The organism is Paenibacillus sp. NN59 (genome assembly GCF_057597225.1).
Window position 1 is genome coordinate 2,018,245 of sequence record NZ_CP199678.1, and the last position, 57,671, is coordinate 2,075,915.

The following is a 57,671-nucleotide window of genomic DNA, read 5'->3' on the forward strand; positions in this document are numbered from 1 at the left end:
CTATCGTATGTGAAGAAATTGATCGTTTGGTGCTGAAGGAACTTCCGCAGCCCGAAAGAGGTGAGGGAGAAGCACTGGTCGCTATCCAGCGAATTGGTATCTGTGGTACAGATTTGCATGCGTACAAAGGCAATCAGCCTTTTTTTACGTATCCTCGTATACTTGGTCATGAACTTGCAGGCGTTATCGAAGAGATTGGCCCGAACGAGGCAGGTTTACAGCCGGGAGACCAGGTAAGCATTACTCCTTATCTGCATTGTGGACATTGTATTGCTTGTCGTTCAGGCAAAACCAATTGTTGTGCATCCATGCAAGTGATGGGCGTACATGTGGACGGTGGGATGAGAGAACGGATTACAGTGCCTGTCTCCCATCTGCTGAGAGCAGAGGGGTTAACATTAGATGAAACAGCTATGGTTGAACCACTTAGCATTGGGGCTCATGCTGTGCGCAGAGCTTCACTTCAACCAGGAGAGCGTGTCGTTGTTATTGGAGCCGGACCTATCGGGCTGGGAGTCATGGCCTTTGCCAAACAAGCAGGTGCATACGTTATTGCTGTGGATCGAAATCTGGACAGGCTGGAATTGAGCCGAACTTGGGCCGGTGTGGATGAGATCGTGCAGGCGGATGAACAGGCTCTGCAGCGGGTATCCGAGATTACTGGCGGTGATTATGCCACGGCTGTATTTGATGCGACAGGTAACGTACATTCCATGAATGGCGCGATACCTTATGTGGCTCACGGTGGACAGTTGATTTTTGTTGGACTGGTGAAAGCCGACATTACGTTCCATGACCCGGAATTTCACAAGCGTGAGATGAGTATGCTGGGCAGCCGGAATGCAACACGTGAGGATTTTGAACAGGTGTTATCGACGTTGCGTGAAAAAAAATTAACGATGGATGGTTATATCACACATCGAGCACCTTTTGAAGAGCTGCCAACCGCAATGGACACTTGGCTGTTACCCGAATCTCAAGTGGTTAAAGCAATCGTAGAATTATAAATTTTCACAATTTGAAGATGTGTACGAAGAAACGCTCTCTTCCCGGTTAATGAGCAATGGAGAACGATCCATTAGTTCATGGGAAGAGAGCGTTTTGTTATATCGTTATTTTCGCTAGCTATTTCATTTTTCTGGATTCGAGATAATACCTGCGTGAGGGTCAATGTGCCGAACAATGGATTTTAACCAGATCATTTCCAGGAAATGTACTTCGTAATAAAGTGTTCCTGGAATCTGTTTGATCCAGACCTCCGCGTCAGCGATCGGGGAAGACTCAAGTGTTGCACTTAGCTTCCCTGGTTCCCTGCGCAGGCGGTTTCGTACAGCTTTTTCAACTTGAGCACGTTGCGTGGTCAGAATGCATATTTTGCGTTTGGGGGAGAATCCCCGGAATGCAAGGTACACCATTTCATAGGCAATCAGATAAGCGATGATAGAATACATGGCCTGATCCCAGCCAAAAACAACACCAGCAGCTGTCAGTATGATCAAGTTAAGCAGCATGATTATTTTTTCGATAAGCATCCGTTTCCCGCTAAACACACGTTCAGGCGGCCGGGAGGACGGATCACCGATTTCCAGCGTATCCAGTGTCCCACCATACCGAACAACAAGCCCGATTCCGAGCCCTAGGCATAACCCGCCAAACATGGCAGCAGCCAAGGGATGCTCGACGAGCGGCGGCATGGGATGTAGCACGATGGCACCGATCGAAAAGACAACCAAACCCAGAACAGTTACAAGTACAAACTTTTTCTTCACGATCCTGTAGGATAAAAATATAAACGGAACATTGAATAAAAACAGGAATAAGCCGATTCGTAGCTCCGTCCAGTGTGCGAACAGGGAAGAGATTCCTGTTATGCCACCAATAATAATTTTATTGGGGTGCAGAAACAACTCAAGTCCCACGGAGGCCAGTATTCCGCCAATGATGACCAGAAACAGATTCAGCCAGCGGCGGGAGGGCGCTATGCTACTCTTCGTAGTACGTGGCACCGGATTAGCCGATATCAGAGGTGTTTTCACATGTCCATCCTCCTTCAGTGCGGCTTCGAGCCATTCTCCCTGGGTTCTTCACAGAAAGGTCAGCATGTAGCCGCTCAGTTGCTTAATACAAACATATGTCTGCTCTGCACAGACATGTTACTTAGCCTTCTTTCTGCAGAACTTTAGGTTCTTCTTTTTTCTTGCGAGGATCTTTGAACTTGAATATTTTATCCAAAATACGGAATACGTGTTTGGACTCTTTGGTTAATAGCGGCCCCAGAATAGCAAGGATTAATACATACAGCGCGGCAAATGGTTGAAGCAATGGTAACAGTCCACCGGCTTTACCCATATTGGCCATAATAATGGAGAACTCACCACGAGATACAATGGTTAATCCGATATTAGCAGATGCTTTTGGTGAAAGCCCTGCACTGCGCCCAGCCAGCATACCTGCGAGGAAGTTACCAAACAGTGTAATCACTACAGCAATCAAAGCAAGCCAAACGGCTTCACCACCAAGGGATAACGGATCAATAGATAGTCCGAAGCTGAAGAAAAAGATAGCTCCAAAGAAATCTCGGAAAGGTAGAATCAGATGTTCGATCCGTTTAGCATGTTCCGTTTCCGCAAGCACAAGACCGACGAGCAACGCACCGATGGCTTCAGCAACATGGATCGTTTCGGAGAAACCAGCGACAAGGAACAATGCCCCGAAAACAACAAGTGAGAATAATTCATTCGACCGGATTTTGAGCAGTTTATTCAGCAACGGTGTCGCTTTGCGTCCGACAATGATGACGACGAGCATGAAGGCCAGAGCGATCAGTGCGGACACAATGACGCCTCCGACGGAGGAAGAACTACTGAGTACAAGTCCGGAAAGGATGGAGATATATACGGCGAGGAATACGTCCTCGAACATAATAATACCCAATATCATTTCGGTCTCGGGATTGGCGGTTCGTTTTAAATCAACGAGCACCTTGGCTACAATGGCACTGGAAGAGATCGTTGTGATCCCTGCGACGATGAGCGCTTCAGCGGCCGGGAAGCCGGAAGCAAAACCGAACACTAATCCGAGTGTGAAGTTAATCCCGATATAGATCGAGCCGCCAACAACGATGGAGCGACCCGATTTGACTAAACGGCCAACTGAAAATTCCAGTCCCAGATAAAACAACAGGAAGAGAATACCGATCCGTCCCATAAAGCTGATGAACGGCTGACTTTCGATAAATCGGAAGTCCAAATGCCAGATTTGCATGGCATGTGGCCCCACGGCCATCCCGATCAGAATATAGAACGGAACAACCGAAAATCTCAGTTTTGCGGATAAAAGGCCGGCTGCTGCAATAAGCACCAGCGCCAAACCCACTTCAAAAATCAAATGATCCATCGAGTTACCCCCTTCCCGTCAGGAGGAGGGACTTGAAAAGCTTCTGCTGGTTGCGTTCGCCAACGGCGACTACCGTAGATTCTGCGCTAATCACAACCTCCGGACCTGGGCTGATGTGTTTTTTGTGATTTTTCTCCACAACGGCAATGACCGTTGCGCCAGAGTTTTGACGTACATTCAATTCACCAATGGATTTGCCAATGCATCCGAATGAAGCTTCGATTTTGTACCATTCGATAATCAGATCATCAAAGGTAACTTCAATATTTTCAAGTTGCTTCGGTTTGTAGGTTAATCCGCCAACGATCGCGGCAATTTGTCTTGCCTCATTGTCGTCAAGTGTAATCATAGAGATGCTTTGATCCGGGTCATCATATTCAAAATGATACATTTCACGGCGTCCATCATCGTGAATAATAATGACGATTTTATCACCGCTGCTCGTTTCAATTTGAAATTTTTTGCCGATTCCCGGCAAGTCTGTTTCGCGTACATCCATGGATAGTATGCCTCCTTAGTAATTGAGGCTGGCCATAGAAGGAAGGCCTTTCTTCCCGTAATCAATTGATCTGCTGCTCAGGCGGAACATCAAATGGTGCAGGGAAACAGAGCCAGTAATTCCTGACACAGCCGAATATATGATGTGTAATCAAGATCAGTTTTGTGAAATTAAGTTCGACAAATAAACGAACACATATAAAGTTCAAACCAGTTGTTTCAAAAGTAACGTTTACATAATGGGTTATAAGTTATGCATGAGAACACCGTCTATAGCAAGAGGTGGCTCCATGCGTTGGCAACCTGACAAATACGGCAAACAGGCTCTTAACGAGCGCAGGCGTATTTCGGTGCCGTTGGGGAGAGGGATAAGTACATACTGGTAAATTTAATTGGCAACAGAAATAATCTGCGCTTGAACAGACAATACCACGGTTTAAAAGAAAGGCCTGCTGTAGGAATTCGCAGCACGATTAACAATGCGAGGACAAGAAATACAGGCTTGGTTTGCTTAACAGCCAGCTTAGACATTACTTGCGGATTTTTGCGAATGGCAGGTTTCTGCTGAGACTCGGGTATTTGAGACAGCACTTCAAGCCCTTCTTTATTCGAAGTGGCATCGACGGATACACCAACGGCAGACTCTGTCTGCATTGGAATCGGGAAGCACAGCGCCTGAAAAACGCATAAAATGATGATAATCATGTGATGGAGCAGTCTAGGATGTTGTCTCATTTTCGGCTTCCCCCCTTCCGTGAAGATACTGTTATAAAAATAATAACACATTTTTGCGTGATCTCCAAACCATTCATTCATAGTTCACGAAACCTTCTATTATTCTTTTTGCCAAAAAACTTTTGCTCGCGTTTTATGCTGAGAAATCATGACACCCTTTCCATCAAACCGCTTCGTATATCCCTTTGGGCCTTGCCATATACTTTGAAGAGAAAGGAAAGGAGTGATTCTTATGGAACTGTTTACAGTATGGACCGATGTGTCTGGGCAAGAGGAGGCAGCCCTTTTTCAACAATGCATTAAGGAAAAAACCAAAGGTTTACATATAAGTAAAAGAGGCTTCCGGCTCACCTTCAAACATAAGGATGGCAGAGCAGTCTGGACGTGCAGAGGAAATGAGAATCACGAAGATTTCCAGCAGTGGTTGCCACGAATCAGTGATTTGCTTTCCCTGGGTATTGCGGATTATATAATGGAAACACAGGAACGAAGCATGGTAGAGAATATTATTGCCAAATCATGCTCGGTAATGGATGAACACGAAGTTGAGAAGGTTCACCGCATCTGCATGCCGCTGCTCGTGAATAGTGACTTGCATCAACCGGGCCTGCGGGAGCGCCGCCGTGCAACATTAGCGAGAGGTTTAAGGCAGGATTTGGAGGACATTCATTTTTTCCATCTCGAAGGAATCCTGAATTTCCGTATACGTGCCTACAAGCAGGAATTGCAGGAGCTCGTGGAATATGCACTCGATGAGTTCTGGATGGATCGTCAATATGAAGAGTTCATGGGACTGTTGAAGTATTTTGTATTTTTTCAGGAGGCTAAAGTTCCTTTAATCCATCTGATTCACAAGGGCAAACATGAATTTCAGGTGCTTGATGCGGGACTTAATCTGTTGCCTGTGCAGAAAGATGAGCAGGTGGTTGTGGAGATGCCGGGGCTGGAACTGGAGATGGATATCGAGGATATGATCGTGAGTACGCTTATTTCCATATCACCGGAAAAGGTCATGCTGCACACCAGCACTCCCGAGTTGCCCATCATCTCGACGATATGCCAAATTTTCGAAGATAAGGTGCAGATATGCCATCAATGTCCCGAATGTGAAGTGCTTCGTTCTGGATTGCTGACAAGTCTTGACGCAGGCGATCTGGGCAATTATAATAACTGTTGATACAAAAGCGTTGACAAAGACAAGAGCCACACGTTAGATCGGTGCAGAGAGAGGAACCTGGGCTGAAATTTCCTCCGGATATCGCGTATGGTTTACCCCTTTGGAGCTGCAATTTTGAAAATAAAACCGGTTACCCAACCATTTGAAGGATGGCGGTTTTGTGAGTAAGGATTTGCCGGGTCATGCCCGTTACCGACATGCCAATGAGGGCTGTTTTCCTAATATGAGGAACAATCAGCTGAATTAGGGTGGAACCACGAGATATAACACTCGTCCCTTGACCGGGACGGGTGTTTTTTGCGTTCTTTTTCGTTGATCTAAGGGCGAACTGGAAATACGCAATAGATGATCAGTCCATTGCATGACAATGAAAATGAATGATGTATATTTTACAGGAGGAATGAGACAAATGGCAGTAAACATTAAACTACCGGATGGTTCCGTACGTGAGTACGCAGATGGGAGCAGTATTGAGGATGTAGCCGCTTCAATTAGCAGTGGGCTTCGCAAAAATGCCGCAGCAGGAAAACTGGATGGCATCGTGGTGGATCTGTCCACTCCAATTCATGAAGGGGCTTTGGTGGAGATCGTAACGTTGGATTCCCCTGAAGGTCTTGAAGTGATGCGCCACAGTACAGCTCACTTGCTGGCTCAGGCGGTAAAACGTCTGTACGGTAACAAAGAAGTTCATCTGGGCGTAGGACCAGTCATCGAAGATGGCTTCTACTATGACATGGATCTCGAACATCCGCTTAACCCGGAAGATTTACAGAAGATCGAGAAGGAAATGGAACGCATCGTCAATGAAAATCTGCCTATCGTGCGCAAAGAAGTTAGCCGTGCGGAAGCCATCAAGATTTTCAATGAAGTCGGCGACCCATACAAACTTGAATTAATCAATGCTTTACCGGAAGATAGCGTAATTACGATCTATGAACAAGGCGAATTTTTCGACTTGTGTCGTGGACCACACGTTCCATCTACAAGCAAGATTAAAGTGTTCAAACTGATGAACGTAGCGGGTGCATACTGGCGCGGGGACAGCAAGAACAAAATGTTGCAACGGGTGTACGGTACTGCTTTTGTGAAAAAAGCACAGCTGGACGAGCACTTGCATTTCCTGGAGGAAGCGCGCAAGCGTGATCACCGTAAACTGGGTAAAGAACTTGAAATGTTCACGTTCTCGCAACTCGTAGGTCAAGGTCTGCCAATCTGGTTGCCTAACGGTGCAAAATTGCGCCGTACACTGGAACGATATATCGTTGATCTGGAAGAAAGCCTTGGTTATCAGCACGTTTACACTCCTGTATTGGGGAACGTAGAGCTGTACAAAACTTCCGGTCACTGGGAGCACTACCAGGAAGACATGTTCCCGAAAATGATCATGGACAATGAAGAACTGGTTCTTCGTCCGATGAACTGTCCTCACCACATGATGGTGTACAAATCCAATATGCACAGCTACCGTGATCTTCCGATCCGTATTGCCGAACTTGGTATGATGCATCGCTATGAAATGTCAGGTGCGTTGACAGGTCTGCACCGTGTACGTGCGATGACACTGAATGACTCTCACATCTTTGCACGTCCGGATCAGATCAAAGAAGAGTTTGCTCGTGTTATCGAATTGATCCAAACGGTATATAAAGACTTTGGCATTCACGAATATCGTTTCCGTCTATCTTACCGTGATCCGCAAGACACCGAGAAATACTTCCAGAACGATGAGATGTGGGAAATGTCTCAACGCATGCTGCGTGAAGTTGTGGAAGAACTTGATCTTCCGTTCTATGAAGCTGAAGGCGAAGCGGCGTTCTACGGTCCGAAGCTGGATGTACAGATCAAGACTGCACTTGGCAAAGAAGAAACACTTTCTACCGTTCAACTGGACTTCTTGCTCCCTGAGCGCTTTGAGCTTGAATATGTTGGTGATGATGGGCAGAAGCATCGTCCGGTCGTTATCCACCGGGGCGTAATTAGTACAATGGAACGTTTCACTGCATTTTTGCTGGAGAACTTCGCAGGTGCATTCCCGCTTTGGTTGTCTCCAGTACAAGCCAAAGTCATTCCGGTATCCGGAAATTACGATGAGTATGCGCGTGAAGTAGAAGCGAAGCTGAAACGTGCAGGAATCGCGGCAGAAGCAGATCTTCGCAACGAGAAACTGGGTTACAAAATCCGTGAAGCGCAGCTAGAAAAAATGCCTTACATGTTCGTTGTGGGCGAGAACGAGAAAAATGCTGCATCGGTATCCGTACGTAAACGCGGAGAGGGCGATCTGGGCATGAAGCTGGTGGATGAGATTGTGGCTCAGTTGAAAGAAGAAATTGCTTCAAGACAAGTCTAGTTTAGAATCCTGTGTTGTAAAATAAATCTAACGAAACCGTCTGAGAACATGGCTGAACCCATCGTTTTCAGACGGTTTTTGTGTTTCTTTTTGTATCTATACTCTGACAAAAGGTATAAGATAGATGCTTTTTGGTAACCCTTTGCAAGTGAGGGGGAGGTTATACCATGAAAAAGCATTTTTTAAAATTCAATGAAAACCACAAGTTCATCATCATGTGCTGCTTCATATTTGCCGGGATTTTGATGAGTTTCAATGAGGCCAAGGCCTATATATTTGAAGAGGAAAGCACGATCATGCATGTCCAGGAAATGAACAATAATAACAAACAAGATGTAGCTCGTGATTTAAAAGTCGAGCAGACAGGAGAGCAAAATCAACTCGAACCTGTATACACGGACGAGGCTCAATTGACTACACTCGTGTACATGGCTTTTATGTGGTCTCCACAGCCAATGGTGTTGCCAAAACCTGAATTACCAGCCAAACGGGTGATTGATCCTGCTGACCCGGCCATGCCAGTGCTGGCACCGCGTTCAGAACAAATTTTGGAAACCCAGAAGGTGACGGCAACAGGATATACAGCAGGAGTCGAATCCACTGGTAAAACGCCAAAACATCCGCAATACGGTATAACGTATTCTGGGGTAAAGGTTCGACGGGACAAGGAAACCGTATCTACCATTGCAGCAGATCCGAAGTTATTTCCGATGGGTTCCATATTGTATATACCTGGTTATGGTTACGGTATCGTTGCGGATACAGGCTCGGCCATTAAAGGCAACAAAATCGATCTGTATTTTCCGACGACCAAGCAGGTGTACAAAGAATGGGGTAAAAAGGATGTTGAAGTACAGGTTATCAAGCAGGGTGCAGGGAAATGTACGGAGCAGATGCTGGCGGAGTTGTCCAAAGCGATCGATGTCTATAAAACTGTACCGGATTCCTGGCTGGACAAAGCTATCTGAGAATGGAATGTTATGCCTGAATAACAAAATGGCTCTCTTCACATAATATTGACTGGGGACGAACCCCGCACTGCAACAGGCAGTGTAAATATGAAGAGAGAGGTGATTCGTTGTGGCAAAGAAATCCCAAGGGTACCAAACGCCGAACGAGAAGTATGATGCTGAATTTGGACAGGAGAATGGAAGCGCCGCGTCTAAAGTGAAGCAATCCGCTCAAAACAAAGTACAAGACAATTTCCAAACACCTGATGAAAAATATAATGCCGAGTTTGGTGTAGAAAACACAGGTCAAACCGGCCGTGCAGGAAAAATGAAAAAGTAAGTTGCCACGGTTCAAGCATTAAACTATGCAAAATGAATAAAGAATCGATGATGATTTGTACACCCTGGAGCGGTTGCTCCGGGGTGTTTTCATTTTCATATTCCCGATTTCATGTTCCTTTTCTAAAATGATTAAAATTTACATAATTCTCCTCAGCCCTCAGTCTCGAGACCGAGACAAATTCCACCTGTCGGCGCTGTTAACCTTAGCATGTCTAAGGTACACTGGATATAGAATAAAGACAAAGGAGACATGAGTGATGAAACGATCTACGCTAGACCGTTTGTGGGTTGGCATACCTCTTATCGCTATAGGTGCAATGATCTTGCTCAGACAATTGGGATATGACATTGATGTAGGATATATATTTAGAACATACTGGCCGGTGTTTTTGATCTGGTGGGGAGTGAAAGGTTTGACGGAAATTCGCCGTAACGGGGGATATGCTGCTATTGGGCCCGTTGTCGTGCTTTCCATAGGTGGATTCTTCCTTGCGCGTAACTTGGGCGTGATTGGTTATTCCCTAGGAGAATTCATTCGTTATCTAGTTCCAATTCTGCTGATCGGCGGAGGGTTATATGTACTAATTGGACCAGGTCATCGGGATCGGAAACCTCATGGAAATGGAAGCAAAACACCGCCTCCACCGCCTGAGCAGCCTTATAAGCCATTGTCCCCTCAAGATTTGGAGATGCCCTCATCATTCGATGAAGAGTTCGAGAAGACCTTTGGCAAACCAAAGCAAGAGCAACCCTCGAGTAAGCATCAATCCTTTCATTCCGAAGAGGGGCCGAACCTGAAAAAAGACAGTGAAAAGTTCGGACAGTCACATCAGAAGTACCATTCACATTCGGATGATCCAAAATTTGGAGGCTTTGGCCACGCTAATTCTCATAACTATAAGTATGGATATGAAGAAGGCTATGGCAAAACAATCAATAAATCCACTTTCATTGGTGATTTTCATATGGGTAAAGAAGTGTTTACGCTGAAACCGATGAATATCTCCTCATTTATTGGGGATACCGTTATTGATTTGACCAAGGCACAGATTCCATATGGAGAGACCAAAATTGTCATTTCACATTTTATTGGCGATGTTAAGATTTTTGTTCCAGAAGACATGGATCTGGGCATTTCACTCACCAGCAGCTCTTTTCTGGGAGACATGAAGCTTCTGGGTACAAAACGTGGAGGTTTTTTGGGAAATGCGCAGGAGGAAACTCCGCACTACCAAGAAGCCGGTAAGAAGCTCCGCATTATTGTCAGTGTTTTTATTGGCGATGTCAAAGTAAACAAGGTGGATTAACCTATGATTCGAACGATTCTTAAGGCAAACAAGTGGGAACTGATGACGTATTTCGTGTTAACCGGATTGATCACACTGGGCGGATTCTATCTGTTATATGGGGATGTGCTTACAGGGGATAATCGCAATCGGGCATGGACGTATATCGGAGTTGTCGTTGTAGGAACTGTGGTCACCGGATATATCGCCGCATTGCGGCTTCAGCGCAAAATTGATTTGCTCGATCTCAATATGTTGAAAGTATCTAAAGGAAATCTTGCGGTTCGCATGCCTGATGCGGAAGATGCTTCTTTTGGACGGGTCTATCAGGAATTTAATGTGATGATGGAGTCCATTGAGAAAAAAATGAGGTTACTCCAGCGGCTTGGTGAGCAAGAGGTAATTGAAAAGGAACAGGCTTCTGAGCGTGCCGTTATCGAAGAACGTAAACGAATGGCAAGGGATCTGCATGACACAGTGAGTCAACAACTATTCGCCATGCACATGTCTGCTTCATCCCTTCCCCGTCTGCTAGAGATGAATCCGGAGCATGGTCGCAATGTGCTCGACCAGTTAATTCAGATGTCTCATATTGCACAGCGCCAGATGCGTGGATTGATCGCGCAACTCAGGCCGATTGAATTGGAGGGACGCGACCTAACTGCAGCACTCGACAGCTGGTTCCCTGATTATTGTCGGCAAAATGGTTTAAAAGGCGTGAAAGAGCTGGAGTTGGATGGCGGAGTCTCTGATGCCATTGAGCACCAGCTGTTTCTCATTATTCAGGAGGCTGTAGCCAATGTTGTTAAACATGCTGAAGCTGGACTCGTTAGTCTGGCTATCCGGGAATCGGAGCATCAGATCAGCATGAGCATTAGTGATGACGGGCAAGGTTTCTTGCAACAGACGGAGCGACCAGGCTCATATGGGTTGTCCACGATGCGAGAACGTGCCGAGAAGCTGGGCGGTCAGGTGCAGATTATATCCAAGCCTGGGGCGGGTACGACGGTACGAGTGCTCATCCCGAAATTTGATAACGTGTCCGAGGAGGAATCAGAATGAATGGCAAAGTAAACGTAATGATTGTGGATGACCACGATATGGTACGAATGGGCTTGAAGACTTACCTCATGCTGGAGCCTACGTTCCATGTGATGGCGGAAGCAGGTAACGGGCAACATGCACTCGATCAGCTACGTCAGATGAAGGATTCGGAAATGCCGGACCTGATTCTGATGGATCTGATGATGCCGGTGATGAACGGAGCTGAGGCTACGCAAGCCATCATGTCTGAATTTCCGAATATGAAGATTGTCATGCTGACCAGTTTTCTGGAAGATGATCTCGTTGTTCAAGCGATTGAGGCAGGAGCAGTAAGTTATGTGCTCAAAACGGTATCCGCCGAAGAACTGATCTATGCTCTTCAAGGTGCTAACCGAGGCATGCCCGTGATGACAGGAGATGTCTCACAGGCGTTAACGCGAGGCATCCGGCAGCGGACGGCGAGGGATAGTGAATCTGGACTTACGGATCGGGAGAAGGAAGTACTTCTACTTATTGCTGAAGGGAAAACCAATAAAGATATCGGAGAAGAATTACATATCAGTATTAAAACCGTTAAAACACATGTAAGTAATTTGCTGATGAAATGTGAGATGGATGATCGGACGCAACTGGCGATTTACGCACATCGGCAAGGATGGGTGAAGAAGCAAGGCTGAAAATGTTGCTATGACGGGAAAAATCAGCAAATATTGCATGCTTTTATCTCCTTTTTAATTGTTTTTAAGGTACGATTAAGGTTCAAAGTACAAAATAAGGACAGTTAAAGAATATCTCTTGCAAATAAGAGATTGGGAGGTAGAGAGGCATGGACGAACGTAATTATAGATCAAATCGACAAGATGAGGAAAAAGAAACGAATCAAACTGAAAATCGCAATCCTGCCGGAAATGATGACTCCTCGTATTATTATTCTTACGGACCATTCCAGTCCGTGAGTCAGGAAGATACAGCTAGTGGCAATGGGCCAAGGCAAGAAGGAAATGTGGAGATTACAAGACCAGATCCAATAAAACCTGTACCTTCTTACCATAATAATGACTCCTCTGGTCAAACGGGCAGAATGTCTGGCGGCGGTTCGGGTCATGGCGGAGGTCAAGGAAATGGAAATAACAATGGTAACTGGAACTATAACAACCGTAGACCAAGGTCTTCTGTAAGATCACTTCTGTTCTCCTTTATCGCAGGTATGTTAGTCATCACTGTGTTGATGTACACAGCCGACAGAACAAACATGTTCACACCCCAAGCCGCGCTGACGAATAACGGAACGGAATCTGCTCAGGAAACACCGAGTAATACAGGTGGAGGTAACAACGTGACGGCGTCCTTGCTACCGACAGGTAAAGAGGATGTATCCTCTGTGGTGAAACAGGCGAGCCCGGCTGTGGTGAAAATTGAAACGCTGGCTAAACAGTCCACACGTGGTTCTGGACAAGGTGGAGCAAATACAAACGATCCGTTGTATCAATATTTCTTTGGTGGCGGACTTGGTGGACCTAACGGAAATCAACAACAAGAACAAGGTCAACAGCCTCAACCTCAAGCGAGCAATCAACTCGTACCCATGGGGATCGGCTCCGGATTTATTTTTGACAAAGAAGGTTATATACTGACGAACCAGCACGTTGTTCAAGGTGCAGATGTCATTCAGGTAACACTTGAGAACAATAGCAAGCCATATGAAGCTAAATTACTGGGAAGCAGTTTTGATCTTGACCTTGCCGTGTTGAAAATTGAGAAAAATAGCGGAGATAAAGATTTCCCTGTAGCACCGCTAGGCAACTCAAATAGCACACAAGTTGGTGAATGGCTTGTAGCGATTGGTAACCCGGAAGGTTTTGAACATACAGTAACTGCAGGTGTTCTTAGTGCCAAAGAACGTACGATCAGCATTCCGGATCAAGAAACAGGTAAAACACGTGAATACAGCCACTTGTTGCAAACAGATGCTTCGATTAACCCGGGTAACTCGGGTGGTCCGTTGCTGAATCTGAATGGAGAAGTTATCGGTATGAACGTTGCTGTAAGTGCGGATGCTCAAGGTATCGGTTTTGCAATCCCGTCCAGTGTCATCTCTGAAGCGGTGAAATATCTGAAAGAGAACAAAGATGTTCCGAAAGAACCTGTACCGTTTATCGGTGCTTCTCTGATGAATCTCACCCCGGAAGTGGCCAAACAAATGGGAACAAATATTACGGAAGGTTCAGTTGTTGCAAGCACGGTGTACCAATCTCCAGCTTACCAGTCTGATCTGAGACCGTATGATATCATTACCGGCGTAAATGGTACTTCAAAAGCAACAAGTCAGGATTTGATCGACTTTATCAAGACTCAGAAAGTCGGCGGAGAGATTACGCTTAATGTTGTACGTGACGGCAAGAAGATTGATGTGAAAGTGAAAATTGGCAACAAGTATGATTACGATACAACACAAACACAGCAACAATAGTTGCAACCAGGTTGAAGTAGATGAAGGTAAGAACGGAAGGGTTTAAGGCCCTTCCGTTTTTTTGCACGATGTTTCTGTTCTGTTTTTGCATAGTTTCTCTATTATGGATTATGGAGAAGATGCGAATCGGGCTTTGGCCTGTTACAATGGGGATACAACGATAGGGTAAAGGAGAAAGACCATGCGCTCAACGATTTTAATTGTAGATGACGACGAGAAAATTGTGTCTATGCTGCGCCGAGGCCTGGCATTTGAAGGATATGAGGTTCAGACAGCTTCTAACGGAGCAGAAGGCCTAAGCAAGCTGATGGATAAGGAGCCGGATATCGTAGTGCTCGATGTGATGATGCCGCAGATCGATGGCTTTGAGGTATGCCGCAGATTGAGAGAAGCAGGTAGTAAAGTTCCTGTGCTAATGCTTACTGCAAAGGATGAGGTTCAGAGCCGGGTGACCGGACTGGATACCGGTGCTGACGATTATTTGGTGAAGCCGTTCGCGCTGGAAGAATTGCTCGCACGTGTCCGTGCTTTGCTGCGTCGCAAAGCGGATATCTCCAACGTGGTAGACAATCGCTTGGTATATGAAGATATCATTCTGGATAACGATTCACGCGAAGTGCTCCGAGATGGCAAACGTCTTGAACTGACAGCAAAAGAGTTTGAATTGCTTAATCTGTTTATGCAAAATCCGAGAAGGGTACTGTCTCGTGACCTCATTATGGATAAAATATGGGGATACGATTATAGCGGCGAGTCCAATGTGCTAGAGGTCTATATCGCGATGCTTAGACAGAAAACAGAAGAGCATGGTGGCAAACGTCTCATTCAGACGATCCGGGGAGCCGGCTACATTTTGAGAGGTGACTCGTAGCATGTCCATTCGGTTGAGACTAACCGCATGGTATTCGGGAATTCTGGCAGCCGTGCTGATCTTTTGGGGTGTGGTCATTTATGCTTTTGTGTATTTTAATACCTACAACGAAGTAGAACAGCAGTTAAGGGAAAAGAGCCTGCGGATCACGGAACAGATCGGGGTTAATCCATTATCGCAGACACTTGATCTTGATCCTTTTGCAGAGAGCCAGCTTCAGGAAGCTCAAATCTACATTCAACTGGTGGACTATGAAAGCAGATCGGTTAAGTTCTCAGGTAATATGGAGAAAGCGGACATTACCTTTCCTGTGATTAATATTAACCGTATTCGTGATGAGATAGGGATCTCCAAAGTCAGTGTGCATGGTATCCCTTTTCTCGTTAATCAGCAGGCGCTGTCTCTTAAGGGAACGAATGACATCAGGGGACTACTTCAAGTGGGAGCTAATGTCAGTTCACAGGAGCGTTTGCTTGAGGCTTTAAGGAATATCCTGGTGTTCGGATGGCTTGTAGCTATGGCGCTTGCCATTACATCCGGTTTGATTCTGGCCCGTAAGTCCATGCGGCCGTTGGTTAATGTGATTGATGCCGCTAATCAGATTCAGTCTGGAGACGATCTTAGTGTACGTATTCAGTATTCGGGGCCGAAGGATGAGATCGGTCGTCTGATTGAAACGGTGAATAACATGCTGGAGCGAACCGAGCTGTCTTTCCGTGGGCTGGAAGAGACGAATACGGCACAGCGCCGATTCGTATCCGATGCTTCCCACGAGCTACGGACACCGTTGACTACCATTCGAGGAAATGTGGATTTCCTGAAAAAGCTGTGGGATCAAGAGGGGAATGAACGTCCGAATCTGGATGAAGAAACGATCAGGCAGATGTCTCTTGAGGCGATTGAGGATATGGCTGATGAGGGCAAGCGTATGAGCCGTCTGATCAGCGATATGTTATCCCTTGCCAGAGCGGATACAGGTCAGAAGATCGAGCTTAATCCCATTCCGCTGCAGATTCTGGTGCAGGAAGTAGCACGTAGAGCCCAGTTCCTGGATCGTCAGGCAGACTGGCTTCCTGGGGATCTGTCGATTCTGAACGGTATTTACGTAAACGGAAGCAAAGATTATCTGCAACAAGTCTTGTTTATTTTTATAGAAAATGCCTTTAAATACACCCCGGAGGGTTCAGTTACGCTGGATGCTCTGTTGTATAAAGGGCAGGTCGGACTGCGGATCAGTGATACGGGAATCGGTATGGAACGAGATCAGGTGCCGTTTATATTTGACCGTTTCTACCGGGCAGACGAATCTCGCGGAGCAACGCCGGGCATCGGACTTGGATTATCCATTGCCAAATGGATCATTGAGGAGCATAACGGGTCGGTTGAAGTGGTAACGAGACGAGGAGAAGGAACCACTTTTATCATCTGGTTGCCTGTGGTCTTTGCCCCGCCTATCGAATAAAGGTATAATAGGATGAAGACTGCAATTACATCGGCCTATACAGCCGAAAAGAAAGCGGGTGGCAACCAAGTGGAAGTACTGCGAATTTCGCCGCGGGGATATTGTTACGGAGTTGTAGATGCCATGGTGCTTGCGCGTCAAGCGGCACGCAACCTGGATTTACCACGGCCTATTTATATATTAGGTATGATTGTGCATAACAAACATGTGACCGATTCTTTTGAAGATGAGGGCATTATTACGCTGGACGGTCCTAATCGGATGGAGATTCTGAATCAGGTGGAGAGTGGCACGATTATTTTTACGGCTCACGGTGTCTCGCCGGAGGTACGTAAGCTGGCTCGGGAGAAGGGGCTGACCACAGTAGATGCAACCTGTCCAGATGTGACGAAGACTCATGATCTGATCCGGGAGAAGACGGCTGAAGGTTATGATATTATCTACATCGGTAAGAAGAATCACCCGGAACCGGAAGGTGCGATTGGTGTTGCACCAGACCGTGTTCATCTGATTGAGAAGGAAGAAGAGATTGAAGGTCTGAACGTGCCTGCGGGGAAAATTTTGATTACCAATCAGACGACAATGAGTCAATGGGACATCAAACACATTATGAGCCGGTTGCTGGAGAAATTCCCAGGAGCTGAAATTCATAACGAAATATGTCTCGCTACGCAAGTACGTCAAGAAGCGGTAGCAGAGCAAGCTGGGCAGGCCGATCTTGTTATTGTTGTAGGTGATCCACGTAGCAATAACTCCAATCGTTTGGCACAAGTGTCCGAGGAGATTGCGGGCGTGACGGCATATCGTATATCCGACGTATCTGAAATTCAACAAGACTGGTTGAAAGGTGTGCAGAAAGTGGCTGTGACATCAGGCGCTTCAACTCCAACACCAATCACCAAGGAAGTTATTCAATATCTGGAGCAGTATGAGCATGATCAGCCGGAAACGTGGGAAATTGTGCGTACCGTTAATATGAGCAAGCTATTGCCTCCGGTTCGAGAGAAGACGCGTACCACATAGTTTCAAAAGTGAATAGGAAACATCCTGCTGTGCAGATCCTCGTTTCATTGGGACGTGACATAGCAGGATGTTTTTTTGTCTATACAGTTTATATTTTACCTGTAGAAAATACCGGATATAGTGATCACTCCTTGACGATAGGAAGAAACTGTGTTATATTTGCTTTAGTGATTAAAAGCTTAAAAGCGAACAAGCGTTTAAGTGTGACAGAGTTTTTGGGATACGGACCACAAGATAATCAGACGCACGATATAAACGAGTGCTCTTATACAAGGAAGGATGGGACAATTTATGATCGTAATCGCAGGCAAAGCTACCTCGGAGGACCAAATTCAAGATATCGTTAGTGTGATTGAAAAGGAAGGGTTGCAGGCACATGTATCACGTGGAGAGGATCGCACCATCATTGGATTAATTGGTAAAGTTGAACCTAAAATGCAAGAACACTTGCGCCAAATGAAGGGCGTCGAGAACGTGGTGAAGATTTCGAAATCTTACAAATTGGCAAGTCGTGACTTCCATCCAGAAGATACCGTAATTTCGATCAAAGGTGTAGATATCGGCGGGAAAGAACTTGTCGTTATGGGCGGACCTTGTGCGGTTGAATCTGCAGCACAGATTGATGAGATCGCTGGCCTTGTGAAAGCTGCAGGTGGTCAAGTTCTTCGTGGTGGTGCCTTCAAACCACGTACAGGACCGTATAGCTTTCAAGGAACAGGTGTAGAAGGTCTGATCATGATGGCGGAAGCAGGCCAGAAGCATAATCTATTGACGATTACCGAAGTCATGACGCCTGAATACGTAGATATTTGCGCAGAGTATGCGGATATTCTGCAGGTGGGTACACGTAACATGCAGAACTTCGACTTGTTGCGCAAGTTAGGTGAGTGCGGCAAACCGGTATTGTTGAAGCGCGGATTCAGTGCGACATACGATGAATTGCTTAATGCGGCGGAGTACATCCTCGCTGGTGGCAATCCAAATGTGATGTTATGTGAACGAGGTATCCGTACGTTTGAACAATACACTCGTAATACGCTGGATCTGTCGGCAATCCCTGTCTTGCAGTCTTTGAGCCATCTACCAGTCATCTCTGACCCGAGCCATGGTACGGGACGTCGTGAACTGGTAGAACCGATGACCAAAGCTTCGGTAGCTGCTGGAGCTAACGGCTTGATTATTGAGATGCACACAGATCCCGATAACTCCATGACTGGAGACGGTGTGCAGTCTCTGTTCCCTGATCAGTTTGCGAACCTGTTACAAGATCTGGAGAAACTAGCCCCGATTGTTGGGAAAACATTTAACACAGCTAAACAGCCTGCTGCATTTTTCCCGGCACGTGTAGGCGTATAATTAACACGGTTATAGAGATTTGAAGAGTCAAAACCGGACTTCTGTTCAGATTTGTTCCTTGTGAACAATTTGGGTAGATGTCCGGTTTTTCGTCTGTTTTGCACAGATGAACATATTTATTAATCAAAGGTGATAAGAAACATTTATGATGTCACGATTTTCCATGATTTAGGGTGTTTTTGGGGTCGCTTCACCGCATTAAATCGGTCAAATATAAACTATTTGCTTTGTTATATGCATTTTTGAATATTATAAAATGTAAGTATACCTAACATGCTCGCAAAAAATACCTTACATAAGTATTGACGATGTTATGTTTCAGAATTTATAATGACGACAGAAAAAAATTCGAATATATAGACATTTTCTTCGTGGGGTTGTTTAATGTTCGGAATATTTGGGAGGACGAATACATGTCGGTTGAAAACGTATTGAAATCAATTCAAGAGAACAACATCGAGTGGGTAGATTTTCGTTTTGTAGATTTGGCTGGTCGTGCGCATCATATCTCTTTGCCAGCTTCGGCTGTTGATGCAGACACGTTCGTAAATGGAGTAGCGTTTGATGGTTCTTCTATCCAAGGTTTCCGTGGTATTGAAGAGTCCGATATGGTTATGATGCCTGACCCTGAAGCGACTTATGTCGATCCGTTCACTGCACACCCTACATTGAATGTTATGTGTGACATTTTCACACCGGATGGCGAGCGTTATGAGCGTGACCCACGCAGTATCGCAGTTAAAGCTGAAGCTTTCCTGAAAGAAAGCGGCGTAGGTACTGCAGCGTTCTTCGCACCAGAGTCCGAGTTCTTCATCTTTGACGATGTTCGTTATGAGAGCGGCACGAACAGCTCTTCTTACTTCGTTGATTCCGAAGAAGCATCATGGAACACAAACCGCAAAGAAGAAGGCGGCAACCTGGGCTTTAAAGTTCGCACTAAAGGTGGATATGTTCCAGTAGCTCCAGTGGATACCCAACAAGATATCCGTAGCGAAATGTGTCGTTTGTTGGAAGAAGCTGGTTTGTCCATCGAGCGTCATCACCATGAAGTAGCGACTGCGGGTCAAGCTGAAATCAATTTCCGTTTTGATACGTTGAAGAAAACAGCAGATAACCTGCTTGTATACAAATACATCGTGCACAATACGGCACGTCAATATGGTAAAGTAGCAACATTCATGCCAAAACCATTGTTTGGTGATAACGGAAGCGGAATGCACGTTCACCAATCGATCTTCGATGGCGATTCCCCATTGTTCTATGACAAAGGCGGTTATGCTAACCTGAGCGAAATGGCCCTGCACTACATCGGAGGTATCTTGTACCACGCTCCAGCACTGATTGCTTTGACGAACCCAAGCACGAACTCGTTCAAACGTTTGGTTCCTGGTTATGAAGCACCAGTTAACTTGGTATACTCCAAAGGTAACCGTTCTGCAGCTGTACGTATCCCGGTAGCAGCGGTAACACCTAAAGGTTGCCGTATCGAGTTCCGTACACCTGACTCCACTGCTAACCCTTACTTGGCATTCTCCGCAATGCTGATGGCTGGTCTGGACGGAATCAAACGCAAAATCAACCCAACTGAGCTCGGATATGGTCCACTCGATAAAAATATCTACGACCTTTCTGATGCAGATAAAGAAAACATCCGCAGTGTACCGGCTTCCCTCGAAGAAGCACTGGATGCACTGGCAGCTGATAACGAGTTCTTGACTGAAGGTGGCGTGTTCACCAAAGAATTCATCGATAATTACATCAACCTCAAACGCGATGAAGCTAAAGCTGTTGCAATCCGCATTCATCCGCATGAGTACAGTCTCTACTTCGACTGCTAATCGGTTGGAGTCAGAACCGAAATTGTTCCAAATCAAAGCCTCCGGGATGCTTCTCGGAGGCTTTTCCTTGAAACAAACAGTATAGCGCTTTAACTTTTTAGGGTGATAAAGGAATTTGATGGCTTTTAACGAGTTTTCAGTGCATATTCCCCTTGAAGCGTTCAGGGAATACTGATATCATAGCGATAATATTTACTTCATATGTCAGTTAAGGATGGAAAGGGCGGGGGATTTTGTGACAAAGAGAGCGTATAACTTTAATGCAGGACCAGCAGCGTTGCCACTAGAAGTATTGGAGCGTGCTCAGGCGGAATTTGTAGATTTTCGTAATACAGGCATGTCGATTATGGAGATGTCTCACCGTGGGGCCGTGTACGAGTCTGTACATAATGAAGCTCAGGAGCGATTGCTGTCGTTGCTAGGCAATCCGAAAGGGTATAAAGTTCTTTTCTTGCAAGGCGGTGCAAGCACACAATTCGCGATGTTGCCTATGAACCTGCTTGGGGCGGGTCAGACAGCTAGTTACATCATGACAGGCAGCTGGGCCAAAAAGGCTCTGTCTGAAGCGAAGTTAATTGGTGAGACACAGATCGTAGCTTCTTCAGAATCCGATAAATTTATGAAATTACCGGATGTTTCGAATCTGAGTTTGCCTGAACGTACGGCTTATGTGCATGTAACTTCAAATGAGACAATTGAAGGTACACAATTCAAGGCTTTCCCTGATACCGGATCGGTACCGCTCATCGCAGATATGTCCAGTGATATTTTCTGCAAACCGTTTGATCTGAATCAGTTTGGCATGATCTATGCAGGTGCACAGAAGAACCTCGGTCCTTCGGGAATTACCGTTGTTATTGCACGCGAGGAATTGGTGAGTGAATCTCCGAAAACCATTCCAACCATGTTCCGTTACAGCACGCATGTAGATAACAATTCCCTGTATAATACGCCGCCATCCTTCTCGGTATATATGGTGAACGAAGTGTTAAAATGGATCGAGGAACAAGGCGGTCTGGCTGGTGTGGAACAAAAAAATATCAAGAAAGCGGAGCTGCTCTACAATACAATTGATTCCTCAGGGGATTTCTATCGTGGTTGCGTTGCAGCAGAAGACCGCTCGTTGATGAATGTGACGTTCAGACTCGCATCTGAGGAACTGGAGAAGAAATTCATTAAAGCTTCGGAGCAAGAAGGTTTTGTAGGTCTGAAGGGGCATCGCAGTGTAGGAGGACTTCGTGCTTCGATCTATAACGCGGCTCCATATGAGAGTGTTAAGGCCCTTACCGACTTTATGAACCACTTCCAACAGGCGAACGGATAATCCCTGAGAAACGAACGTATGACCAAATATGGCAGTAGTGAAGCTTCGATGAACTATCCTACTGTTGTGGCAAAGCCTTCCACATTGACGTGTGGAGGGCTTTTCTTTAAAATTAGAGGATTGTTGTGTACATGAAAATGAAATAAAAGGAGATTAAACACATATGGCTTTACACATCGTTCTGGTTGAACCAGAGATTCCGGCTAACACGGGCAATATCTCGCGGACTTGTGCCGCGACTGGCACCCACTTACATCTCGTGCGTCCTTTAGGATTTCGGACAGATGATGCAACTTTAAAACGTGCCGGGCTGGACTACTGGCATGCCGTTCATATTGAATATCATGATTCTTTTGACGAGGTTCAGCAGAAGTATCCGAACGGACGGTTTTTCTACGCAACAACGAAAGCGAAAAACCGGTATTCCGATTTCGAATTTCAGGATGGAGATTTTCTTGTGTTTGGTAAAGAAACGAAAGGACTCCCACCTGAATTAATTGCTGCTAATCCAGAAACTTGCATGAAGATGCCGATGAGTGGTGATGTTCGCTCATTAAACCTTTCCAATTCAGCAGCAATTATTGTATATGAAGCACTGCGTCAGCTAAATTTCCCAGGACTGGATTAGTGAATGGTATCCGAAAAGACGGTTAGAATTCGCTAAAAAAACATTTTTCAAAAAAAAGGACAAAAAATGTTTATTTCCAGCAGGATTCGACAAAATTTTGGCGAATCTATAGATATAGTACTAATGTACCTAGAAATTCAGAGTAAGATAGGAGAGGTGTGCCGTAGCTATGAAGCCAGCTGGAGTAGTTCGCAAAGTTGACCAATTGGGTAGGATCGTATTGCCTAAATCTTTGCGCAAAAGGTATCAAATGAATGAAGGAGATCCTGTAGAAATTTTAGTTCAAGGGGATCACATTATCTTGGAAAGATACCGTCCGAAATGTATTTTCTGCGGATCAATGGAAGATGTCAATGACTTTAAAGAGCGTTACATATGCGCACAATGCTTAGAAGAAATGACTCAGCTTTCATAAAAGCAAGCAAAAAACACTATGGAGCATACAAACTCCATGGTGTTTTTGTTTTTTTAATGTTTAACGTTGTATAAGATGACACAGCGACTTGGAAGCTCGTTCTTGCACCCAGTGTCTATGTAAACTAATAAATCATCCTTAGTTCGACTGATTTAGCGCTGGCAAAATCTGATCCCATACAGCGTTCAGGATGCCTTGCATATTCTCCTCTTCACTGTTGATACTGATGACAGCCTCTTTGGAAGGCAGGACAATGCAGAATTGACCATAAGCTCCATCTGCTCGGTAAGCGTCATGCGAACACATCCAGAACTGATAGCCATAGCCTTTTCCCCAATCTCCATCGCCATTCGTTTCGATCTGTTTACGTGTAACGACTCTGATCCAATCTGCTGGAACCAGTTGTTTACCGTTCCAGCGACCTTCCTGAAGTAGAAACTGTCCAAATCGGCTTAGTTCTTCATTACTCAGCCAAAGGCCCGCACATCCCAAGGTAACTCCGAGTGGAGAAGTCTCCCATTGGATATCAACCATGCCTAGTGGTTCAAAAAGACGTGGAATGAGGTAATCCTTTACTGTCAGACCAATAGCCTCTTGCAACATGGCCGAGATCATAAACGTATCACCACTACTGTAAGTAAAATGTTCTCCTGGCATTCGATCCAATGATAGAGACATGTAGTGTTTGACCCAGTCCTTTTCCTCTAAAGAAGCTCGTTCGTCAGCCCAGAGGGGTGGGTCATCGTGACCTGATGACATGCGAAGCAGATCCCTCAATGTGAGCTCTCGCGGAGAGGGCAGTTGTGAGGGGGGGCGCTGTGCTTGGTCATAAGGGAAGTAATCGCCCAAAGTGTCATCCAACTGAATAAGTCCTTCTTCAACGGCAAGTCCAACCGCCATGCAGGTAAAGGATTTACTTACAGAATGTTGCACACGCCTGCGATCTCCGTCCGAATGCCATTCATCCAGAAGTCGCCCATTTTGTAGTACACGCACAGAGTGCACAACAAGCTTCTCTTCTGTGATTGTGTCAATAAATCCTTTAAGTTGTTCTGCCATGATAACCCTCCAGTTCCAAGCGTTTACCTGAATGAATTCAGTCTGGTGAAACGTTTCCGTAATCTGATTGCAAAATTAGAACTCATGTTAGTATATTCTCGGTTTGATGTCAATTCCAGTGTAATAATGAATGATTAAATCCGAAAATACTCGTTATAAAAGTGCCTTTTGAATCAAAATTGGAACAATCAGGTCACTTTTTTGATAAAAAAACGCGAAAATTGTAAAAAGGTTATTGACAGGGTTTAGTCAACGGGATTATGATTTATTCGAAACGATTCGAAGAAATCGCTTCCAAGTAAAATGTTGATATTTAAACTCCAAGTAAATCAATGTTGATTGTTTTTGAAACGATTCGAGAGAATCGTTTCGATAACCAAAGCCGGTAAAGGTGAGCATGTTGGGGGAAGTAACAGCAAGCAAAGAAAGAGAAAAAGCAAACCGCAGTTAAAAGCAACAAAGATGAAAGGGGTTACGATCAATGGCGCATATTACGATCGAAACCGGATCGCCCACATTATGCATGAATACAAGCATACACGTGGTATCCAGTGACTCCGGAGAGACTTCAGGCGGTACACTATATCTGCTTCACGGGGCAGGAGACAATGCGAGTACCTGGCAACGTCTGACCACCATTGAGATGTATGCAGCCCAGTATGGTTGCACCGTCATCATGCCTGAAGCCAATCGCAGTTATTACACGGATATGGAATACGGCCTGAATTACTTCCACTACATCACGAAGGAACTGCCTGAACTATGTGAAAGGCTACTGAAGCTGAATTCCGACCCAGCCAAAACTTATGTTGCCGGTTTGTCCATGGGCGGATATGGAGCGTTGAAATGTGGGTTGACCTATCCTGAGCAGTACAGCAAAGTGGTGTCTTTATCCGGTGTAACGAATATTCAGGCGCGGCTTCGTGATCCCCATATGCCCGAAGGTATGATCAAGGAAATGAAAGCGGTTTTTGGGGAACGGTTACAGGTAAAGGCTGATCAGGATATTTACGCATTGTCAGCCAGACTGCTGGAGCAGGGAGGAGCCTTGCCGAAGATATTGAGTTGTTGCGGGGACCATGATCCTTTCGTGGACATGAATCGGGACTACGCCGAGTATATGCAGGGAACTGCATTTGATTTTCGGTATGTAGAAACACCTGGCACGCATGAATGGCGATTTTGGGAACAGCATCTGAAAACGATGTTTGATTTTCTTTACAACGACAACACCATAGTAGAGTGAGGAGATGCAAATTGAAACCTGCAGCCGAAGGACCTAACAAAAAGCTGAAGGCAAACCTGAGAGGTAAGTCCCTTTGGACTGAAATCTGGAAACACCGAATGACGTATACCCTGCTTATTCCAGGGATGGTCTGGTTGATCCTGTTTGCCTATATGCCGATGGGCGGCCTGTCACTGGCGTTCAAAGACTACAAGGCTAACCTTGGAATCTGGGGAAGTCCGTGGAGCGGATTTGAAAACTTCAAATACGTCTTCCGCGATCCGACCTTTATTGATGCCGTATGGCGGACGCTTTACATTAACATTTTGAAGCTGATTATTCAGTTCCCGTTTCCGATTATTCTGGCACTGCTGTTGAATGAGTTGCGGATGCGCAGAGGGAAGAAGTGGTTCCAGACCGTCCTGACATTTCCGCACTTCCTGTCCTGGATCATCGTATCCGGTGTAGTCATTAACGTGCTTGCCTATGACGGACTTGTAAACAGTGCACTTGGATTACTTGGTTTGCCGACGATTAATTTCTTGGGTTCGGAATCCAACTTTGTTCCGATGTTGTTGCTGACTGACATCTGGAAATCGAGCGGCTGGGGCGCAATTATCTTCCTAGCAGCAATCTCCGGTATCGATCAGGATCAATATGAATCTGCACAGATCGATGGAGCATCCCGGATGCAACAGATGTTTCGTATTACGTTGCCAAACATCATGCCAACGATCATGGTTATGTTTATTTTGTCGGTGGGCGGATTGATGTCCTCCGGTTTCGACCAGATTTTCAACTTGGCGAATGCCGCGACGAAAAATGTATCTGAAGTACTCGATGTATATATCTATCGGATTACGTTCCAGTCATCAACCGACTTTTCATTCTCGACAGCGGTCAGCTTGTTCCGTTCCCTGGTGAATATGGCGCTGCTGCTTCTGGCCGACAGATTTGCCAAGTGGCTTGGTGGAGACGGTTTATTCCGATAAGAGAGGAGGAGAAGTGAGATGAGCAAAGCTGGAAGAAAACCTAAGATTGGCACCGAACGAATGACCTTTCTGGATTACTTGATATTCGCCGTTTTACTGGTACTTGCACTGATGATTCTGATTCCGTTCTGGAATGTCATTATGATCTCATTTGCAACCCAAAAAGAGTATGCTGATAATCCGTTCCTGATGTTCCCGAAAGAGTTCACGCTGGATTCATATAAAGCACTGTTCGCTGACGGAAGAATCCTGTCGGGTTACAAAAATACATTGATCTTGCTAATTATTGGTTTACCGCTGAGCTTGTTCCTGACAACAAGCATGGCTTACGGACTGAGCCGCAGTAATTTCCCATTTAAAAAGTTTCTCTTTTTCCTGGTACTGTTCACCATGATCTTTAACGGGGGGGTCGTTCCTCTGTATCTGATTATGAAATCACTGCATCTGACAGGCACGTTATGGTCTGTCATTCTCGCAGGAAGCTTCAGTGCCTTTAACATGATTCTGATGATGAACTACTTCTATACCTTGCCTGAATCGCTGATGGAATCCGCGAGACTTGATGGTGCAGGGGAGTGGAGAATTCTTTTCTCCGTGGTGCTTCCACTGGCCACGCCTATTATGGCAACTATCACGCTCTTCTACGGTGTAGCTTACTGGAACAGCTGGTATGATGCGATGATCTTCCTGCGAAAAGCGGATCAGTTACCATTGCAGAACGTGTTAAGGAACATCATTGTAACTTCTACAACGAATGCATCCAACGCATCTAGTGTGGATGCAGTAAAGCTGAGCGGTTTCTCCATGGGGATGAAAATGGCAGCGGTATTTGTCACGATGGTACCTATTATGTGTTTCTTCCCAATGCTGCAAAAGCACTTTGCCAAAGGGGTATTAACAGGGGCTATCAAGACCTGATATACACATAAGATTTCAATGCTTCAGCAATTCGACTAAAAACATGGGGGTAAAAGCATGAAAAAGGGCAAAAAGTTGTCAGTCAAATCGTTATTTGCGATCACACTCTGTCTCATGGTACTGGTAGTATCCGCTTGTTCTAACAGTAGCAAAGGCTCAGATGGTGGCAACGAAAAGGATGCGGAAGGAAATTACAAAGATAACCTGACCATTTCTGTAGCGAATCTGACCGAAGTGAAAAACGGAAATATGGACAATGAGTTCCATAAATTCTGGGAAGACAAGTTTAACATCAAATGGGATTACAACTACATTGACTGGGATTCATGGGGGGAGAAGCTTCGTCTCTGGATTAACTCTGGTGACCTGCCCGATGTAGCCGTATGGAATTATGTACACGGCGATGCCATCAACAACATCGATCAAGGCTTGTTCTATAAGTTCCCGGATGATTGGAAAGAAAGATGGCCTAATGTTGCTGCGGCTTACAAGCTGACAGGACTGGGTGACAAGCTGGAAGAACTGACAGGCGGCACGTATGTGCTTCCTAGACCTATCTATTTCGAAAACAAACCGGCTGACCCGCTGACGAACCAAATTGGTGTTATTGCTCTTCGTAAAGACTGGGCAAAGGCGGTTGGGTTTGAACTGAAAGATGCGTATACAACTTCCGAATTGAATCAGTTTGCTGAACTGGTAAAAGAAAAGGACCCAGGTAAGGTGGGTAATAAACTGGTGCCATTGTCTTACAATGCTGCTGATGCAATGACTAACATCATCATGCCTAACAGTGTGCATGCGATGACAGATGTTCCATTTTATAAAGGTGAAGATGGTCAGTTCCATTGGGGTCCTGCAGATCCAGAAACGCTGACGGGTCTGAAATTGATGCAAAAAGCGTACAAGGATGGACTGCTTAATCCAGAGTTCTACACTTGGAAAAATAATGAAGGACAAAACAACTTCAAAGTAAAAGGTACTGCGGCAGTAACCAGTCTTGGTGGACTTGCTTCTTACAGACAAGGTCTGGATTCTGATATGAGAAAAAATCTTGGCGTCAACAGTGATGATCTCGTTCACACAGCGATCGTTCTTGGTGATGATGGTAAATACCGCAACATGGAGCAAGCGAATTTCTGGTCTGCTCTGATTTTTAACCCGAACATCAGTGATGAGAAATTTGAACGTATCATGGACTTGATCGATTACTCCGCAACCAAAGAAGGACAATTGCTGATCAACATGGGCTTTGAAAACAAAGATTGGAAATACGATGAGAACAAAGAATTGGTAAGCTTGTTGCCAGAGGGAACTGTCTTGGAAGACAAATACCCTGCACGTTTTGAAGGACTTTATCTTCTTGGCGATGACTTCAGTGTAGTAAACCCTGCAATCAAAAAAGATTATCGTGATAGAGCAGTAGAATTGTTCCAGGAGAAAGCAAAGCTTGGTACTGAAAGTAAATCACTTGCACCTTACGATTGGGATGTTAACCTGTACGACTCCAAAGCGAAGAGCCAAGCATCTTTCGATTATCAAAACGAATATGCGAACTTGATCCTCAAAGGCGGAGACTTGGAAGCTAACTGGAAAGAGTGGGTTAATAGCAAAATGTCTCTGGTTCAGCCTTATCTGGACGAATTGAACGAAAAGTTCAAATAAACGTAATGAAATGAACAACAACAAGGAGATAACAGGAGCGTTCTGTCTCTCCGTCCGATTGAACCCGGTGCGCGGTCTCTCCCCGAACGCAGCCGGGTTCTTTCTTTCAATTAAAAGGTAGTGGAGGATGGTTACGTGAATAATCAGCAGTTGATGGATTTAGTGAATCAGATGACGTTGGAGGAGAAAGTGGCACAGCTGTTACAGCTGACTGCCAACTTCTATGAAGGAACAGATACGCAGGGACAGATTACAGGGCCGATGGAAGAGATGGGCATTACAGAGCAATCCGTTAGAGCGAGCGGCTCCATTCTTGGCTTATCCGGTGCACAAGCGATAATGGATGTACAACGGGCTTATATGGAAAAAAGCCGTCTCGGCATCCCGCTATTATTCATGGCAGACGTGGTGCATGGTTATAAAACGATCTTCCCGATCCCGCTGGCCATTGGCTGCTCATGGGATCTGGAACTTGCGGAGAAGAGTGCCGAGATTGCGGCGCGTGAATCCGCAGTATCCGGTTTGCATGTCACTTTTGCACCGATGGTCGATCTGGTTCGTGATCCGCGCTGGGGGCGTGTGATGGAAACAACGGGTGAAGACCCGTATCTAAATAGTTTATTTGCTGCTGCTTTTGTACGTGGTTATCAGGGTGATAACCTGACGGATGAGCTGGATCGTCTTGCAGCCTGTGTAAAACACTTTGCTGCGTATGGTGCAGCGGAGGGTGGGCGTGATTACAATACGGTAGATATGTCAGAGCGTCAGCTCCGTGAATATTATCTGCCAGCATATAAGGCGGCACTGGATGCTGGTGTGGAGATGGTCATGACTTCATTCAATACCGTTGATGGTATTCCAGCCAGCGGGAATGAGAAGTTAATGCGTAATATTTTGCGCGAAGAATGGGGCTTTGATGGCGTGCTAATCTCGGACTGGGCTTCCATTCGTGAGATGATTGCCCATGGTGCGGCCGAGGATGACCGGGAGGCGGCATACCGTGCGATTCGTGCGGGTGTAGATATGGAGATGATGACGCCATGTTACGTCAACCATTTGCCTGAACTGGTTCAAAAGGGTGAAGTGCAAGAGCACCTTGTTGATGAAGCGGTTTTGCGTATTTTGCAGCTCAAAGACAAGCTGGGTCTGTTCGATAACCCGTTCCGAGCTGCTGATCCGGAGCGTGAGCGCGAGATCGTTTTCTCCAAGGAACATCGTGAGGTATCACGAGAACTTGCTGCGAAGTCTGCGGTGCTGCTCAAAAATGACGGACAGACCCTTCCGCTACAACCTGATGCGAGAGTTGCATTAATTGGACCTTTCGCTCAAAGCGAAGACATCCTCGGCTGGTGGTCTTGTGAAGGTGTCAAAGCGGATGCGGTGAAGCTGGGAACAGCGTTACAGGAGCGCCTCCCACAAGGTAAGGTTCTTGTGGCTCAAGGCAGCGGTGTGCATACTATCACGGATGAGCAGATTGCCGCAGCGCTGGAAACAGCAAGTCAGTCTGATATCATCGTGCTTGCACTGGGTGAAGATTCCGAGATGAGTGGAGAAGGCGGCTCGCGGACAGATATTCGTTTGCCGGCAGCGCAGTTACAATTGGTACAGGCGCTCAAAACGGCAGGCAAACCAATTGCCAGTGTCATTTTCAATGGACGTCCACTTGATCTGAACGGGTTTATTAGCGAATCAGATGCTGTACTCGAAGCTTGGTTCCCAGGGAGTGAAGGAGGAGCAGCGATTGCGGATATTCTCACAGGAGCAGTGAATCCGTCCGCTCGACTTACGATGTCCTTCCCGCAATCGGTTGGACAAGTCCCGGTATATTACAACCATTTCAATACAGGGCGCCCAATCAACCCGGATAATACCGAGAATCGTTATGTTTCCCAATATATTGACAGTCCGAATGAACCGTTGTTCCCGTTTGGATACGGTCTTTCCTATACGACATTTGCTTATGGAGAGGTTGAAGTGTCGGGACAGGAGATGACTGCAAATGATTCTCTGACGGTTCAGGTGCGTGTAACCAATACAGGGGATCATGCTGGTGTAGAGACTGTGCAACTATACGTTCGGGATGTAAGCGGCGAAGTGGTTCGTCCGATGCGTGAGTTGAAAGATTATGTGAAGCTTTCCCTTGCACCGGGGGAAGCGGGTACGGCTAAGTTTACATTAAATAAAGAACAATTGCGTTATCATCATGCTGATCTCAGCTATCGCAGTGATCGTGGAGAGTTTCGTGTGATGGTTGGATCAAATAGCAGAGATACACAGAGCCAAACATTCAGACTTGTCTGAATCGTTTTATGCTGTAACGAGATGTCTGTTACTTCTTATTTTAAGTTCAGGTCTTTCATTAGGAAAGGCCTGATCAACATAACAGAGGAGCGAAGAATATGGTCAGTATCAAGGATATCGCCAAAAAGGCGGGAGTTTCCATCTCGACCGTATCGTACGCGCTGAATGGAAGCAATAAAGTCACCGATGAGACCCGTTCTAAAATTTTGGTCATCGCCAAAGAGCTGAACTATGTTCCCAACGCGGCTGCCAGAACCTTGAAAAAGAGAGAGTCACGGATTCTAGGTGTTTTTCTCACGGATTTCAGCGGTGATGTATACGGAGACTTGTTAACGGGTATGAAGGCGATATGTAATGCCCAGGGATATGATCTTATTGTATGTAGCGGTAAACAGTCTCATCGGATGTTGCCGGAGCGAATGATTGACGGGGCCATTATTCTCGATCATACGTTCTCAAGTGAGGAACTTATGCAGTATGCGGATCGAGGACATAAAATTGTAGTGCTTGACCGTGAGTTGAAACATCCTAATATTAATCAGGTACTGCTCGATAACAAGGCTGGGGCCACACTGGCGATGGAATATTTGATTGAACACGGGCACAAAAAGATCTACGTGGTTACAGGTCCTGAAGGTTCGTTTGACTCTGTACAAAGGTTGAAGGCTGTAAGACAGGTTACAGAGCGTCAGGCGGATGTGGAATGGATTGAAATCGTGGGAGATTTCGAGAAAAGCGGTGGGGAACGAGCTGCAGACCACATTATACGGACGTATAACGGACCGGCTGCTGTCTTTTGTCTTAATGATGAGATGGCTATAGGTTTATGTGATCGTCTTGCGGGTAGTGAACTCGAGATTGGCAATCAGATTGATGTCATTGGCTTCGATCATATTGAGCTTACCAACTATGTGCAGCCCAAACTGGCAAGCATCGATTATTCGAAACGAAAGTGGGGGGCGCTTGCAGCTGAACAGTTAATTAAAATTATAGCTGGAGAACCTGTGGATCACGAGCGCATATATGTCACGTTGGTGGAAGGGGAGTCCGTAACCGGACCGAATTCGGCTCAAGTCAGGTTGAACATGCCGAATGCAAACGAACGTGCAGTCAGTTACTAAACAAGTTTTTCGTGTCACCGCCGAGAGTTTGTTAGGTGAATTCAATTGTTATAGCAAGAGACAAGCTTTGGAGGGAGAGAACATCCTTTTAAAACTTGTCTTTTGCTGTATGCAGAAACATGAAAAAAGCCTCTCCGAAGAGAGACTTGGCCCTACAGTTACAGGCCTTTTGTTTTGTCTTGGTTGTAGGATGAAGTGAGGATACCTGTGATGAATAGTGTTAATACAACTGCAATAATCCAGAATGTCAGCGAAAACGACATACACTTCGCACCTCCTGCACAAGCTCATTTACTTCTATTATAACCATATTCGTTAGAAAAGGAATGCCTTGTCCCATCATTTGTAAAATAAAAAGTGGGTAGGAACAGGTCTCAGATTGCCATCCGAAGGGTTATTGATGACTCGATTATTCAGAATTAGCGATGAGGAGCCACCGCCATCGAGATTATAAGCGTCCACCACGCCAAGTTTAAGAAGTCGACCTTGCATCTCTTCGAGGGTAGCACCTGAACTTCCGCTCTCGTTATAACCATCGACAACCATAATCAGTAATTGATCATCTTTGTAGTTACCAATGACGGTTCGTGGAGCACGCTTCGGTGACACCTTCCATTTGTCCGGAATAATCGTTTTCTGTCCATTTTTCATAAGGATAGGTACAAATGTCGCTCCAAATTGCGGGTGTAGGCGATCCAGGGAGCTTTTATCGAAAAACTTCCCTCCTACCAGTTTACCATCATCGTTTAGCCCGACAAAGAACAGGTCTTTGAAGCTAGCCTGAAAACCGTTGATATACTTCCCATCCATGACGGTAGTGCTGAGGGGGTAACGCTTGCCGCCGCTGTCAGCAAATCCGCCAGCATTAATCCCGGCAATCGCTCCGCTCCGTTTCACGGCCTGCATTGTCGTTTCTGATCGCCCTAGCTCACTATTCAAGGCCATCTTCATCGCATTGTGATCTTTCAGCTTGATCTTCATGGCATATCCCTTGTAGCTGCCTGGGTTTACCCGATAGAGTTCAATGGTGATCCGATCGCTGTCTACACGATCAAAAGGAACGCCCAGTTTGGACGTAATGCGCTTATTGTAAATTGTTTCCGGACGGGCGGCTTGAACTTTAGCCTTTTGTACAATGGTAGACATCGTACTGGTCGTTTTATTGTAAAGCAGGGTCGTTCTTTTAATAGAAGAAGAAGTTTGAACAGCAGCCTCTTTTGCTCCCGCAAGTTCCTTACTGATTGTTTGGGTCTGAGAGGTTACCTGATCTTCTGGCAAGCTTGTAGGCATGATAGCTCCTACTTCTAATTCAGGACGAAATAGCAACAAACATATGATCAATCCTATAAAAGGAGCGAGTGAAAGCATAAAAACACGATTAACCTGTTTCACGGGTGTAATCATTTGAGCAAGTCCATCTTTTTCTGGAGAGCTTCCAGTTGTTTCTTCACTTCGCTCAATTGCGTATACAATTTGTTGCTGTTGTCTGTTTTGTTGCTTGCATTGTCCTTGGTGAACGTAAGCAGTTCATTGAAGGACTGAACCTGTCCTTGCAATGCTGCAACTTCTGAAGAGATCGTTGTTAGTTGCTTTTCATAATCGCTTTTCAATGCGTCAATCTGATGCTCAGTATGGACCTGAAGCTGGTTGATCATCTGTTGCTGGAGGTGATTACTATAATAGTAGGTTCCAGTGACTCCTAGTGCAATGAGAACGATCCACATGACCAGAAACCATTTAACGGATGATCTGATCTTGCCTTTGGCGCTCCGGGTGTGATGGATGTCAGAAGACGGGTCGGATGGTTTCATAACATCACTCCTGGTTCTATATATTAGATTAAAAAATTCCAATCCTCATTCTATCATGGTGCTATTGATTACGCAAAAATGAAATTCTTTAAATAATAGATCAAAAAGAGATTGCATCGGAAGGAAGTCCTAGGATACAATTTCTTATAGATGCAATAAGTAGGAACTTTGGGCAGGTTTTTCGACTTTTTTAGATAGAAATGCAGGAATTTTATACTAGGTTTTGATCATTTCATGCATGGAATGGGGCCCATCTTGCCTTTTCTACAGTAGAATACAGTCAGAAAACAGAGTTTTTGAGCGCTGAGTCCTGTATTTTCCTTTTATTCGACATAATCCGACCTTAGCTTCATCTATACTCGGACTGTCGCATAAAGGATATAGATGGAAAACAGAAGTCAATTGTCCAATACATAACAGGGGGAACCACAATGAAAAAAGTATGGCAGGTGGTCATCGTAGATATCCACCCCACCAGCATGCTGGGAACAAAATTAATCTTGGAAGAGCAACAGGATCTGACGGTACGTGGTATGACTTCGACCGGAACGGAGGGTCTTGAACTGGTGAGTGCGCACAAGCCTGATTTGATTCTCATGGATTATCGTTTGCCAGAAGGGCAGGCAGATCAGTACATCGCTCAAATCAAAGGGCTATCGAATGAGACACATATTATTATTCTGACAGATGAAGATAACGTAAAGTTGTTTCGTTACCTGATGAGCCTCGGTGCAAGCGGCATGTTATCCAAACAGGCTTCGCCGAGCCAATTGATTCATCTAATCTCCGGACTAAGAGAAGGCTACGTTTCAATACCCATGTCTTGGTTAAACAGTGAGGATTGGGGGCAACCTGCCGATTCACAGTCTGAAGAAGGTATAATTGAACTAACCGAGACAGAAACTTTTATTATGGAAAGAATTGTTCAAGGGGTAACCTATGATAAAATAGCGAGTGAGATCAATGTGAGTAGGCGCTCGATAGACAATTACTTGCGTAAAATCTATGTGAAGCTGGAAGTGAGCAGCAGAGCACAGGCCATTGAACGTTATGCCTTGCATGCAAGACAATCCAAGACGGTGTCTTAATTATTGTCTCCGCTGGTCCTAGCTGGTCATAATAAAATTGCTCCTAGAGGTCAAAGTCAGATTGCCTCACTTCATGAGATAATTCAGGTATTCGTTCAGTTATATTTGGTGCCCAGTCGGAATAGGTTGTAGGGCGGCTGCGAGAACAGTTTCGGAATAGGGATGAAGGGGGATCTATCCATGAAATATTTCTTTGCTTCCCGTACCAACAGGCTTTTGTCTTCACCACTGAGGGATATACGTGAGATGTCTGGCAAGGAGTATTTCATTTCTCTCGCTGAAGAATTGCCAGCGGAGGAACTGTTTCCTTTTAAACTTTTGGAGGAAGCGGCGTTGTCCGTATTTAGTTCAGGACCTTCTGCATTGCAGTATGGTGAGCCAGGTGGATATGCTCCATTAAGAGAATGGTTGAATAATGATTGGAATAAGCGCAAGGGTATCCGGACTGTCTCCAATCAGATTTTGCTGACTACAGGCACCCAACAGGCAATCGATCTCGTGATGCGTCTGTTACTGGAGCCGGGAGACTCTGTACTTGTTGAACATCCGACTTCTCCCGGTTGTCTTGAAGTACTCGAAATGCAAGGAGCCACAATTGTACCTGTTATGGGAGATCAGGATGGAATTTTACCAGATTTATTGGAACAGCACATGCAGCAGGTGAGACCGAAGCTGCTTTTTGCTGCACCCAGCTTTTCCAATCCCACGGGGATTTTGTGGAGCCTGGAACGACGAGAAGCTGTTCTTGATCTGTGTGCGCGTTACGGGGTGTTGCTTGTTGAGGATGATTCCTATGGTGAGTTGCATTTTGACGGCTTGGAGCCAGCTACCTTCTATCGCAAGTATCCTTCACTCTTCGCATTGGACACTGCAGATCAAGGTGGACATGTCCTCTACATCGGGTCCTTCAGCAAAACAGTTGCACCTGCACTCCGCACAGGGTGGGCTGCGGGACATCCATCACTGATTCAGGCAATGGCCTCCGTCAAACGAATTGCGGATGGACAATCCAGTCCAATGAATCAGCGACTACTGTACCAATTGCTCGCCCAGTCACCTTTTCGATGGAGCGATCACTTATCCATGCTGAACAGGGAATATAAAACAAGACTTAAATTAATGCTTGAGTTGTTGAAGAGACCCGGCTGGAAGGGATGTAGCTATAACATTCCTCAGGGTGGAATGTATCTATGGGTGCGATTGCCGGAAGGACTGAACAGTGAAGCACTGCTTAAGGCAGCTTTATTGAAGGGTGTCTCTTTTCTGCCTGGAACGTTATGCTCCACAGGAACACTTGATCAACAATATATTCGGTTAAACTTCAGCCGTCCCGGCCGGGATGAGTTGTTGCTTGGCATGAATTTGATTAACGAAGCTATCTCAGAATTTACCGCTCGTAGCTAAAGGTGAGCGATTTCATCCAAAGAATTTCAGATTAGTTTACAAATCATCTAGATTACCTTATTGCATCCACTAACATTTTTATATATAATATGAATTAATGAGTGATCGGCTTCTTTAATACGATGCAACAACCGTTGCGAGTTAGGGGGACACACTCATACATTTTAATCATTGGGGGAAATTTTAACATGTCTAACGTTCTTTTTATTAAAGCTAATGACCGTCCTGCGGATCAAGCAGTTAGTGTTCAATTGTACGATGCATTCCTGAGCGCATACAAAGAGTCCCATCCAGGTGATACCATCACTGAGCTGGACCTCTACAATACAGATCTTCCTTACTACGGCAACACTGTAATCACTGGTGGTTACAAAGCAGCTAACGGTATCGAAGCAACTCCAGAAGAGCAAAAAGCAGCAACACTGGCTGCGCAATTGCAAGATCAATTCCTTGCTGCTGATAAAGTGGTATTTGCATTCCCACTGTGGAACTTCACTGTTCCAGCACCACTGGTTAACTACATCTCTTACCTGAGCCAAGCAGGCAAAATGTTTAAATACACTGCTGAAGGCCCAGTAGGTCTTGTAGGCGACAAAAAAGTAGCATTGCTTAACGCACGTGGTAGCGTATATTCCGTAGAGCCTATGGCATCTGCTGAAATGTCCGTTCGTTATGTAACGAACGTACTTGGCTTCTGGGGCATCCAAAACCCTGAGGTTGTTGTTGTAGAAGGTCACAATGCTTCTCCTGATCGTTCCCAAGAGATCGTGGAAGCTGGCTTGAAATTGGCTAAAGAAGTTGCAGCAAGCTTCTAATCCAATTCCATATGGAAAACGCCCGTCGTCTCCGGAAGGAGATAACGGGCGTTTTTTGTATGTTTTTGGCGAGCTTATCGTTCATCGTATCGTTCAGTTTTTGGTTGGGTTCAGGAGATAACGTTCGGTAATTTCGGCAACCTGAACAGGATCTTCCTGTGCCCAATCTTCGGATGAAGTCGAGTTCACATTGAATGTGTTCAATTGATCATGCTTAGTCCATGCGTCTATTTCCCCGGCCGTCAGTCCCTGGTCTTGCATCATAAGTGCATGTTCCGTTAATGCCTCCACACCTTTAACGGTGAGCATATATTTACCACGGGAAACACGTTCAAACCAGCTGTAATAGTTTTTCTGCAAAATGGTTGCCGCTGAGCCTACACCTGTCTGACGGGCAAGTGCCGCAGGTGAAGATTCACCACTGGAACTTAGCGCGGCGGCGACACGTATAGCCTTTTCCCGATAAGCCGTCATCAGCTGGCGGCCTGTACTGCCTCCTGTATTATAGTCTCCGCTTCGTTCATCGAATTCCTTCAGCAGGCGCTGGCGACGTATCCCGCTCTTGCGAGCTACCGGGAGGGATCGCACAGTACCTGATATCACCGTGGGTTCGCATAATACATCAATTAGAGGTGCTTTGGTTTTGTAAAAAGTGACGGTTAACAGCCCCAGGCCGAGCTGCCTGCACAGTGCTGTTAGCTCACTCCAGCGCTGATTGACCGCTCCGCGTTTACTTCGGTTACGCTCCACAGCCAGATATACGAGTGGGCTGATTTTCAGGCGTTGCAAACCTTGCAATAGCAAAGACAGGTTAAACGTTTTTTTCATCTCGACAATAAGGGGGTCCGTCTGATCTGCCTTCATGCCGACCAGGTCACAGTGCTTAACTTCTGCTTTGATATCGAAGCCGCGCTGTTCAAAAAAAGTTTTGACAGGGGAATACAGCTCCGTTTCATATTGTATAGCCATGCTCTTTACTCCTCTCCCGAAGTGCTCTGCCTGCCTTCGCCGCATTGTCCGGTTTCCATCATTAGAACCTTCATTATAGCATATTCATGCTTTTTTTTCTGAGGCCACAAGATGTCTGATAGAACAGCATATACGTAAAATTCAGGGTCAAGGTTTGAAAAAAAGAGGTCAACTTATCCAAGTTGCCGCATAGGTATGTAATACACTTTTCACATCCATACAAGACCATTGTAACAAAGGAAGCGGGACTAAGCCGGACCGCAGAAGGGTATTCAAGCAGGAGCTGCAATTCTATTGATTTCTTCATACCATTCGGAATGGTTGACAATCACACTAAAGGAGCCATGGGAGGTACCAAGCATGAATATTTTTGAACGCGTTGCGGAATATCGGGCAGAGAGTGACCGTTTGTCTTGGAACGGAACATTTGAAGATTATATTGCACTGCTGAGAGAGGACCCGACTCCGGCAATGACGGCTCACGCACGAGTGTATCAGATGATTGAATCGTTTGGGGTAGAAGAGGCCTCGGGACACAAGCGTTACAAATTTTTCGAGCAGGAAATCTTCGGGCTGGATCGTTCGATTGAAAAACTGGTGGAAGAGTATTTTCATTCGGCTGCGCGCCGCTTGGATGTACGCAAACGGATCTTGCTTCTAATGGGACCGGTCAGTGGGGGTAAATCCACGTTGGTGACCCTGCTAAAAAGGGGATTGGAGCAATTTTCACGTACGGAAAAAGGGGCCGTTTACGCCATTGAGGGATGCCCGATGCATGAGGAACCGCTACATCTCATTCCGCTGGAGCTTCGGCCCGATGTAGAGAAAGAGATCGGTGTGCGCATTGAGGGCAATCTGTGCCCTTCCTGCCAGATGAGACTTCGCACCGAATTTGGTGGGGACATCAGCAAGGTTCCGGTGGAACGGGTCATCATCTCTGAAGATAACCGGGTGGGAATTGGTACATTCAGTCCATCAGACCCGAAATCTCAGGATATTGCTGACCTTACAGGCAGCATCGACTTCTCCACGATTACCGAATTTGGATCGGAATCTGATCCGCGGGCGTATCGTTTTGACGGGGAACTGAATAAGGCTAACCGGGGTTTGATGGAGTTTCAAGAGATGCTGAAATGTGACGAGAAGTTTCTGTGGAACCTGTTATCCCTGACGCAGGAAGGCAATTTTAAAGCAGGCCGGTTCGCCCTAATCAGTGCAGATGAGATGATTGTGGCACATACGAACGAATCCGAGTATAAGTCTTTTATTTCAAACAAGAAAAATGAGGCTTTGCAGTCACGGATGATTGTGATGCCGATCCCGTATAACCTGAAGGTGTCGGAAGAAGAGAAAATTTACGCCAAGCTGATTCAGCAAAGTGATATGAAACATGTGCACATTGCACCGCATGCGCTGCGTACAGCGGCGATCTTTTCCATACTTACACGATTGAAGGAAACGAAGAAACAAGGCATGGATCTGGTGAAAAAAATGCGGATGTACGATGGCGAAGAGGTTGAAGGGTATAAAGAAGCCGATCTGCGAGAAATGCAAAATGAATATTTGGACGAGGGCATGTCCGGTATCGATCCGCGGTACGTTATTAACCGGATATCCAGCGCTTTGATTAAGCAAAACCTTCAGTGCATTAACGCGCTGGATATCCTGCGTGCCATTAAGGATGGACTGGATCAACATGCTTCGATCACCAAGGAAGAACGCGAGCGGTATTTGAACTTTATTGCTCTGGCACGTAAAGAGTATGATGAACTTGCGAAGAAAGAAGTGCAGAAAGCATTTGTGTATTCGTTCGAAGAGTCAGCCAAAACGTTGTTTGAAAATTATCTGGATAACATTGAAGCGTTCTGCAACTGGTCTAAAATACGTGATCCGCTGACAGATGAGGAGATGGACCCGGATGAGCGGCTGATGCGTTCCATTGAGGAGCAGATTGGGATCTCCGAGAATGCGAAGAAAGCGTTCAGGGAAGAGATTCTGATCCGGATCTCGGCATACTCCCGAAAGGAACGCAAATTTGAATACAGTAGTCATGATCGTCTGCGGGAAGCCATTGAGAAAAAGCTGTTCGCTGATCTCAAGGATATCGTCAAGATTACGACTTCTACGAAAACACCGGATGCCACACAATTGAAGCGCATGAATGAGGTCATCAAACGTCTCATCGAAGAGCATGGATACACAGCTGCAAGTGCAAATGAATTGCTAAGATACGTAGGAAGTTTGCTTAACCGTTAACCTGTAGCACCATTCCGAATTAGGTCCTGAAGATTTGTTGTGAGGCTCCTTCGCAACAGATTCAGGGCCTTTTTATATTGAATTAAATCATTATTCATCAATAATTTACAATTTAATATAATCAATCCCACATTAAATAGTTCTTAGGGTGTATGTGTGTTTAGGTAGTTTAGTCTATAATCAATTAAAATTGTTTTAATTTTTGATTGAAAAGTGGATAAGGAGTTGATCCGATCGGATATGAGTAGCATTTCGGCAGAAAGGCAAAAACAACTGGATTATGTGGGGTTAACTGCACAAGATTTAAGACTACTTGCTGATCATCGGCCTGTCTTCGAAAAAGTTGTTGAAGATGTGGTGGATCACTTTTACAAACATGTGGGGAAGTACCCAGAATTAACGGAGCTGATCGCCCGATTTTCCAATATTGAACGATTGAAGGAAACACAACGGATGTATTGGTTATCCATGACAGACGGCATTGTGGACGATGCTTATATTGAACAGCGGATCACCATTGGATTAGTTCATTCGCGTATCGGACTGACAACGAACTATTATCTCGGTGCTTACATGGCCTATCTGGATATCGCTACCACCATATTTAAACAGCTTATCCCCGATTCGTGGCACTACGTCATACATGCACTAAGCAAAATGTTCAATCTGGATTCACAGCTTGTTCTGGAAGCTTATGAAAAAAAAGAAAAAGAGCAGCTTCACCAGCTCGCTTCGGATCAGGATGGTACACTGCAAGCGATCACACAAATTACGCAGGAACTTACTGGTATGATTACGGAATTAAATGAAAATGCGTTATCCATCTCCGCTGTAGCGAAGGAAACGGTTGTTTCCCAGGATCAGGCGCATGTGCTCCTTGAAGAGTTAACCGGAGGAATGCAACAGATCGAAAAAATGGGTGAGCTGATTCGTGAAATTTCCGATCAAAGTCACCTTGTCGGCTTGAACGCTGCAATTGAAGCGGCACATGCCGGAGAGTTCGGACGCGGATTCGAAGTGGTTGCAAGCGAAGTACGCAAGCTGGCGGCAAGCTCCAGAGACGCGCAAAGCAAAATTCAATCCAATCTGGATCAGATCATGGAAATATTAAAAAGAGTGCAGCAGGAGTCTGAGCGTACTTCGAACGGGGCGCGCAGTCAGGCTTCACGTTCATCCGAGCTTGCCGTTTTTGCGACAGCAATGGAGAAGCTTGCAACGGATTTGAGGAAACTGTAGCAGTAATGTGGACCCCGAAGCACCAGGAACCTTCCATACCGTTTCCGGTTGTAATAAGCTATAATGGGTAGACAAACCTGCTGTTGTTATAGATAATATAGCCGGAGACAGGCGATTTAAAAAGAGGTCGAGGTGATTAGATGGCTTCTATCCATGATGTGGCCAAAGAAGCGGGAGTATCTGTTGCAACCGTTTCCAAAGTATTGAACGACTATCCGGACGTTAGTGAAAAAACACGTAAAAAAGTGAATATAGCTATCGAACTATTAAAATATCAACCCAATGTAGTCGCTCGTGGACTGGTTAAACGCCGTTCATGGACAGTGGGGGTACTGCTTACCGTTCCGTTTACGAATCCGTTTGTATCCGAGTTACTTGAAGGGATCAAAACAGCCTTGGAAAATAGCGGTTATGATCTTGTTCGATTATCAACTCGATTTGATGACCCTACATATTCTTTCATCAAGCACTGCCGTAGCCGAAATGTGGATGGCGTTGTTGTTTTCGGGGAAGGACGGGAAAACAAAAGCATTCAGGAACTGGTCACGGCAGAGATTCCAACCATGTTCATAGATACCGATCTGTTTGGCAAACGTGCAGGTTACATTACGACAGATAATGTTAATGGTGTTGCTATGGCAGTGAAGCATCTGTATGAACTTGGGCATCGCAAGATTGCCTACATCTCAGGTACACTGGGACCTGCTGTTGCTAACCTTCGTTTAGACGGGTACAAGGAAGGGCTTCGTTTATGCGGTATTCCTTATGCGACGATTTATCTGGAAGTCTGTGACTATTCATTTGATGGCGGTGCCAAGGCAGCTCGGCGTTTGCTGGCTCTTAGGGAGCAACCTACAGGCATCATCTGTGCCTCGGATATGTCTGCTTTTGGCGCGATTCATGAGATTGAAAAACATGGTTTCAGTGTGCCAGAGGATATCTCAGTGGTTGGATTCGACAATACGTATTATGCCGAGGTGTTTAAGCCAGGATTAACAACGGTGAATCAGAATATCTACACCATTGGTATTCGAGCCATTGAATATCTGATTGCGATGATTGAGAATCCCTCGTATACACCCCCTGTCGTGACGGAACCATCGAATTTAATTGTTCGCCAGACGACAGCGCCTGTAAATGAAACGTATCCGGAACTACCTGCACAGCCATAGGCTGTGCTTTTTTTTGTTACCGAATGATACGTTAATATTGAAGTGTGAATGGCATGGGCGGCGATCATAAGTATAAAAAGAGGGGGATGGACACTAAATTTCCATATTTACAGTAAAAGGTATGATGACATAAATTTGATAATGTAACCGCTTACTTATGGAGTTAAGCAGGTTCCCAAGGGCGTAATCCGGCTCACTTGAGGAGGTTAAGAACCGTGCATTGAAGTTCCTGACTCCATCCGTGCGACGTAATATGTTGCCAGTTAACAGACCAGCAGAGGAAATCCATGCATGCAGAAGTGTGTTGTGAAATGCCCGATGTTTGACCGCGTTACAGGATGGATGACGAAATTCACAAGGAGGAATTGACGTGCGGGGAAAATGGTTGAGGTTATGCTTGGCAGCAACTCTGATCTTTAGTTTGTTGCCAGGGATCGGAGCAGGAGAACAGAAGGCAAGCGCAGCAAATGCAGGTGACATTTTGTTGTCTCATTCGTTCGAGGATGGCACGACCCAAGGCTGGACAGCCCGGGGTGGAGTAACGGTTGGCGTGACTGGAGATCAAGCTTACCAAGGTACACGTTCTCTGAAAACAACAGGTCGCACAGAGGCCTGGAATGGACCTTCATTGTCATTGTCGGATGTGGTAGACAAGAATGCTGTCGTTGAAATATCTGGTTACGTGAAACTGGTTGCAGGTTCAGCACCGGCTAATCTGAAATTTACCGTGGAACGCCGCGATGGCAACGGGGATGCGCAATATGATCAGGTTAACGCAGCCGAGCAAGTAACCGATCAGAAATGGGTGAAGCTGCAAGGACAATATAGTTATGAACAAGGCAGTGGCCTGCAACTGTATCTGGAGAGCACGGATGCAACCGCTGCTTATTTGTTAGACGAGTTCCAAATCCGGCTTGTTAAACCTGCTCCAGAGAATCCAGGTGAGCCGGGAGAACCGGGCAAAGCTTTGTTTAACGCTGATTTTGAAGATGGGAATATCGGAAAATGGAAACCTCGCGGTACTGAAAAGCTGGAGGTAGTCAGCGGCATCGGACACAATAGTAACCGCAGTTTGAAAACCTCCTCCCGAACGGAAACTTATCATGGACCGTTGGTAGAGGTGTTGCCTTACTTGCAAAAGGGAAGTACAGTTCATGTCTCCTTCTGGGCGATGTATGATGAAGGGCCTGCAACCCAGGTAATCAACGGCTCATTGGAGAAGGAATTTAATGGTGATGCAGCTAAGCTGGAATATGCAACCTTTGCTTCCACTACACTGAATAAAGGCCAATGGAAGAAGATCGAAGCAGATGTCATCGTTCCGGCAGAAAGCACGGGTGTAAGCGGATTGCGGATGTATGCCGAGACACCGTGGAAGCAGTCTTCTGAAGTGACGGAGACAGACACGATTCCGTTCTACATTGATGATGTTCAGATTACAGCGACGGAAGCGATCGCAATTGAGAAGGATATCCCGGATTTGGCCAAAACGCTGGGGACATCTTATGCTCTTGGCGCAGCGATTGACCAAACGGCTCTAGATCCACAAGATCCGCACTCGGATCTGCTTAAAAAACATTTTAAAAGTATTACTGCGGGCAACTTCATGAAAATGGATGCCATGCAGCCGACGGAGGGCAATTTTGTCTGGTCTGAGGCAGATCGGCTGGTTAACTTTGCTGCAGCGAACAATATGGAGGTCAGAGGCCATACGCTACTATGGCACAGTCAAGTACCGGACTGGTTCTTTACCGATCCTAATGATCCATCGAAACCAGCTACACGTGAGCAACTTCTGAAGCGTATGAAAACACATATCCAAACGATTGTGAGCCGTTACAAAGGTAAAGTGCATACGTGGGATGTTGTTAATGAAGTCATCTCGGACGGCGGAGGTCTGCGTGATCAGGCGAGCAATTCGAAATGGCGGGATATCATTGGCGATGTAGACGGTGACGGAGATGACAGTGACTACATTGAACTGGCTTTCCGTTATGCACGCGAGGCTGATCCTGACGCGGTACTGGTGATCAATGATTACGGTATCGAAGGCAGTGTTAGCAAAATGAACGACATGGTCAAACTGGTGGAGAAACTGCTGGCTAAAGGTACACCGATTGATGCTATCGGCTTTCAAATGCATGTGTCGATGTACGGACCGGATGTAAAACAAATTCGTGAAGCGTTCAACCGGGCGGTTGCTTTGGGGGTTCACATTCAAGTAACGGAACTGGATATGTCGATCTATTCGGGGAACTCGGAGCAGGAGAAACCTGTGACCGATGAGATGATGCTGGAGCAGGCTTATCGTTACCGTGCGCTCTTTGATCTGTTCAAGGAGTTTGATGATCGTGGTGTTATGGACAGCGTGACGTTATGGGGACTTGCTGATGACGGCACATGGCTGGATGATTTTCCTGTCAAAGGCAGAAAGGATGCACCGCTGCTGTTTGACCGTAAACTGAAAGCCAAACCGGCATACTGGGCGTTAGTTGATCCGGCATCCTTGCCTGTATATCGAAATGAATGGACAGCCGCACAAGCCAAAGTATCCTTGCCAGACCGTAAAGGGCAGGAAGATATTCTCTGGGGAGCTGTTCAGGCCAAACCGGTTTCACATGTCATCGAAGGCACAGCAGGTACTACAGGTCAAGTGAAGACATTATGGGATGGGAAAAAACTGAACCTGCGCATTGAAGTCAAAGACGCCACACGTCAGAAAGGCGACCAGGTAGAGGTCTTTGTCAGCCCGGATGATATGGCAACCAGCAAGAAAAACACGACACCGAAAGATGGACAATACGTCTTTCATCGGGATGGCGGCAAAGGCAAAGATCAGAAGCTGTACCAAGTGAAGGAGGATAAATCGGGATATATTGTCTATGCATCATTGCCGTTCTCCGCAGCTGATCTAGCGGAAAGCAAGGTGTTATCTCTGGATTTCCGCATTACGGATAAACAGCCTAACAATAAAACTTCCATTATTGTCTGGAATGATACCAATAATCAGCAACCGCAGAAAAAGGAAAGTCGGGGCAAGCTTAAGTTAGGCCCTGCATTAAAACAAGTCAAAGTTTCATATGGAACTCCTGTTGTTGATGGTAAGGAAGATAAGTTGTGGAAAAAAGCAGTGACCATCACAACGGATGTTAAGGTTGCCGGAAATGCCGGTGCTAAGGCCAAGGCGAAGTTGCTGTGGGATGAAAAGTATCTTTACGTACTTGCTGATGTCAAAGACCCTTTGCTCAGTAAAAAAAGTGCTAACGCACATGAACAAGATTCCATTGAGCTATTCATTGATCTGAATAAAAATCAAACGAGCAGTTATGAGGACGATGATGCCCAGTATCGAGTTAATTTCGATAATGAAACTTCGTTTGGTGGTAATGCCCGTAAAGAGCTGTTCAAATCAAGTACACGTCTGACGAAGGATGGATATGTGGTAGAGGCAGCTATTCCGCTGGAGAATGTTAACGCCAAGCAAAGTAAATGGATCGGGTTCGATCTGCAGGTGAATGATGATGGTGCTGGAGATGGAAAACGTAGCAGTGTCTTCATGTGGAGTGATCCTTCAGGCAACTCGTACCGCGATACTTCCGGATTCGGTAGTCTGTTATTGGTAAAGAAGTAGAATTACTGACCATGCTTTGGATGAGGATGTTTAATGAAGTGTAACAAATGAGTGACTAGGGTGAAATGCGCTGTGCTTCTGGAAATAAGTGTTGATTTTCAGGGCTGGGACGTTTAGACTATAAACATTCATCATTAGCGGGTTTCATTGTATGCCAATCGGTTTATGACTAAGTCGCTAGTCGCAAAGTCAAATGCTACGGAGGGAGTGCCTGTCGCCCAGGCAGCGCACTCGCTTCTTTTTTTACATTTAACATACATATGAGCATTACCCGGCTGAAAGGACAGAGTGAGTGGAGCACATACATGGCACGTACAATCTACAACTTGTTATTTTATCCTATTTCATTGCGTCGTTAGCCTCTTATGCAGCACTTGATCTTGCAGGCCGTGTATCTTTGACGAGTGGAAAGGCGCGTCACTGGTGGGTTGCTTGCGGGGCAATCTCTATGGGACTGGGTATCTGGTCGATGCACTTTGTTGGCATGATCGCTTTTGTGCTCCCTATGCACGTTTCCTATTCCATGGACAAGGTGATCTTGTCCGTTTTGTTAGCTATTATCGCGTCGGGGGTAGCATTGGAATTTGCAGGTCGCCCGTCCAACCGGATTAGCAAACTTGTGTTTGCCGGATTGTTGCTGACTGCAGGCATCACCTCTATGCATTATGTAGGCATGGCAGCGATGTCTATTCCGATTACGTACAAGCCGGGCCTTGTGGTGTTATCCGTTCTGATCGCGGCACTGGCTTCCTATGCAGCGCTGTGGCTGATGTTTTTTTTCAATCGTCCGGAATCTAAACATCATTGGGTCTATAAAATAGGCAGTGGACTCATTATGGGTTTGGCCATTACAGGCATGCACTACACCGGAATGGCAGCAGCTCAATTTCATCAAGTGCAAGTCATCCCTGAGAGTCTAAGCAGACAGGTGGAGTCGGAGGTTCTTGCTTACCTTATTGCGGCGGGAACGATTGTGGCCATTGGTCTCACGTTATTCGGTAATTTTATCAATCAACGGATGATTCAGAAAGATCAACGTATTCATGAAAATGAACAGTGGTATCATGCACTGTACCATAATCATTCGGATGCCATCGTTTCCGTAGATCGCGAAGGTATCATTAAAGGCATTAACGCTGTAGTCACTACAATTACTGGATATCCTGAAAAGAGGGTGATTGACCGCCCGATTAACCAGATTATTGAGCAGATCAGTGTACAGTGTTCGAGTAAGGATAACGCTCACACGTGGGACAACCAGGAATTGCAACAGCGGCATTACATGGCCAAAATGAGAAATACACAAAATGAACTCCTTGATCTGAGTATTGCGGTCATTCCAGTCATCATTGATGACACCCATGTTGGGAGCCATATCTTGATTAAAGATATTACAGAAGAGACCCAGGCACAGCAAAATATTCGGCATCAGGCTCTGCATGATCCACTTACAGGGTTGCCTAACCGACGCAAGTTGGATGAAGTGCTGGCTACTACGATAAATGTCTGTGAACAACAAAAACAGCATAAGTTTGCTGTAATGGTCATGGACATAGACCGGTTTAAGATGATTAATGACTCTCTGGGGCATTCCATCGGGGATGTGTTTCTGAAAGAAGTGAGCAACCGGATTATAACCGTAATTGAAGCTTCTCATCCTCAGGCAACCTCTAATGTTACGCTAGCCCGAATGGGCGGGGATGAGTTTACCATGGTAGTCACAGGAGAACAAGCGGATGAGAAACAGGTGGTTCGACTTGCAGAAGAAATTGTGGAAGCGATTAAGCAACCTTATCGTTTGAAGGAAAATGATTTTTACGTTACAGCCAGTATCGGTATTGCCATGTACCCTGAACATGGGGTTGGAACGGATGCTTTGATTAAACATGCCGACTCCGCAATGTATGAGGTGAAGAAAAATGGCAAGAACGGTTACCAGTTCTATACGGCTCAGCTCGACTCTGAACTTTATGAACGGATTGAGCTCGAAGGTTATCTAAGGAAAGCACTGGAGCGTAATGAGATGGTGCTGTACTATCAGCCGCAGATTCGTACGCTGGACAGCCGAATGATCGGGGTAGAGGCTCTGATTCGCTGGCAACACCCGCTTAAAGGGCTGCTTGCACCCGATGTATTTATCCCTCTGGCCGAGGAGACCGGCATGATCTACGATATTGGTAACTGGACGATTCGTGAAGCCTGTAGACAGATGAAGCTGTGGCACGCTAGCGGCGGGCCACTCATACCGGTGTCTGTGAACTTGTCCAGCCAGCAGTTTCACCAGTCCAACCTGGTGGAGCAGGTGCAGAATGCTTTAACTGAGACAGGTCTGGAAGCCAAATATCTGGAACTGGAAATCACAGAGAGCATGATGATGGATGCAGCGGTATCCACGGCAATTCTAAACGAGCTATCCGCTCTGGGTGTGAAGATCAGTCTGGACGACTTTGGCACGGGATACAGCTCACTGAGTTATCTGAAGCATTTTCCGATCCACAAACTCAAGATCGACCGCTCGTTTGTCACGGATATCACCGAAAGCCATAGCGATCAGGCTATCGTAGCCACAATTATCTCGATGGCCCAGAATCTTAAGATGGAAGTGATTGCAGAAGGGATCGAGACCAAAGGCCAGCTCGATATTTTGATGCAAAATGACTGTCGGGAGATCCAGGGTTACTACTTCAGCAGGCCACTACCCGCCAATGAAGTGGAAAATAATTTCTTTGTACCCCTGCGTTTGCTGGGGGAACGTAACACGGTGTTTCATTCCGTATAAACGGTCAAGAGGCAAGTTCCTGAGTAGTATCTGGAACTTGCCTCTTTTTTCGTTTTTCATGATATATCCGAATTTCGTCACTCCCGCCTATAAAAACTTGCGATGGTGCTTTTTGCCGTCATAGGTGAACCAGATCGGTTTATCTTCCACACGGGTCTCTACATGCACTGTGCGTCCCCAGAGACGGTACAGATACGGAAGCGTGCGCTCCATGTATTTCAGATCCAACTCGATGCCCTCATACTGATGTTTCAACACGAGTTCGCCTGTACGCAGATAGTCTGCATCCTGTACGACTAGATACGGAGAGCCGCCGTTAATGCGGGAAAATACAAGCTGGTCACGGATGTTTTCCCAAGACTTGTCGGTAATTTTCCAGTCGGGTCCTTTTTTCTCAAACACGTAGAGGTCGAGGTCCTCGGTTAACTTTTTGGTCATGTAGTTACGGATGAACGAGGTATCGGAGTCGAACTCGCGCACTTCGAACATTTTGGCCCGGCCTTGCCCAGGCTGACGTCCCCAACGTTCCTGTTCCTCGCGTGTCGGATGATCCCAGCGCCGCTCGATATCTTCAAAGATTTTCAGTCCCAGGTAATATGGATTCAAACTCTGCTTGGACGGTTGCACAACGGAAGAATTCAGCTTGGCAAATTCGATGGTATCCTCACTGCTCAGATCGAGTTCGCGTATAATACGTTGATGCCAGTACGAAGCCCAGCCTTCGTTCATGATTTTCGTTTCCATCTGAGGCCAGAAATAGAGCATCTCCTCACGCATCATACTCATAATATCCCGTTGCCAATCGGTGAGCACCTCGGAGAACTCTTGGATGAACCACATAATGTCTTTCTCCGGCTCTGGTGGAAAATGATGCACTTGCAGACTATCCGTGGACTTTTCCTCAGTTTGCAGATTGTCGAGCGACCACAGGTCGTCATATTGACCTTCCGGTTTAGGGGCTTTATCACCACGTTGTTCGCGAATTTTCATCTCCATATAACGCTGTTTGTCTAGGTGCCGCGGTTTAATGAGCTGTGGGTCCACATGTTCTTGAATGGCAATTACCGCATCGATGAAGGCTTCAACCGCCTCCGTGCCATATTCCATCTCATAATTGCTGATTCGATCCGCCGTGGCGGCCATGCTTTCAACCATATTGCGGTTGGATTTGGAGAAGCGGGCATTGTTTTTGAAAAAGTCGCAGTGTGCGAGTACGTGGGCGACGATTAATTTATTCTGAATCAAAGAGTTGCCATCCAGCAGAAAGGCGTAGCAAGGGTTGGAGTTAATAACGAGTTCATAAATTTTGCTCAGGCCAAAATCATATTGCATTTTCATCTTGTGAAACGTTTTGCCAAAGCTCCAGTGGCTGAACCTTGTTGGCATGCCGTAAGCACCAAAGGTGTAGATGATATCCGACGGGCAGATTTCGTAGCGCATCGGGTAATAGTCGAGGCCGAATCCATCGGCAATCTCCATAATTTCAGCAATCGCGTATTCCAGTTCGCGGATTTCATCGGTCATCCTAGGCTGCCTCCTTCTCTTTTTTGAAAAAAGCTGCGGAGCGCTTTGTACACCTCGCCTTTTTCCTTGATGACGTAATACATAAACTGATCCATCTTAATATGGCGGTAAGCAGACATGAGTGTACTGCTGCGGTTATATTGGTTCACTTCACCGTAACCAAACATGTTGCTGCGCTTCATTAATTCCCCGATCAGCTTCACACAGCGCTCATTATCCGAGGTGAGGTTATCGCCATCCGAGAAATGGAACGGGTAGATGTTGTAACTGGTAGGCGGGTAACGTTTATCGATAATATCCAGTGCCTTCATATATACAGAGGAGCAGATCGTACCGCCGCTCTCGCCACGAGTGAAAAATTCCTCTTCCGTCACTTCTTTGGCTTCCGTGTGGTGAGCCAGAAACACAATTTCGACTTTCTCATACTGACGACGAAGAAAACGAGTCATCCAGAAGAAAAAACTGCGGGCGCAATATTTTTCAAATGATCCCATCGACCCGGATGTATCCATCATGGCGATGATGACGGCATTGGACTGAGGGATGATTTTGTCTTCCCACGTTTTGTAGCGGAGATCATCCGGACTGATGTGATGAATGCCCGGATTGCCCGTGGTTGCATTGCGGCGCAGGTTCTCCAGTATGGTTCGTTTCTTATCGATGTTAGACTGCATGCCTTTTTTGCGAATATCGTTGAAGACCACGGTATGTGTCTCGATCAAATCTTTATCCTTTTGTTTCAGATCCGGCAATTCCAGTTCGGCAAAAAGAATATCTTCCAATTCCTCAATGCTGACCTCAGCTTCCACTATGTCATGACCTGGTTGATCGCCAGCTTTCTCGCCCTTGCCCGGCTTCTGGGACGCAGGATCACGGCCAATGACATCGCCAACCTGACTGTCACCGTCCCCCTGACCGACATGTTTTTGCTTTTGGTAGTTATACACGAAACGGTACTCATCCAGACTGCGAATGGGTACCTTGATGATTTGTTTTCCATCGGACATGATAATATTTTCTTCGGTGATCAGATCGGGCAGATTCTGCTTAATGACATCTTTCACCTTTTGCTGATGGCGCTGCTGGTCCTGGTACCCTTTGCGGTGAAGCGACCAATCTTCCCGGGATACGACGAACGAGTAAGGCTGGTGTGAATTTGACATGTAGGCACCCCCCATTGATTACGCGGCACAGTTTGGCCTGTCGGTAATTAAGTATATTCACGGGCGGGGACGATATGTGATGCGATCTCAACTAAAATGAATGAAATACGCTGCAATTGCCTTAGGATAGGCTGGAGCGAGGTACATGTTTAAATTTTACAAAAATCATGATCATATGTGATATCTTTCCTTTACAATAGAGAAAAAGGTCTGATTCTGAGCATCGAGCCCTGATGCATGTAAAGGAAGGATTAAGTGTGGATAAACGTGCAGTAAAAGCCTGGATTACGTATGACTGGGCCAATTCGGCTTATGCTACAACCGTGCTTGCGGCGGTGCTACCTGTATTCTATGCTTCTGTTGCTGCGGCAACATTGGATAAGGATACGGCAGCTTCTTACCTTGCTTATACACACTCTATTGGAATGTTGTGTGTGGCGCTGTTAACTCCGCTGCTAGGAACACTGGCTGATCTATCGGGACGAAAAGGGGACTTCCTGCGAGTTTTCGCGATAACAGGAATTGTGTCAACGCTGGGATTCAGCGTGATCGGAGAAGGAGACTGGTTGCTTGCGTCTACCCTGCTCGTGTTATCCACGATTGGTTTTGCCGGAGGAAATACATTCTATGATGCGATGTTACCGGATTTAGTTCCCGCAGAACGAAGAGACATGGTATCCTCCAAAGGTTATGCCTATGGTTATATAGGCGGGGGGTTACTGCTTGCAATCAATCTGTTAATGATTCAGCAGCCGGGCTGGTTCGGCATGCCGAGTACACTTGCAGGTACGCGACTTGCGTTCATTTCAGTTTCGATGTGGTGGCTACTGTTCTCCCTTCCCATCTTCCGCTATGCACCTAGAAGGCCAGCCTCGTCTGAGTTGCCTGCATCCGCAACAGGTTATGCAAAGGTTGGCGTACGCAGATTACGGCAAACCTTCGGTCAGATCCGGCGTTTTCCGCAGTTGCTTCGGATGTTGGTCGCATTCTGGTTTTTCAATGACGGGATTAATACCATTATTCTGATGGCCACAATCTATGGAACAAGCATTGGCATTGGTACATCGGATTTGATGTTGGCGCTACTAATTACGCAATTCATCGGTTTCCCGTGTACACTGCTTCTAGGTGCTTGGGCGCAGCGGTGGGGAGCAAAGCAGGTGTTATTGGTAAGTTTAAGTATTTATATTTGTATCGTTATACTTGGCTACTTTATGACCCAAGCTCTGCACTTTTATGTGCTCGCAGGGTTGGTTGGCGTTGTGCAAGGGATTAGTCAATCGACGGCACGTTCCTTGTTTAGCAATCTGATGCCGGCTGCACGAACGGGGGAGTATTTTGGATTTGTTAACATTACAGGGAAGTTCGCTTCGATCTTTGGGCCATTTGTATTTGGTTACGTGGGACAGATTACAGGTTCTACCCGCTGGGGCATTCTGTCACTGATCTTCTTTTTTGTAGCAGGCATTGCGGTATTATTAACCGTGAAGGTACAGAAAGGAATGCAGGATGCTCAGTCAGCCGACCAGGAAGAGTTGGAACGTATGCAAGGCCTAGGTATGGCTGGAAAAGGGAAGGATGTTACCTTTACCGGATAAGTTTAGTCTGGTTTCAATTGGTTAGGTTAGATTAGGTCAGCTTGGTTTAGATAAGATGGATATAGTCATTGTGTCGTATCGGTTATTGATTATCTCGGTCTCCAGATTCTGTTTATCTCATAACAGGAACTGGAGGCTTTTTTGCATTGTTGCGTACTTAGATCATCGGCAAGTGAATAAATTATGAAAAGGTGAAAATAAAAGATTGACATGATACATTTTGTATCATAGAGTAAAGGTATAAATACATATTGTATCTTAGAGTGTCGAAATTCCCTGTCATTTCCAAGGTAATGATCATCCGGTCGATCCGATCCCACGGCATAATTTTATAAATTTACAGAGGAGAGGCTGCCATTGATAGATACGCAAGGAAACGGACTTGTCTTTTTATTATGCATTCCCCGCAGTGGCAGTTCGTTATCTACCGTTATGCTGCAAAATCATAGTCGCATATTTGCCACGCAGGAGATGTGGTTTCTGATGAATCTCGTCGATTTGTCCAAAGCCGACTCTCGCGCTTACGGTGGCAGTTCCATCATCCGTCAATTTTATCAAGCGATGGTGTCCGAAGATATTTTCGAAAAGGCGTGCAGAAGCTTTGCTCTTGAAATATATAATGGATTTCTGGAAGGGAGCGGAGCAGACTTCATCGTTGATAAATCTCCGCGTTATTATTATATGCTTGAATGGCTGGATCGATTGTTTCCGCAGTCCAGACGCATTCATCTTCAGCGTAACCCCCTTTCTGTAGCGGCATCCTTTAAAAAAGTAAATCGCCATACCGGCGAAGGTTTTGATCTGATTCAGAGTCTGAATCATTCAAAACTCAATATGAAAGCCGTAGACCTGACACTTGGTCTAACTCGATTGAATGATTATTTTGCAGAGGCTCATCCTTTGGCCTACGAATTAAAATATGAACAGCTCGTTATGAAACCTCAGGAAGAACTGGAGAAGTTATGTGCTTTTCTAGGCATTACTTATGAACAAGGCATGGAGCGATATGGTCAGTTTGTGGATAGTACGAAATCTGACATGTTCTATAGTATGGGCGTCGGGGACCCCTTCCTCTCTTCACATCAGGAGGCACATCAAGGTTCTGTTAACAACTGGAAAAACATACTCGAGCGGCAAGAAGTTGAACTGTATTGCCGTGTACTCGGTGCGAACCTGTTCCACCGGATGGGGTACAGTGAACAGCTACAAGAAGCTGAAGATTGGACGGGAGTCCAGTTTCAGGCAGAGCCGGATACAGAGGTATTGGAGCGGCTCAAGCAACAGCTAGTACTCGCAACGGAGTGTCGTTGGCAGCCAAATTACCGCATGGATGCGCCGATGAATGGAGCCAAGGATCGGTCTCCGATCCACAGCGGCAGTGAGGAGAAGGAAAGCGCCAAGATTGACCCGTCACTAGCCGCTATGGCCACGATCAGACAATTGCAGGCAGCTCTTCGCGCAGCGGATCAGCGGCTGGAACGTGGGTATACGGAGCGGGAACGTTTGAAGAAACAGCTACATGCTGCCCATAGCAAATTACAACGAATCAAATCATGGATACCATTTGGTCATCGAATTAGCGCATGGGCATCCCAGCGCAAGATCGTTCGGGGAGGAAAGTCATGAGCGCCATAGCCGGAATCGTACATACAGAAGGTCAGCAAGCACTATGGGAGGACAGCTGGCGGCTCTACGCAAGTCTTGGACATATCCCGGCAGATACAACGGGGGTATGGAAAGGGGATGAAGCGTTTCTTAGTTGCCATGCTCAGTGGATTACGCTGGAGTCCGTAAACGAGAAATTGCCTCTCTATGATGAAGAAAGTCAATTGACCATCACTTCAGATGCCATTTTGGATAACCGTGAGCAACTGGCCGATCAGTTGCAGATTTCACGAGCAGAGCTGGCTGGACTGGCGGACAGCGAACTGATTCTCCGTGCATACCAGCGCTTTGGAGAAGATGTAGCTAGTCAACTTCTTGGGGACTTTGTATTTGCGATCTGGGATGAACGCCGCCGCATGTTGTTTGCTGCGAGGGATATTACGGGCATGCGGGCATTTTATTACCGACATGACGGTTCGCGATTTGCCTTCTGTACGTTAATGAAGCCATTGCTTGAGCTTGGAGGGGTGCAGAAGGCACTTGACGAAAACTGGCTATCCGAATTTCTGGCCATCCCTGACATGCACGATTCGGCTGATATTCATTCCACGGTGTATCGCGGAGTGAACCAGTTGCCCTCTGCGCACACGCTGACGTTTCGAAACGGGAGGATCGAACTCAGGCAATATCATCGCTGGGATGATGTCGAACCGCTTCGACTCAAATCAGATGAAGACTATGTTGAAGCTTTTCGTGAGGTGTTTAGCCAAGCCGTAGGTTCGCGCTTACGAACGCATAGACAGGTTGCAGCGGCATTAAGTGGTGGACTGGATTCAGGAGCTGTTGCGGGTTTTGCTTCCGGAACGCTCCGGAGTCAGGGGAAGCAGCTACAAGCTTATAGCTACGTGCCTGTTCCGGATTTTACGGATTACACATCGAAAACGTTACTAGCAGACGAGCGACCATTTATTCGTTCCACCATTAATCACGTAGGCAATATCTCGGAGAACTATCTCGATTTTGAAGGACGCAGTCCGCTCAGTGAAGTAGATACGTGGCTGAACATGATGGAGATGCCTTATAAATACTTTGAAAATTCATTCTGGATCCGTGGATTTTATGAAAAAGCGAGTGAGCAGGATGCCGGTATTTTGCTGACAGGCGCACGTGGCAATTTTACGATCTCATGGGGACCTGCACTTGATTATTACGCTAGTCTACTGAAAAGTGGCCGATATTTCCGCTGGTTCCGTGAGATGCAACAGTACAGCGAACGAACAGGGATGGCATTCTCACGCATCGCCCGTATTACAGGCCGTAAAGCGTTCCCAGACTGGTTCAAAGGAAATAACAAGGGGACAGCTCAGCCTGCAGGCGCACAACTGATTCATCCAGATTTGGCCAGGAGAACAGGCGTGCTGGAGCGACTTAAATCCATCCTTGTACTCCAGGGCGGTGCCCGAGCCGATGCACTACAGGTGCGAGCCGACAAGTTCAACAATCTAGCGATTGCAAATAAAAATGGGGCCGTCGCCACCAAATGTTCCCTTCGTTACCGCGCATGGGAACGCGATCCCACAAGTGATCCAAGAGTGATCCGATTTTGTCTCTCCGTACCGATTGAGCAATATGTAAGACAGGGAACGGATCGTTCCCTCATTCGCCGAGCTACATCACCGGAATTGCCGGACAAAGTGAGGCTTAATCAGCGTGTACGGGGCGTACAACCTGCGGACTGGCTACACCGTATTTTGCCTGACTGGCAGACGTTTACCTCGGAACTGCAAACCTTGTGTTCTGACAGTCAGGTTGCCGGCATATTAAACACGGATCGGATTAAATCAGCTCTGGCTAATTTTCCAAGTCCCAGGCCCGAACTGGCATCCCATCCGGATTTGCGTTTGATGATGCACAGTTTAATTGTATACCGCTTTATTCAGAAGTTTTGATCCAAGGCAAACGTATACGCTCTTGAAAGGAGGTGAAAACGATGCAAAACGAAAAAAAGGAATGGCAAGCACCCGTTCTTGAAGTGTTGGATGTGAATGAAACGATGGCAGGGGTAGGATACAGACAAATCGACTGGATCACTGTTCACGATGCCGACATGTACGATCCAACGTCCTAATTTAGTAGTTTCCCCAGCTAGTTCATACTTAAAGGGCGGAAATGCAACCAAT

Annotated in this window: 45 protein-coding genes (1 of these 45 running past the window's edge); 35 read left to right on the forward strand and 10 right to left on the reverse strand. The window is 46.0% G+C overall.

Annotated elements, in window-relative coordinates; all coding sequences use genetic code 11:
- Positions 1-1,007 carry the 3' portion of a zinc-binding alcohol dehydrogenase family protein gene (locus ACT89M_RS09090; protein ID WP_154886869.1) on the forward strand. It extends 7 nt beyond the left edge of the window, so only the last 1,007 of its 1,014 coding nucleotides appear in the window; the start codon falls outside the window, past its left edge; the stop codon is at positions 1,005-1,007.
- Between the two features lie 123 nt (positions 1,008-1,130).
- Here the strand turns inward: ACT89M_RS09090 and ACT89M_RS09095 are convergent, their stop codons facing one another.
- The 4 genes from ACT89M_RS09095 to ACT89M_RS09110 all read right to left on the reverse strand — a co-directional run bounded on the left by ACT89M_RS09095 (position 1,131) and on the right by ACT89M_RS09110 (position 4,629).
- Positions 1,131-2,036: a YitT family protein gene (locus tag ACT89M_RS09095; protein ID WP_186809566.1), complete on the reverse strand. Its 906-nt coding sequence runs from the start codon at positions 2,034-2,036 to the stop codon at positions 1,131-1,133.
- Between the two features lie 121 nt (positions 2,037-2,157).
- On the reverse strand, positions 2,158-3,396 hold the full coding sequence (locus ACT89M_RS09100) for a cation:proton antiporter (protein WP_154886865.1): 1,239 nt from the start codon (positions 3,394-3,396) through the stop codon (positions 2,158-2,160).
- A 4-nt stretch (positions 3,397-3,400) separates the two neighbouring features.
- A complete protein-coding gene (locus ACT89M_RS09105; protein ID WP_090919862.1) occupies positions 3,401-3,895 on the reverse strand; it encodes a cation:proton antiporter regulatory subunit in 495 nt (164 codons plus the stop codon).
- A gap of 326 nt (positions 3,896-4,221) precedes the next feature.
- Positions 4,222-4,629 carry a hypothetical protein gene (locus ACT89M_RS09110; RefSeq protein ID WP_154886863.1) on the reverse strand — a complete coding sequence of 136 codons (408 nt, stop codon included), beginning with the start codon at positions 4,627-4,629 and terminating at the stop codon, positions 4,222-4,224.
- Between the two features lie 232 nt (positions 4,630-4,861).
- On the opposite strand from ACT89M_RS09110, the gene ACT89M_RS09115 reads away from it, so the two are divergent.
- From ACT89M_RS09115 to ACT89M_RS09190, 16 genes are all read left to right on the forward strand, one after another.
- Positions 4,862-5,806: a putative sporulation protein YtxC gene (locus tag ACT89M_RS09115; RefSeq protein WP_154958241.1), complete on the forward strand. Its 945-nt coding sequence runs from the start codon at positions 4,862-4,864 to the stop codon at positions 5,804-5,806.
- 409 nt (positions 5,807-6,215) lie between these two features.
- Complete coding sequence (gene thrS, locus ACT89M_RS09120; RefSeq protein WP_154886859.1) at positions 6,216-8,153, forward strand: threonine--tRNA ligase; 1,938 nt, start codon at positions 6,216-6,218, stop codon at positions 8,151-8,153.
- A gap of 455 nt (positions 8,154-8,608) precedes the next feature.
- Complete coding sequence (locus ACT89M_RS09125; RefSeq protein ID WP_373323211.1) at positions 8,609-9,121, forward strand: 3D domain-containing protein; 513 nt, start codon at positions 8,609-8,611, stop codon at positions 9,119-9,121.
- 112 nt (positions 9,122-9,233) lie between these two features.
- Positions 9,234-9,443: a hypothetical protein gene (locus ACT89M_RS09130; RefSeq protein ID WP_090919874.1), complete on the forward strand. Its 210-nt coding sequence runs from the start codon at positions 9,234-9,236 to the stop codon at positions 9,441-9,443.
- Positions 9,444-9,702: 259 nt separating this feature from the next.
- Entirely contained in the window at positions 9,703-10,752 is a 1,050-nt protein-coding gene (liaF, locus tag ACT89M_RS09135) for a cell wall-active antibiotics response protein LiaF (RefSeq protein WP_090919877.1), read from the forward strand.
- 3 nt (positions 10,753-10,755) lie between these two features.
- Entirely contained in the window at positions 10,756-11,793 is a 1,038-nt protein-coding gene (locus ACT89M_RS09140) for a sensor histidine kinase (protein WP_090919880.1), read from the forward strand.
- On the forward strand, positions 11,790-12,452 hold the full coding sequence (locus tag ACT89M_RS09145) for a response regulator (protein WP_154886857.1): 663 nt from the start codon (positions 11,790-11,792) through the stop codon (positions 12,450-12,452). The genes ACT89M_RS09140 and ACT89M_RS09145 overlap by 4 nt, the downstream gene beginning before the upstream one ends.
- 149 nt (positions 12,453-12,601) lie before the next feature.
- On the forward strand, positions 12,602-14,245 hold the full coding sequence (locus tag ACT89M_RS09150) for a S1C family serine protease (protein WP_154886854.1): 1,644 nt from the start codon (positions 12,602-12,604) through the stop codon (positions 14,243-14,245).
- Positions 14,246-14,426: 181 nt separating this feature from the next.
- A complete protein-coding gene (locus ACT89M_RS09155) occupies positions 14,427-15,116 on the forward strand; it encodes a response regulator transcription factor (protein WP_090919888.1) in 690 nt (229 codons plus the stop codon).
- Position 15,117: 1 nt separating this feature from the next.
- Positions 15,118-16,578, forward strand: coding sequence for a sensor histidine kinase (locus tag ACT89M_RS09160; RefSeq protein WP_154886852.1), 1,461 nt, complete (start codon positions 15,118-15,120; stop codon positions 16,576-16,578).
- 69 nt (positions 16,579-16,647) lie between these two features.
- Complete coding sequence (locus tag ACT89M_RS09165; RefSeq protein ID WP_154887432.1) at positions 16,648-17,601, forward strand: 4-hydroxy-3-methylbut-2-enyl diphosphate reductase; 954 nt, start codon at positions 16,648-16,650, stop codon at positions 17,599-17,601.
- A gap of 291 nt (positions 17,602-17,892) precedes the next feature.
- Positions 17,893-18,957 carry a 3-deoxy-7-phosphoheptulonate synthase gene (gene aroF / locus ACT89M_RS09170; protein ID WP_090919894.1) on the forward strand — a complete coding sequence of 355 codons (1,065 nt, stop codon included), beginning with the start codon at positions 17,893-17,895 and terminating at the stop codon, positions 18,955-18,957.
- 413 nt (positions 18,958-19,370) lie between these two features.
- Positions 19,371-20,795 (forward strand): type I glutamate--ammonia ligase, encoded by a 1,425-nt coding sequence (glnA, locus tag ACT89M_RS09175; RefSeq protein WP_090919896.1) that lies wholly within the window; start codon positions 19,371-19,373, stop codon positions 20,793-20,795.
- 214 nt (positions 20,796-21,009) lie between these two features.
- On the forward strand, positions 21,010-22,119 hold the full coding sequence (gene serC / locus ACT89M_RS09180) for a 3-phosphoserine/phosphohydroxythreonine transaminase (protein WP_186809565.1): 1,110 nt from the start codon (positions 21,010-21,012) through the stop codon (positions 22,117-22,119).
- Between the two features lie 163 nt (positions 22,120-22,282).
- Positions 22,283-22,747, forward strand: coding sequence for a tRNA (uridine(34)/cytosine(34)/5-carboxymethylaminomethyluridine(34)-2'-O)-methyltransferase TrmL (trmL, locus tag ACT89M_RS09185; RefSeq protein WP_090919901.1), 465 nt, complete (start codon positions 22,283-22,285; stop codon positions 22,745-22,747).
- A gap of 169 nt (positions 22,748-22,916) precedes the next feature.
- A complete protein-coding gene (locus ACT89M_RS09190; protein ID WP_090919903.1) occupies positions 22,917-23,162 on the forward strand; it encodes an AbrB/MazE/SpoVT family DNA-binding domain-containing protein in 246 nt (81 codons plus the stop codon).
- Between the two features lie 138 nt (positions 23,163-23,300).
- On the opposite strand, the gene ACT89M_RS09195 is transcribed toward ACT89M_RS09190, so the two are convergent.
- Complete coding sequence (locus ACT89M_RS09195; RefSeq protein ID WP_308722131.1) at positions 23,301-24,221, reverse strand: serine hydrolase domain-containing protein; 921 nt, start codon at positions 24,219-24,221, stop codon at positions 23,301-23,303.
- Positions 24,222-24,702: 481 nt separating this feature from the next.
- Here ACT89M_RS09195 and ACT89M_RS09200 point away from each other — a divergent pair, with 481 nt between their 5' ends.
- From ACT89M_RS09200 to ACT89M_RS09225, 6 genes are all read left to right on the forward strand, one after another.
- Positions 24,703-25,467 (forward strand): alpha/beta hydrolase, encoded by a 765-nt coding sequence (locus ACT89M_RS09200; protein WP_154886846.1) that lies wholly within the window; start codon positions 24,703-24,705, stop codon positions 25,465-25,467.
- Between the two features lie 11 nt (positions 25,468-25,478).
- Positions 25,479-26,438 carry an ABC transporter permease gene (locus ACT89M_RS09205; RefSeq protein ID WP_154886844.1) on the forward strand — a complete coding sequence of 320 codons (960 nt, stop codon included), beginning with the start codon at positions 25,479-25,481 and terminating at the stop codon, positions 26,436-26,438.
- Between the two features lie 18 nt (positions 26,439-26,456).
- Positions 26,457-27,356, forward strand: coding sequence for a carbohydrate ABC transporter permease (locus tag ACT89M_RS09210; protein WP_154886842.1), 900 nt, complete (start codon positions 26,457-26,459; stop codon positions 27,354-27,356).
- A gap of 57 nt (positions 27,357-27,413) precedes the next feature.
- Positions 27,414-29,018: a type 2 periplasmic-binding domain-containing protein gene (locus ACT89M_RS09215; protein ID WP_154886840.1), complete on the forward strand. Its 1,605-nt coding sequence runs from the start codon at positions 27,414-27,416 to the stop codon at positions 29,016-29,018.
- A gap of 135 nt (positions 29,019-29,153) precedes the next feature.
- Positions 29,154-31,319, forward strand: coding sequence for a beta-glucosidase BglX (gene bglX / locus ACT89M_RS09220; protein ID WP_154886838.1), 2,166 nt, complete (start codon positions 29,154-29,156; stop codon positions 31,317-31,319).
- A 98-nt stretch (positions 31,320-31,417) separates the two neighbouring features.
- Complete coding sequence (locus ACT89M_RS09225) at positions 31,418-32,440, forward strand: LacI family DNA-binding transcriptional regulator (protein WP_154886836.1); 1,023 nt, start codon at positions 31,418-31,420, stop codon at positions 32,438-32,440.
- Between the two features lie 339 nt (positions 32,441-32,779).
- Here ACT89M_RS09225 and ACT89M_RS09230 read toward each other — a convergent pair whose 3' ends face one another.
- Positions 32,780-33,844, reverse strand: a complete 1,065-nt coding sequence (locus ACT89M_RS09230; RefSeq protein WP_154886834.1) for a phosphodiester glycosidase family protein — start codon at positions 33,842-33,844, stop codon at positions 32,780-32,782.
- Positions 33,841-34,251: a hypothetical protein gene (locus ACT89M_RS09235; RefSeq protein ID WP_154886832.1), complete on the reverse strand. Its 411-nt coding sequence runs from the start codon at positions 34,249-34,251 to the stop codon at positions 33,841-33,843. Before ACT89M_RS09235 ends, ACT89M_RS09230 begins: the two co-directional genes overlap by 4 nt.
- Before the next feature lie 431 nt (positions 34,252-34,682).
- Between ACT89M_RS09235 and ACT89M_RS09240 the strand changes: the two genes are divergently transcribed.
- From ACT89M_RS09240 to ACT89M_RS09250, 3 genes are all read left to right on the forward strand, one after another.
- Positions 34,683-35,339, forward strand: a complete 657-nt coding sequence (locus ACT89M_RS09240; protein WP_090919949.1) for a response regulator transcription factor — start codon at positions 34,683-34,685, stop codon at positions 35,337-35,339.
- A gap of 180 nt (positions 35,340-35,519) precedes the next feature.
- Positions 35,520-36,743, forward strand: a complete 1,224-nt coding sequence (locus tag ACT89M_RS09245) for an aminotransferase-like domain-containing protein (RefSeq protein WP_090919952.1) — start codon at positions 35,520-35,522, stop codon at positions 36,741-36,743.
- A gap of 122 nt (positions 36,744-36,865) precedes the next feature.
- A complete protein-coding gene (locus tag ACT89M_RS09250; protein ID WP_373323201.1) occupies positions 36,866-37,558 on the forward strand; it encodes an FMN-dependent NADH-azoreductase in 693 nt (230 codons plus the stop codon).
- 93 nt (positions 37,559-37,651) lie between these two features.
- Here ACT89M_RS09250 and ACT89M_RS09255 read toward each other — a convergent pair whose 3' ends face one another.
- A complete protein-coding gene (locus tag ACT89M_RS09255; protein ID WP_154886830.1) occupies positions 37,652-38,527 on the reverse strand; it encodes a DUF2161 domain-containing phosphodiesterase in 876 nt (291 codons plus the stop codon).
- Between the two features lie 360 nt (positions 38,528-38,887).
- On the opposite strand from ACT89M_RS09255, the gene ACT89M_RS09260 reads away from it, so the two are divergent.
- The 5 genes from ACT89M_RS09260 to ACT89M_RS09280 all read left to right on the forward strand — a co-directional run bounded on the left by ACT89M_RS09260 (position 38,888) and on the right by ACT89M_RS09280 (position 49,601).
- The gene (locus tag ACT89M_RS09260) at positions 38,888-40,783 is read left to right on the forward strand and encodes a PrkA family serine protein kinase (RefSeq protein WP_154886827.1); all 1,896 of its coding nucleotides are present in this window, start codon (positions 38,888-38,890) and stop codon (positions 40,781-40,783) included.
- Positions 40,784-41,023: 240 nt separating this feature from the next.
- Positions 41,024-42,019, forward strand: a complete 996-nt coding sequence (locus ACT89M_RS09265) for a globin-coupled sensor protein (protein ID WP_221786426.1) — start codon at positions 41,024-41,026, stop codon at positions 42,017-42,019.
- A 140-nt stretch (positions 42,020-42,159) separates the two neighbouring features.
- A complete protein-coding gene (locus tag ACT89M_RS09270; RefSeq protein WP_154886823.1) occupies positions 42,160-43,191 on the forward strand; it encodes a LacI family DNA-binding transcriptional regulator in 1,032 nt (343 codons plus the stop codon).
- 370 nt (positions 43,192-43,561) lie between these two features.
- Positions 43,562-46,822 carry an endo-1,4-beta-xylanase gene (locus ACT89M_RS09275; protein WP_154886821.1) on the forward strand — a complete coding sequence of 1,087 codons (3,261 nt, stop codon included), beginning with the start codon at positions 43,562-43,564 and terminating at the stop codon, positions 46,820-46,822.
- Positions 46,823-47,114: 292 nt separating this feature from the next.
- A complete protein-coding gene (locus ACT89M_RS09280) occupies positions 47,115-49,601 on the forward strand; it encodes an EAL domain-containing protein (protein ID WP_154886820.1) in 2,487 nt (828 codons plus the stop codon).
- Between the two features lie 87 nt (positions 49,602-49,688).
- Here ACT89M_RS09280 and ACT89M_RS09285 read toward each other — a convergent pair whose 3' ends face one another.
- Together ACT89M_RS09285 and yhbH are read right to left on the reverse strand one after the other, a co-directional pair.
- On the reverse strand, positions 49,689-51,125 hold the full coding sequence (locus tag ACT89M_RS09285; RefSeq protein ID WP_154886817.1) for a SpoVR family protein: 1,437 nt from the start codon (positions 51,123-51,125) through the stop codon (positions 49,689-49,691).
- The gene (yhbH, locus tag ACT89M_RS09290; RefSeq protein ID WP_154886815.1) at positions 51,122-52,288 is read right to left on the reverse strand and encodes a sporulation protein YhbH; all 1,167 of its coding nucleotides are present in this window, start codon (positions 52,286-52,288) and stop codon (positions 51,122-51,124) included. Before yhbH ends, ACT89M_RS09285 begins: the two co-directional genes overlap by 4 nt.
- Positions 52,289-52,521: 233 nt before the next feature.
- Here yhbH and ACT89M_RS09295 point away from each other — a divergent pair, with 233 nt between their 5' ends.
- From ACT89M_RS09295 to ACT89M_RS09310, 4 genes are all read left to right on the forward strand, one after another.
- On the forward strand, positions 52,522-53,886 hold the full coding sequence (locus ACT89M_RS09295) for an MFS transporter (RefSeq protein ID WP_154886813.1): 1,365 nt from the start codon (positions 52,522-52,524) through the stop codon (positions 53,884-53,886).
- Between the two features lie 357 nt (positions 53,887-54,243).
- Positions 54,244-55,512 carry a sulfotransferase family protein gene (locus tag ACT89M_RS09300; RefSeq protein ID WP_253495843.1) on the forward strand — a complete coding sequence of 423 codons (1,269 nt, stop codon included), beginning with the start codon at positions 54,244-54,246 and terminating at the stop codon, positions 55,510-55,512.
- On the forward strand, positions 55,509-57,440 hold the full coding sequence (locus ACT89M_RS09305; protein WP_154886808.1) for an asparagine synthase-related protein: 1,932 nt from the start codon (positions 55,509-55,511) through the stop codon (positions 57,438-57,440). The genes ACT89M_RS09300 and ACT89M_RS09305 overlap by 4 nt, the downstream gene beginning before the upstream one ends.
- Positions 57,441-57,481: 41 nt before the next feature.
- The gene (locus ACT89M_RS09310) at positions 57,482-57,619 is read left to right on the forward strand and encodes a paeninodin family lasso peptide (RefSeq protein WP_123065008.1); all 138 of its coding nucleotides are present in this window, start codon (positions 57,482-57,484) and stop codon (positions 57,617-57,619) included.
- Positions 57,620-57,671 lie beyond the last annotated feature (52 nt).

What these genes read in the sequence shown, in the direction of transcription:
- ACT89M_RS09215 (WP_154886840.1), top strand. Translation starts at nt 27,414, where the DNA reads ATGAAAAAGGGCAAAAAGTTGTCAGTCAAATCGTTATTTGCGATCACA.
- ACT89M_RS09250 (WP_373323201.1), top strand. Translation starts at nt 36,866, where the DNA reads ATGCAACAACCGTTGCGAGTTAGGGGGACACACTCATACATTTTAATC.
- ACT89M_RS09125 (WP_373323211.1), top strand. Translation starts at nt 8,609, where the DNA reads ATGGTGTTGCCAAAACCTGAATTACCAGCCAAACGGGTGATTGATCCT.
- ACT89M_RS09210 (WP_154886842.1), top strand. Translation starts at nt 26,457, where the DNA reads ATGAGCAAAGCTGGAAGAAAACCTAAGATTGGCACCGAACGAATGACC.
- ACT89M_RS09265 (WP_221786426.1), top strand. Translation starts at nt 41,024, where the DNA reads ATGAGTAGCATTTCGGCAGAAAGGCAAAAACAACTGGATTATGTGGGG.
- ACT89M_RS09310 (WP_123065008.1), top strand. Translation starts at nt 57,482, where the DNA reads ATGCAAAACGAAAAAAAGGAATGGCAAGCACCCGTTCTTGAAGTGTTG.
- ACT89M_RS09240 (WP_090919949.1), top strand. Translation starts at nt 34,683, where the DNA reads ATGAAAAAAGTATGGCAGGTGGTCATCGTAGATATCCACCCCACCAGC.
- yhbH (WP_154886815.1), bottom strand. Translation starts at nt 52,288, where the DNA reads ATGTCAAATTCACACCAGCCTTACTCGTTCGTCGTATCCCGGGAAGAT.
- ACT89M_RS09235 (WP_154886832.1), bottom strand. Translation starts at nt 34,251, where the DNA reads ATGAAACCATCCGACCCGTCTTCTGACATCCATCACACCCGGAGCGCC.
- serC (WP_186809565.1), top strand. Translation starts at nt 21,010, where the DNA reads ATGGAAAGGGCGGGGGATTTTGTGACAAAGAGAGCGTATAACTTTAAT.
- thrS (WP_154886859.1), top strand. Translation starts at nt 6,216, where the DNA reads ATGGCAGTAAACATTAAACTACCGGATGGTTCCGTACGTGAGTACGCA.
- ACT89M_RS09110 (WP_154886863.1), bottom strand. Translation starts at nt 4,629, where the DNA reads ATGAGACAACATCCTAGACTGCTCCATCACATGATTATCATCATTTTA.
- ACT89M_RS09305 (WP_154886808.1), top strand. Translation starts at nt 55,509, where the DNA reads ATGAGCGCCATAGCCGGAATCGTACATACAGAAGGTCAGCAAGCACTA.
- trmL (WP_090919901.1), top strand. Translation starts at nt 22,283, where the DNA reads ATGGCTTTACACATCGTTCTGGTTGAACCAGAGATTCCGGCTAACACG.
- glnA (WP_090919896.1), top strand. Translation starts at nt 19,371, where the DNA reads ATGTCGGTTGAAAACGTATTGAAATCAATTCAAGAGAACAACATCGAG.
- ACT89M_RS09160 (WP_154886852.1), top strand. Translation starts at nt 15,118, where the DNA reads ATGTCCATTCGGTTGAGACTAACCGCATGGTATTCGGGAATTCTGGCA.
- ACT89M_RS09270 (WP_154886823.1), top strand. Translation starts at nt 42,160, where the DNA reads ATGGCTTCTATCCATGATGTGGCCAAAGAAGCGGGAGTATCTGTTGCA.
- ACT89M_RS09285 (WP_154886817.1), bottom strand. Translation starts at nt 51,125, where the DNA reads ATGACCGATGAAATCCGCGAACTGGAATACGCGATTGCTGAAATTATG.
- ACT89M_RS09145 (WP_154886857.1), top strand. Translation starts at nt 11,790, where the DNA reads ATGAATGGCAAAGTAAACGTAATGATTGTGGATGACCACGATATGGTA.
- ACT89M_RS09255 (WP_154886830.1), bottom strand. Translation starts at nt 38,527, where the DNA reads ATGGCTATACAATATGAAACGGAGCTGTATTCCCCTGTCAAAACTTTT.
- ACT89M_RS09225 (WP_154886836.1), top strand. Translation starts at nt 31,418, where the DNA reads ATGGTCAGTATCAAGGATATCGCCAAAAAGGCGGGAGTTTCCATCTCG.
- ACT89M_RS09115 (WP_154958241.1), top strand. Translation starts at nt 4,862, where the DNA reads ATGGAACTGTTTACAGTATGGACCGATGTGTCTGGGCAAGAGGAGGCA.
- ACT89M_RS09150 (WP_154886854.1), top strand. Translation starts at nt 12,602, where the DNA reads ATGGACGAACGTAATTATAGATCAAATCGACAAGATGAGGAAAAAGAA.
- ACT89M_RS09230 (WP_154886834.1), bottom strand. Translation starts at nt 33,844, where the DNA reads ATGATTACACCCGTGAAACAGGTTAATCGTGTTTTTATGCTTTCACTC.
- ACT89M_RS09295 (WP_154886813.1), top strand. Translation starts at nt 52,522, where the DNA reads ATGCATGTAAAGGAAGGATTAAGTGTGGATAAACGTGCAGTAAAAGCC.
- liaF (WP_090919877.1), top strand. Translation starts at nt 9,703, where the DNA reads ATGAAACGATCTACGCTAGACCGTTTGTGGGTTGGCATACCTCTTATC.
- ACT89M_RS09260 (WP_154886827.1), top strand. Translation starts at nt 38,888, where the DNA reads ATGAATATTTTTGAACGCGTTGCGGAATATCGGGCAGAGAGTGACCGT.
- aroF (WP_090919894.1), top strand. Translation starts at nt 17,893, where the DNA reads ATGATCGTAATCGCAGGCAAAGCTACCTCGGAGGACCAAATTCAAGAT.
- ACT89M_RS09245 (WP_090919952.1), top strand. Translation starts at nt 35,520, where the DNA reads ATGAAATATTTCTTTGCTTCCCGTACCAACAGGCTTTTGTCTTCACCA.
- ACT89M_RS09195 (WP_308722131.1), bottom strand. Translation starts at nt 24,221, where the DNA reads ATGGCAGAACAACTTAAAGGATTTATTGACACAATCACAGAAGAGAAG.
- ACT89M_RS09200 (WP_154886846.1), top strand. Translation starts at nt 24,703, where the DNA reads ATGGCGCATATTACGATCGAAACCGGATCGCCCACATTATGCATGAAT.
- ACT89M_RS09140 (WP_090919880.1), top strand. Translation starts at nt 10,756, where the DNA reads ATGATTCGAACGATTCTTAAGGCAAACAAGTGGGAACTGATGACGTAT.
- ACT89M_RS09190 (WP_090919903.1), top strand. Translation starts at nt 22,917, where the DNA reads ATGAAGCCAGCTGGAGTAGTTCGCAAAGTTGACCAATTGGGTAGGATC.
- ACT89M_RS09105 (WP_090919862.1), bottom strand. Translation starts at nt 3,895, where the DNA reads ATGGATGTACGCGAAACAGACTTGCCGGGAATCGGCAAAAAATTTCAA.
- ACT89M_RS09100 (WP_154886865.1), bottom strand. Translation starts at nt 3,396, where the DNA reads ATGGATCATTTGATTTTTGAAGTGGGTTTGGCGCTGGTGCTTATTGCA.
- ACT89M_RS09155 (WP_090919888.1), top strand. Translation starts at nt 14,427, where the DNA reads ATGCGCTCAACGATTTTAATTGTAGATGACGACGAGAAAATTGTGTCT.